The sequence below is a fragment of the Thalassotalea sp. Sam97 genome (genome assembly GCF_041379765.1).
GTDB classification, from domain to species: domain Bacteria; phylum Pseudomonadota; class Gammaproteobacteria; order Enterobacterales; family Alteromonadaceae; genus Thalassotalea_A; species Thalassotalea_A maritima.
Genome location: NZ_CP166919.1, coordinates 979,665 through 1,037,335 on the forward strand (window position 1 = coordinate 979,665; position 57,671 = coordinate 1,037,335).

The window sequence follows — 57,671 nt, forward strand, 5'->3', positions numbered from 1 at the left end:
ACATCACCGTTTATTGCAAATTCTTGAACATCATCACATTAAAGAAACGGATGGTGAAATTGAATATAACTACACGGATAACGGTAAAGTTAAAAAGTTATTTGTTAACCCAAAAACACAGCAAGCTTTAATAAATGGCCGTTTGGCGATATGTGCGTTAGACGATATCAGCTACTTAGTCACAGCGGAAACAGCAGAGAAACTGGCGACAATTGATAGTCGCGTAATCTTACTTGCTAACGACAAGGTTGATGATGACGTTGATGAAGACGATCCATATGCTGCGTACCAGATCCCAGACGATTTAATGTGGTAACGGTTGGCTGGTAACGCTTTTTATCATTAAGGTTGTATTAGCTGACAACAAGCATGCGTCAGTGCGACCTTTATTTTATTTATATTTTTCAAGCTAGGAGTAAACATGGCTGTAGTACGATTTATCCTCGGACGCCTGATTTTATTGTTTAACTTTATTTTTTCACCTAAGTCAGTAAAACGCGATGCGCAAAAGCAACAATTGCTCGATAAGCAAACCGCATCGTTTAGCTTATATCAGTTAAATGCCTGTCCGTTTTGTGTCAAAGTTCGTCGCGCTATTAAGCGACAAGGCCTGAATATTGAATTACGCGATATTAAAACAGGTTCACATTTGGATGACTTAGTCGCAAACGGCGGCAAACGCACGGTACCATGTTTGCGCATAGAGCACCAAGACGGGCGCACAGAGTGGATGTATGAGTCAAAAGATATTGTGCAATACTTAGATAAGGTTGCTGCCAGCGTATAATATGTTCAGATTATTTCTTCTCCTTATAAGGGAGAAATAAATGTGGCAAAGAGACATTCAAAGCCGATAGTTGTTATCCAACTATCGGCTTTTTTATTTGGCATTAAAAAGTAGCAAAACCAGGTATGTATCAATCTATGATGAAATAATATGCGTATAAAAACTATCTAATGATTAACGGATACGTTTTGAGGTGATATGTGTTGATAAAAGCTAAAGGCTTTAACGAGGCCGAAAGTTCGATTACAGATGAGTCGGTTTATATCGAACGTCGGCACCTGCTCAAAGGTATGGGGTTTATTGGTGCCGGCACCTTGTTGTCTTCTGTGGCACCGATGCAAGCATTGGCGAGAAGTAATGACAATCGCCGGCCATTAGCATTTAATAGCTCCAATAAGCAAACAATCAACGAGCCTTTAACCCCTGAAGCGAAAGTGATAAGCCATAACAACTTTTATGAGTTTGGCGCGCAGAAACACCAACCCGCAGAGTTAGCTACAAACTTTCGTACCAATCCATGGCAAGTTAAAGTGCATGGTGAAGTGAATAAGCCGCGCACCCTTGATTATGATGATCTGTTCAAGCGTTTTGATATTGAAGAGCGGGTTTATCGCCTGCGTTGCGTTGAAGCATGGTCAATGGTGATCCCTTGGCTTGGTTTTAGTCTTGCAAGTTTGCTGCGCTCGGTTGAACCGACTAGTCGGGCTAAGTATGTCAAATTCACCACCTTATACGATCCGAAACAAATGCCCGGACAAGCAAACCGCTTTTTAGGCGGCGGCATTGATTACCCTTATCAAGAAGGCCTGCGTATAGACGAAGCCATGAATGATCTGACGATAATGTCGGTAGGGCTCTATGGTAAAACATTGCCACCACAAAACGGTGCTCCGATACGTCTGGTGGTCCCCTGGAAGTACGGTTTTAAGAGCATTAAATCTATTGTCGATATCGAGCTAACAGAGCAGCAGCCTAAAACGACATGGAATATGCTGGCACCACATGAATACGGCTTTTATGCTAATGTGAATCCTGATGTTGATCATCCCCGTTGGTCACAAAAAAGTGAGCGACGCATTACAACCGGCGGGTTATTTGCACGTAATCGTATCGATACCACCTTGTTCAATGGGTACGGCAAGTTTGTTGCGGATATGTATAGCAATATTGATTTACGGAAAAATTACTAGGGGCTATGACCTAAAGGTAGCTTGATGAATATAAGTGATTGATTATTAATATGAAGGCAAACGTTGTAATACTGAAAATCATCATTCATTTGGCATGCCTTTGTCCGCTTGGTTATTATTACTTTCTTGCCATTACCGATCAGTTTGGCGCAGATCCCGTAGAGGCAATTATTCACTTCACTGGAATAAGTTCATTAAACCTATTGCTGTTGACGTTATCGGTTTCGCCACTGGCTAAACTGTTGCAACAGGGGCGATTAATACGCACTCGGCGACTGCTGGGTTTGTATGCTGCATTATTTGCCTTGCTCCATGTGATGAATTTCTTTTTGTTTGAATTGCAACTCGATCTTAGCCTGTTTGTCGGAGAAGTTATTGAACGACCCTATATCACGGTTGGTATGCTGGCTTTTATTTTTATCAACATGTTAGCTGTGACATCTTGGTCTAAAATCCGCCGGGCAATGGGCAAACGCTGGCAGACACTGCATAACCTTAATTATCTATTAACGTTATTGGTTGGAATACATTTTTATTGGTCGGTAAAGTCGGAAACTATTGAGCCGAGCATTTATTTAGCAATAATTTTCTTGTTGTTGCTGTGGCGTAAAAATAAATTTCAGCGCTGGCTCAGTTAGTTTGTAACCAATGCCATCGACATCGACATTGTTGATATAGGTGGCATTGGTTACAATAATCTTCTTCGTCAATAACGGTAACACCGATACGTAATTAATATGACACCACTTTTGAGTCCCTCTCGCCAACATATTCAGGTAACCGTTGACGATGAGCAGGTAAACGCCGTTCAATACTTAGCCTCAGCAAGTCGATTGTCGATAGCAACCATTAAGCAGGCGATGCAAAAAGGTTGTGTTTGGCATAAGCGAGGGCGCACGCTAATGCGTTTGCGTCGTGCGAAAAAAGCATTGAAAATTGGCGATAGCATAGAGCTTTACTACGACGAAAAGATACTGAGTCAACAAGTCGAAGACGCTGTACTTATTGCCGATGAAGGCGACTTTAGTGTTTGGTATAAGCCGTTTGCGATGCAATGCAATGGTTCTAAATGGGGCGATCACACCACCATTAACCGTTTTGTTGAGACGCATTTGACCCCACAACGTCCGGTGTTTTTGGTCCATAGGCTTGATAGAGCGACGACGGGGTTAATTGTCCTGGCGCACACTAAGGCGATGGCTCGTACATTAACGCAATTGTTTGCGCAGCGAGGCATAGATAAGCGCTATCAAGCGTTGGTAAGCGGTGATATGCGGGAAAAATTGCCGTGTAAAAGTGAGCTACCTATTGATGACAAATCGGCACTTACTCTGTTCGAACTTGCTCATTTTAACCATGAGCAACAGCGCACATTACTTAATGTTCAGCTAGGAACCGGCCGCAAACATCAAATTCGCAAACATTTAGCCGCAATGGGTTTTCCAATCATTGGCGATAGATTATATGGTGATGTCAGTAGCTATCAAGCAGATGAAAATTTGCAGTTATGCTCTGTGTTATTGGCATTTGACTTGGATAAGAAATCTTATCGTTTTCAGTTACCACAAGCGTTTTGTTTATCGGTTTAGCTCGCCGTTAACATTTTGAGTTACTCTATTTAATGTCATAGCACTTTGAGAAACACCAATAAAGTGTTTAACTAGTTGTATAAGGGAGTGGTTAGATCACTTTGCAGAGGCTATCTAAAAGTAGGGTATTTCGTTGCTTAATCTTAGTTTAAATTTAGCGGTTGTTTTTGCTGTTGTTGTTGGCTGTTCATTAGCATCACAAGCGGGGGTTAACTCACAGCTGCGTACAGCTTTACATTCTCCCATACAAGCCGCGTTCATCTCATTTTTAATCGGCACTATCGTGCTTGGCATTATTGCGCTATGGCGAAATGAACCATGGTTTAGTGGGCAATCAATGGCAGCTATTCCTTGGTGGGCATGGCTTGGTGGTTTTTTAGGGGCGTTTAATATTGCTATGTCTATCTATTTAGCGCCAAAGCTTGGCGCTTTGGTGTTAGCGGTTGCTATTGTTTGTGGTCAGGTATTAGCATCACTGTTTTATGATCATCATGGCTTACTTGGTTATCCCAAAATTGACTTGTCAGTAACCAGAGTTATTGGTGCGGTATGTATTGTCGTTGGTGTTGTATTAGTGTCAAAAAAATAACACTAAAGGCAATGCTAACGACATTGCCTTTAGTTCAGATGTCACAATCTTTGCTTGCCTAGACGGTCATACATCGATTAGTGCATTACCAACCTTAGCGCGACATGCTTAGATGAGCAGACTTAGACTGTTGCGCTGTAAACAATGCTAATGCCTGTGATAAGTCAGCGATAATGTCTTCAACGTCTTCTAAGCCTACCGATATCCGTATTAAATTATCGCTGATCCCTGCTTTCCGTCGCTCATCAGGGCAATAGGCTGAATGAGTCATTGAGGCGGGGTGCTGGATCAGCGATTCCGCATCCCCCAAACTTACCGCAATAGAAAATAACTTTAGTTGATTAATAAATTGTGTAGATTGTTGCAGATCAGCGTCAAGTTCAAAAGCAATAACCCCTCCCGCAGCCTTCATTTGCTTACCTATGTACTGGTAGCCTGGGTGCGACGCTAAACCCGGATAGTAAACTTGATTTACTTCCGGCTGTTGTTGTAAAAATTCAGCAATCTGTTGGGCATTTTGACAATGGCGTTGCATACGTAAGTCGAGTGTTTTTAAACCGCGAATTATCAGCCAAGCATCATGCGGACTAATGGTACCACCAAAGTCTTTTAGGATAGTTTGTTTGATATGCTCGATCATCGTTTGGCTACCACAAATAATGCCTGCTACGACATCACCATGGCCATTTAAGTACTTAGTGGCGCTATGTACAACCAGGTCAATATCAAACTGCTTTGGCTGCTGCAAAATTGGAGTAAGAAAGGTGTTATCAACAATAGAGATAAGATGATATTGCTTGGCAAGTTGACCTATCATCGTTAAGTCAACAACCGTCATATTCGGGTTAATAGGTGTCTCTAAAAATATCGCACGGGTATTATCTTTAATGGCATTGATTATCTGTTGCGGTTTATTCATGTCAACAAAGCTTACCTCTACACCAAAGCGGGTAAGTTGATGCGCAATAAACGCATAGCTACAACCATATAAAGCTTTTGATGCGATAAGGTGATCGCCGGCACCAACATTGGCAAGGATAGCGGATGATACAGCAGCCATCCCGGTTGCGGTCGCAGCGGCATCTTCCATGTTTTCTAGCGCAGCGACCTTTTGTTCCAGTTCAGAGGTTGTAGGGTTACCTAAGCGGGTATATACGTAACCTTGTTGTTCACCGGCAAAGCGTGCTGCGCCTTGCTCTGTATTTGCAAACGTAAAGGTGGATGTTTGGTATAGCGGCGTTGTTAATGCGCCGTGTAAATCAGAACTTTTTCCTGCGTGAATCGCTTTTGTTGCTTGCTTCATGGTTTTTCTCACACTTGGGGCTGTTATTATTAAATTGAATGCATAACTGTGTTTTATCGCAGTGCATAACCTTGTCATACCATTAATGCAAAAACCTTGCCTTAAAAATATTTCATTTGTTTATCAGTGGTTTATATATATCTTCTTGATGTTTGTAGCGTTCTAAGGGCTGTAGTAATTGACTTTAAAGGGCCTCCCTACTTATTTGTAATAAATTTATTACGATTGTCCATTTGATACTGTAAAGGGGGGTAAGCTGACATGTTTTTATATTGCTATGTGTCGTGATAACTCGATAAAAGTTGATTGATTAGCTTACTTTTATGTTATATCTATAATTGTAATATTTTTGTTACTGTGTAATGTTTTTATTACGTTATGGTTTTTGTTACATTAAGGTTCTTGTTAGATTTGGAGTCTAGCAATTTATTGGGTTGCTTTTGCTGTAGGTAAAAGCAAGGGCGTGAACGTTTACATATTCGCTATTGACGCGTTCATTTACATCGCCATAGCGAGTTACAGTTGCTGTATTAATGCCGATTTAATTAAAACCTTAGTACCATGTTATTGGCGATAAATACGGAGTCATTATGCGTTTAAACATTATTTCCACCGATAGGCTAGGGATCACCCAAGAGATCCTTACGGTGCTCGCAGAGCATGCTTGCGATATTGTTGCAATGGAGGTGGTGCATAATCATATTTACTTACACCTAAACGAAGAGCAATACGACGACAGTTTATCGGCACAAATATTAGCAATTGATGGTGTTCATGGTATTGAACCGATATTTTTATTGCCAGGTGAGCGGCAAACGCAACAACTGCAGGCGTTATTTGCAAAAATACCTGAGCCTATCATTGATATAGATAAGCAAGGGCGAGTTATCAGTGCAAATGAGGCTGCTTTGGCGCAAGTTAATATGGCGCAAACTGAGTTGGTCGGCAAAACGTTACAGCAATTCATTAAACAGCGTTTACGCATTTATTTAAACGGTCATTCGACGACACAAGAAGTAAACTTTGCTGGCAACGATTATTACGCCGATATCACCCCAGTAAAGTCAGATAACCAAATCAATGGCGCTGTGATTATTTTGCGCAGTATTGGCCAAGTTGGTCGTCAGTTAAGTCAATACCAACAAGGAACGCCGTCGGGGCTTAATGCTGTTATTGGTGAATCCGTTGCTATGTGTGAGCTAAAGCAGCAGTTAAAGCGCTTTGCGAACTTACCTTTTCCAGTGATGTTAACCGGTGAAACAGGCACCGGCAAAGAGCTTTTAGCAAAAGGCCTGCATGATAGCGGTCAGCGGGCGAGTAAACCGTTTTTGGCGATAAACTGTGCGGCTATGCCCGAGCATTTGCTTGAAGCAGAGTTGTTTGGCTATGCACCAGGAGCATTTACCGATGCAAAGCGCGGTGGCAAGCCGGGATTGTTAGAGCTTGCCGATGGCGGTAGTGTATTTCTTGATGAGATCGCTGAAATGACACCGCAGTTGCAAGCAAAGTTGCTTCGTTTTTTACAAGATTTAAGATTACGTCGTTTGGGTGATGTCAAAGATAAAAAAGTTGATGTGCGTATTATTAGTGCTACCCATCAGGATTTACCAAGCTTGGTTGATAAAGGCATATTTCGCCAAGATTTGTTGTATCGCTTGAATGTTTTACAGCTGTCGTTACCGCCGCTAAGGCAACGAGGGCAAGATATTGAGTTGTTGATTGAACACTTCTTAAATAATGCCGCAATACAAGTTAACCGCCCGACTATGACATTGTCTGAGCAAGCTATGGAGCAACTTTTATGCTACCAATGGCCGGGTAATATACGGCAATTACAAAATGTGATTTATCATATCGCTGCGACGACAGACAGTCAGATTGTTGAATATATTCCAAGTCAAGTATTAGGGGCCCAGGATCAGCCTTTAACCAAGGTATCATCGGCCAGTTTAGAAACGGCTGACAATATCAGTAATCAAGACATAGATAAGATAAACAGCTGGCAACAAGCGCAACAAGATTTTGAGCGAAATTTACTTACCAAGCTATACCCCTTATATCCGAGTACAAGAAAGCTTGCACAGCGTTTAAATGTTTCTCACAATACCATTGCGATAAAATTGCGTGCTTATGATATACAGCCGTCACGCTAATTTGAGTCCGCTAATCTTATTTGCGCGATTAAGTTAAATCGAGTAATGTCGCTTCGTTAAAAATAAATACAAGAGAATAACATGCAGTCTATTTGTGTTAATAATCAAAGTGTTACCCCATCAAAAATAGTTTGTGTGGGTCGTAATTACGTCGAACATATCCAAGAGTTAAATAATGAAATACCTGAGCAAATGGTGGTATTTAACAAGCCAAATTCATCTTTGAGCCATGAGCTTAATAGTGTCCACGGTGAACCACTACATTACGAGGCCGAGCTATGTTTTGTATACCAGCAAGGTCGATTTTCAGCTGTCGGCTTAGGACTTGATTTAACCAAGCGTCAATTACAAAGTCAGCTAAAAAGTAAGGGCTTACCTTGGGAGCGAGCTAAGGCATTCGATGGCTCAGCCGTGTTTAGTGACTTTGTTGCTATAGAGCAAATAGAGCCAAGTTTGCGTTTAGAGTTATGGATTGATGAGCAATTAGTGCAAAGCGGTGGCATTAAGCTAATGATGTACAAGCCCGATGATATTTTAGCGCAACTGCAATCATACACTACCTTAGTTGACGGCGATGTGGTGATGACGGGTACCCCAAAAGGAGTTGGAGAAATAAACGCGGGCAGCCGTTTTGTTGGCAAAGTATTTGTTGGTGAGCAACAACTGATTGAGCACGCTTGGCTAGCCATTTAATTTGTCAAGCATGTGGGAGCTCATCGTGATAAGGCTTAGTTGTTGCTCGCTTAGTTTTAGGGATTTATTTTTATTCGCTTAGCTTTAGCAGCTGATGCTCATTGCTTCGCTGTACCAGCTTAGCCACCAATAAATTTAACCTTAAAATCATGTTTTTCAAGAACTTGTTTAATCACGTCTCGTTTGTCACCTTGGATTTCAATGGTTTCACCAACGACAGTACCGCCAGTGCCACAGGTTTGCTTTAGTTTTTTGGCCAGAGCTTTAAGCTCTTTGGGCTCTAATCCTAAGCCAGTAATGGTAACGACGCCCTTACCCTTACGGCCTTTGGTTTCGCGACGAACATAAGCAAAGCCATCACTAGGGGTGACTTCAGCGGCCTTTGGTTCTTCTTTAATACGTCCCTTGTCGGTGGAGTAGACAAGTTGAGATAATTGGTCTTGTAATGATGGCATAACGTGTGCACTGCAATAAAAATATAATGCGTTATTGTATCGCTAGTGTTCTGGAAAAACAAAAAAGCCGATATTAATATCGGCTTTTACATTTGTATTATTACTTAAATGTGGCTTAGATTTGGCGTAGGTCGTTAACGCCAATAAAAAGACTGTGCCTTATAGTTAATGCCGTTCACTTAAGGTGAGCGGCATTGTTTTTTCTAGGATAACGACTAGGTCGTTTTTTTACACTCCTTGGGAATGTTCTTTGTCTTCTCGGTTCTAATATGAGGCTTCCAGCCATACTATAGAAGCTTTTAAGGTGCTGTGGAACTGCGCCTGGCGATGAGTAAGGAAGACCGACTAGCAATCTCATAATATGAGCAAGCGCGCCATTAAAGCTGAGCTGATACGGTAAATAGTCGCCTTTGAGACTGTAGCACATCTGGACCATTTGATACCGAATGAGGTTATAGGTTAACAGTACGCCCCAGAGCTCCTGTTTGACGAGTTCGGGTAGACGACTTCTCAATGTCAATCTGTTGCCAAGCATATATTGCTTCTGCTCCCTGTAGCCAAGTTCAATTTCCCATCGATGACTATATAAATCGGCTATGTCCGCACTAGGATAGCGCATAGGGTCAACCATGGATGTAAGCACATCATATTGCTTTCCCTTTACCGTTCTGGATATCAGTCGGACAATAAGCTCTTTTGGTAACTCAGGAAATAGTTTTCTCGCTCGGGGATTGCTTGTCAGTTTGATAAGCTTATCCTGACGACCTAACTTACGTATAACTTCATATTGAGTATTCTTTTTTAACGGTATAAGCCAATGGCGTTCAGTCCCCGTTGTTTGCCATTTGTGCAGCAAGCCAAGCGAGTAAAAACCACGGTCAAATAGGGTCAGACTATTATCTGGTGTCGTTTCAATTAATTGCTGGGCCAGTACCATTTCATTCACGCTATAACAATCAAATGCGCTGCCGGTAATTAAATGACTGCTTAATTCCATTTGGCAGACCATACGTACTTGTGGATACTGGGTTTCAAGACCATCACGGTTAGTTGGCTTAAGGAAGGATTCATTATTCTGTGGCGTATCTTCTGTCCGCCAAACTACCCCGTCTACGCCTAACAACGTTAGCCCATTCCACGTCGGTAATTTTGCATGTTCATACCAATGACGTCCCGTACATTCAAACAAAGCTTTGGCAGCCGCCTCTCCTAAATCCTTTCGACGTTGAGTGAGCGCGCTTGGAGCAACAAAAGGCTTACCTTCTCTATCAACAATATCAAGCATGTTTACTACATCTGCCATAGACTTGTCGTTATAAATAGCCATACCGACAAGTAACCATGCCATAGATTCTAAAGTTAACTTTCGCTTTCTCAGCGTCACAGTATCCGAAAGCTGATAGGCCTCTTCGATGAGTTTTAACGGCAGCATGTCTGCCAATGTTTCAACTTGATTGGGCTTGAAGTTGTTGATGATGTCTAGAGCCTGAGATACGTGCATAAAAAAATCCGATAAACGATGTTTATCGGATTTTTACATACTGTGCGGATCGTTCAACTGATCCTTTTAATAATGCCTAACTGATCGGCATTAGTGCCTTATAGTGCTTTTTCCAACTCAGGAAGTGCGTCAAATAAATCGGCAACTAAACCATAATCAGCAACTTGGAAAATAGGTGCTTCTTCATCTTTGTTGATAGCAACAATGACTTTTGAGTCTTTCATACCTGCCAAGTGTTGAATAGCACCAGAAATACCAACAGCAATGTATAAGTCTGGGGCAACGATTTTACCCGTTTGGCCAACTTGCATGTCGTTTGGTACAAAGCCAGCATCAACAGCGGCTCGAGACGCGCCAATCGCTGCGCCAAGCTTATCGGCAATGCCATCTAGTAATTGGAAGTTTTCGCCATTTTGCATACCGCGACCACCAGAGATAACCACGCTTGCAGCGCCTAAATCCGGACGTTCTGACTCGGTAAGCTCTGCACCAACGAAGCTTGAAATACCAGCGTCTTTGGCGATAGCTAACGTAACCAGCTCAGCGTTACCGGTTAGTTCAACCGCATCAAATGCTGTTGCGCGAACCGTGATAACTTTAGTGCTATCGTGTGATTGTACTGTTGCGATCGCATTACCTGCATAGATAGGGCGAACAAAAGTGTCTGCACTTTCTACAGCGATGATGTCTGAAATTTGCGCAACATCTAATAACGCGGCAACACGTGGCATAAAGTTTTTACCCGTGGTTGAAGCAGGCGTTAAAATGTGTGAATAATCTGACGCAATGTCGGTCACTAACAAAGAGATATTTTCAGCTAACTGATGTTCGTAAGCGACATCATCTGCAACAAGTACTTTGTTAACACCAGCTGCTTTGGCTGCTTGCTCTGCAACATCGTTACAGTTGTAACCAGCGACCAGTAGATCAATAGAATCACCAATCGCAGCTGCCGCAGCGATGGTTTTTAAGCTCTCAGATTTTAAGCTTACATTATCGTGTTCAGCAATAACTAGAATAGACATTAGATCACCTTCGCTTCAGTTTTAAGTTTTTCTACCAACTCGGCTACGCTATCAACAATGATGCCTGCTTGGCGCTCTGCTGGCGGGGTCACTTTAAGTAACGTCGCGCGTGGGCTTAAATCGATGCCAAAATCAGCAGCACTCTTAACATCTAGTGGCTTGCGCTTTGCCTTCATGATATTTGGCAGTGATGCGTAACGAGGTTCGTTTAAGCGAAGATCGGTGGTGATGATAGCAGGTAAAGACAGTGATACGGTTTGTAGACCACCATCAATTTCACGAGTAACGGCAACTTTGTCACCGTCAACGGTAACCTTAGATGCGAAGGTACCTTGTGGCATGCCCGTTAATGCACCTAGCATTTGACCTGTTTGATTGTTGTCTGAATCGATAGATTGCTTACCTAGTAAGACAATGTCTGGTTGCTCTTCTTCGACGATCTTTTGCAATAGCTTAGCGACATTAAGTGCATCTAAGTTGGCATCTGTATCGATTTGAATGGCACGATCAGCACCCAGCGCTAGTGCAGTGCGTAGCTGTTCTTGACAGCTCTTATCACCAATAGATACGGCAATTACTTCGCTTGCGGTGCCTGCTTCTTTTAAGCGAACCGCTTCTTCAACGGCAATTTCACAAAATGGGTTGATGGCCATCTTGACATTGGTCAGATCAACATTTGAATTATCTGACTTTACACGTACTTTGACGTTATAGTCGATGACGCGCTTGATAGGTACAAGTACTTTCATAGCTACCTCGTTATATATCCCTATAGGGGAAGTCTTGTTGTGTTTTTTATTATGAGAATATGTTGTGTATCTTATTTATTAAACGATTAAAGGGTGATAGTCAAACAAGTGTTTGAAGTAATCGCTTTAATTTTGACCAAAACGTATTCGAAAAGTTGCCGGACAGACTACTAAGTGGTCCTTAAAAGGTCAATGTAAAATTATCATAATGTTAATAAATCGCAATTCTAGGGCCGTTTGGGAGTCGCGCAACGTAAATAAAAGTGGTATAACGGATGGCCATTAATAATAAAAGCTCTAAAAAACTAAAAGAGCTCAGTATTTTAGATTAAGGGGATAGCGTGGAACGAGAATCTATGGAATTCGATGTTGTCATTGTTGGCGCCGGTCCATCGGGCTTATCGACAGCATGTAAGTTAATGCAATTAGCTCAGCAAAATGAACAAGAGTTAATGGTTTGTGTGGTTGAAAAAGGCTCTGAAGTTGGAGCTCATATCTTGTCGGGTGCGGTTTTTGAACCGCGTGCCATGAATGAATTATTTCCAAATTGGCAAGAACTTGGCGCACCACTAACGACGCAAGTGACGGGCGATGATATTTATTTATTAAAAGATGCCGATGCGGCAACGAAGCTGCCTAACGCGTTGGTGCCGAAAACCATGCACAATGATGGTAATTATATTGTTTCTATGGGCAATGTGTGTCGTTGGTTAGCAGAGCAAGCTGAAAGCTTGGGCGTTGAAATTTTTCCAGGCTTTCCTGCCCAAGAAGTCATTATTGAAGACGGTAAAGTTGCTGGTGTGATCACCGGCGATATGGGGCTTGATAAAGATGGCCAACCAAAAGATTCATATATGCCAGGTATGGAGCTGCGCGCGAAATATACTGTTTTTTCCGAAGGTTGTCGTGGCCATTTAGGTAAGCAATTAATCAACTCATTTGAGCTTGATAAAGACAGCTCGCCACAACACTATGGCCTAGGTTTTAAGGAAATTTGGGACATTGATCCCGAAAAACACCAAGAAGGCTTAGTGGTTCACACGGCTGGCTGGCCGTTAGATAAAGATACGACTGGTGGTGGTTATCTATATCATGCTGAAAATAATCAAGTGTTTGTGGGTTTAATCATTGACTTAAATTACTCAAATCCTCACCTTAGCCCATTTGATGAATTCCAGCGTTTGAAGCATCACCCTAAATTTGCTCAATATCTTGAAGGTGGTAAGCGTGTCTCTTATGGTGCACGAGCTATTGCCAAAGGTGGCTTTAATTCACTGCCTAAAATGACTATGCCAGGTGGTCTATTAGTCGGCTGTGATGCCGGTACCATCAATTTCGCTAAAATTAAAGGCAATCACACGGCGATGAAGTCGGGCATGATTGCCGCAGAATCTGTGTTTGAAGCACTCGCTTCAGGTTGTGAAGGTGGTCAAGAGCTGACTTCCTTTACCAGCAAATTTAAACAGTCTTGGTTATATGATGAGTTGTATCGTACCCGTAATTTCGGGCCAGCGATTCATAAATTAGGCACGATTATGGGCGGGGCATACAATACCTTAGATCAAAACTTCTTTGCAGGTAAGTTACCGTTTAATTTCCGTGATGAGAGTCATGATTACGCCCAACTTAAGCCTGCCAGTGAATGTGCAAAAATTGATTACCCTAAACCAGATGGCGTGTTGAGCTTTGATAAATTGAGCAGTGTATTTCTATCGAATACCAACCATGAAGAAGAGCAACCGTGTCATTTAAAACTTCTTGATACTGAAATCCCAATTAAAGTGAACCTTGATAAATGGGATGAACCGGCACAGCGTTACTGTCCGGCCGGTGTCTATGAAGTTACTGAAGATGAACAGGGTGAGCAGCAGTTTGTGATTAATGCACAAAACTGCGTGCACTGTAAAACATGTGATATTAAAGACCCAAGTCAAAATATTACATGGGTAACGCCTGAGGGTACCGGTGGTCCGAATTACCCGAATATGTAATTGCGCATTGCTCGCCAACGCGAATAAAAAGCCAGTGACATTGTCACTGGCTTTTTATTCGCGCTATCTGTTGTTAAGGGTATAAATTAAAATGTTGCCATGCATCGTCTTGTTTTTGAAAACAGACTCTGTCGTGTAAACGATTGGCGCGCCCTTGCCAAAACTCCATGTATTGAGGACGAATACGAAAGCCTCCCCAAAACTCGGGTAGTGGCACTTCTTGGGCTGAAAACTGTTCTTTAAATTGTTGCTCGCGCTGTTTTAATTCGTCTCGGCTGTTTAGTCGTTGACTTTGCTTTGACGCCCAGGCACCAATTTGACTGCCTCGATCGCGACTATGAAAATAAGCCTCTGATTTGTCACGGTCGACTTTTTCAACAACACCCTCAATACGGACTTGACGCTGTAGCACGCTCCAGTGAAATAGCAGCGCCACCTTTTGATTTTCGGCTAAATCTTGCGACTTTCTACTGCCATAATTAGTGTAAAAAACAAACCCTTGCTGGTCGAAGTCTTTTAACAACACCATACGTGACGATGGCTGCCCATCGGCCGAACAGGTACTTACTGACATAGCCTCAGGCAGCAAAATACCTGAATCATTTGCTTCTTCAAACCAATGCTTAAAAAACTCTATTGGGTCTTGCTCGTCGCTAATTTCAGGTAGGGGGAGGGCAACACCTTGACCAAAGGTAAAAATTAAGCGGAGCTTTTGTAAAAATGTCATAACAGCAAGATTCTATTGAATAATAAACAATTGTAGCAACTAATTTAGGACTGAAAAACAAAATTCTGATGAGTATAAAGCGTTTACTGAGATCGTGGTTTAGAACAACTGTCTGGTTGTAATAAAGAATAGGTTCGTTACTTGCCATGACGCATGGTTACGCGACTCAGAATGGCATGTAAGCATTGTTGAAAATATTTTTTAACAATTTGTTGGTTGATGGTTGGTAAGGTATTTGGTTAGTGTTAAGTTAGCGATATTTATAGCTTGTCGATTAGCGTACAGCACACTACTCGATAATAGCTTTAGTGATTTAGCGTTACAGGTTAGAGCAGAGCTCTTTGATAATCATAATAATATAAAAGGTTAAATAATGAGATTTTTAAAACCAACCCTTGTTGGTCTTTCGGTTTCTTTAGCGATTGGCTTAACTGGTTGTACAGCAACCGCAGAGCAAGCAACAACGGCGGCGGCAACTCAATCATCGGTGAGCCCGCTAACGTATGTACGAAGCGTAGAGGGTATTGAAGAATACACTTTAGAAAATGGCTTAAAAGTGTTGCTCTATCCCGATGCGGCACAACCAAAAACCTTAGTAAACATAACCTACCGCGTTGGCTCCGTACATGAAAATTACGGTGAAACCGGTATGGCGCATTTGTTAGAGCACATGTTGTTTAAAGGTTCAACTAACTACCCAAGCATTGATACAGAATTTAAAAAGCGTGGTATGGCGACTAACGCCACAACTTGGTTAGATCGCACCAACTATTTTGAAGTGTTTGACGCGAATGAAGACTCACTGGCTTGGGCACTAGGTATGGAAGCCGACCGCATGGTCAATGCAACCTTTACGGAACAACAGCTGCAAAGCGAAATGACTGTTGTGCGCAACGAGATGGAACGCAACGAAAACAACGCCATCCGCATGTTATTAGCGCGTATGTCATCGTTAGCATACCTTTGGCATAACTATGGTAACTCAACGATAGGAGCTCGCTCTGATGTTGAAAACTTCCCATTTCAACGCCTACGCGAGTTTTATAAAACCCACTATCGTCCCGATAACGCTGTGCTAACGGTTGCCGGTCGATTTGATAAACAAAAGACCATTGCTCTCATCGAGAAACAGTTCGGCGCCATTGCTAAGCCGGAACAACCGATCCAAGCCTTGTACACGGTTGAGCCTACGCAAGATGGCGAACGCGAAGTCAATTTGCGCCGCGTTGGCGACTTACCATATGTTGGTTTAGCGTATCATATTCCAAGTGGTTTACACCCCGATGCAGCGGCTATTCAGGTGCTTGAAGAAATCATGGGTGATTATACTCGTGGCCGTTTACAAAAGAGTTTAGTTGAATCCGGTGTTGCCAGTATGGCATTTAATATGAGCTTTATGCTTAAAGACAGTTCTCAGTACTTCTTAATAGCACAGGGTGAAAAAGGCAAAGATACTGCGGCGATTGAAAACGCTTTGATCGAGCTTATTGAAAATATTAAAACGCAGCCGATCAGCGAAGAAGAAGTTAAGCTAGCTAAATTGAAATTAGCGAAACAAGCAGAGCAAGCGATGCGTGATGTTACCAAAGTGGGCATGCAGTTATCTGAATATATCGCTAAAGGTGATTATCGCCACGCATTTTACTTTAGAGATCTCATTGAAAAGGTAACACCAGAGCAAGTGCAAGCGGTCGCTGAAAAATATTTTGTTGCGAGTAACCGCACGTTAGGTCGTTTCATTCCTACCGATAAGCCTGTACGAGCTGAAATTCCGGCTGCTCCAAACCTTGATAATGTGTTAAAAGATTACAAAGGTAAAGAGGTTGCTGCACAAGGTGAAATTTACGACAACACGGTAAGTAATATTAAAGCCCGCTTGGTGCAAAAGCAGTGGCCGGTTGGTACCAAAGTGAATGTTTACCCGAAAAAATTACGTGGAGATGAGGTCGTAATTTCAATGCATTTTCCAGCAGGAAGCGCGCAAAGCTTGCATAACCAAGGTACTGCGATTGGTTTTGTTGGCAATTTGCTGAAATTAGGTAACGAACGTTATACAAAAGAGCAGATCGCGACACGTCTAGATCAGCTAAAAAGTTCAATTAATATTGGTACGTCAGCAGGTGAAACGAATATATCTATTACCACTGATAAGCAAAATATGGCAGAAACCGTAACGTTTTTAGGTGAATTACTGGCAACACCAACCTTTCCTGAAAAAGAGCTTGAAGTATTGCAACGTTCAGCGATTGCCGGCATTGAGGCGCAGCGTAATGATCCGCGTTCAATCGCTGCCAACATGTATCGTAAAACGTTATATAACTATCCTGCAGGACACCCTAAGGCGTATCTTGATTTAGACCAGCAAATCGTTAACACCAAAGCGGTGACGAGTGAGCAGTTACAGTCGTTGTTTAAATCACACTTTAACGTTAATAATGGTCATATTACTGTTGTTGGTGATGTTGATGCTGATGCGGTATCAAATCAACTTGAATCGGTATTAGCGGGTTATGTTAATGATACTCCATGGCAAAAAATGCCAACCGATTTAAAAAACGTTGCAGGCACCATGCTGAAGACGGAAACGCCTGACAAAGCTAATGCTCAGTTGTTTGTCATTAATCCGCTGAACATGACTCGCCAGGATGATGATTATGTTGCACTACAAATAGCCAATACCATATTCGGTGGTGATCCGTTTACGTCGCGCATTGGCGCACGAATTCGTGTAAAAGAGGGCTACAGCTACTCGGTAGGGGCAGGCATGCAACTTGATATGGTTGACCCGCAGGGTATTTTCTATGCGATCGCTATCGCTGCACCAGAAAACATGGATGCGGTTATTACCGCGTATAAAGAAGAAGTCGCAAAAGTGGTTGCGGATGGTTTTACGGATGAAGAGCTAGAGCGAGCAGTACAAGGCTTTATTGCTAATCGTAAACGAGCGTGGGCAAGTGATAAGGCGATTGCAGGCGTGATTAACGATGCCAGCTTCACTGGTACCGATCTTGACTATTACGATGCGCAAATCGCAAAAGTAAAGACCTTAACGAAACAAGAGGTTCAACGTGTATTTGTACAATACATTGGCAATATGGACTTTAACTATTTTGTTGCAGGTGACTTTGCTAAGGTAAAAGCTAATAGTAATTAAAGCATCGCTGATGCAGGTAAAGCAAAAGCCGCCTATATGGCGGCTTTTTTGTGGTCTGGATAGTTTGATACTTGAATTAGTTCACACTATTTCCGTCGTGGCAATGAACGATGACTTACTCGGTCGTAGTTTGCTGTTTAGGCGTCGCCTTTGCGTTGACCTTTTTAGTCGTTTTATCAACACGCTGCTTAACCTTATATTCGGTCTTCGCTAGCCATTTTTCTAGGTTATCGCTAGAAAGTGGGCGACTGATAAAGTAGCCCTGCGCCTTTTCACAATTTTGTTCACGTAACCAGTCGAGCGTTTGACGGTTTTCTACACCTTCAGCGACAACCACTAAGCCAAGTTGATGTGACAGCTTGATGGTGGAGTCAGCAATCAACTGATCTTCAGGCTGGTGCACTAAATGTTGAATGAAAGCTCGATCGATTTTTAGCTCTTGTACCGGTAGATTTTTCAACTGAGCGAGCGAAGAGTAGCCCGTACCAAAATCGTCGATTGATAAGTTAACACCGTGCTGGCGTAGCATTAATAGGTTATCAATGGCTTTAGAGTTGTTATCGACAAACGCATCTTCGGTGATTTCGAAGGTAAGAGCATCGATGATCTGACTATCTTCAGATAAGGTGTTGATCAAGTAGTGACAAAACTCATCATCAAGTAGGTTTTCTGGTGAAATATTGATAGCGACCTTCAAGTCGATACCGTCATCTCGCCAGCGTTTATGCTGCTTGATTGCTTCATTAAGCACCCATTTACTGAGCGCTGACATTTGCCCGGTTTGGTCGGCTATTTGAATGAAAGAGTCAGGTGTAATAAGGCCATTAACTGGATGATTCCAGCGGACTAACGCTTCGACTTCTTGCACTGAGTTATCGGCTAAGTTTAATTTAGGCTGATAAAATAAGACAAATTCATCATTTTCTATCGCGCCTCGCAGGCGGTTGACCAGTTGTAATCTATCTAAGGTATTTAAGTCGATTTGACGATCGTATACTTGGTAAATAACATTATTACGTTTTGCCAACTGCATAGCTGAGTCGACTTCCTTAAGCACTTGGTTAGCATGTGTCCAACCATCACTTAAGGTTACACCAATATTGGCTTGTAAGTGGATTGAGATATTTTGGTAAACAAAAATTGGCTCCATCTCTTGGCTAATGGCATCGATAGATGTTTTTATATCGTCAATTGAGTGACTATCAAAACGTACCAAAAAGCTGTTACCTGACGTGTGATAGAGCGGTTTTTCAAGTTTTTGTAAGCGTTGAGCCACTTCTAAAATGACTTCATCGCCAACTTCATGTCCCAAGGTATCATTGATTTCAGACAACCTACGTAAGTTGACTTGGCACAATAAGAATGGCTGTTTTAGATCGTTCACATCACGATAAAACTGACTTCGGTTAGGTAAACCTGACAACATATCGCGAAATGCTTGGCTAGTGATTTCCTTTTCCCGTTCTTTGATGGCGTCCTGCATCATTGAGAACTGTTCGGCAAGAAGGGTTAATTCGGATGTCGTACCAACTTCGCTAGTAACCGCTGGTGCGTATTTACCTTTGGCAATTTTATTGGCAATGGTGACCAACGAACGAATAGGGCGGGTAATACCATTAGCTATCGAATATGCTCCGAGCATTGAGATTGCCAGCGTAATAGTGATTAAAACAAAAATATTGAAACTGTCTTGGCGGATCGCACCGATCAGGTTCGAACGTGATTGAAAGAACGTCGCATTCACTTGGTTGTCGTCAATGCTACCGAGTGGCAGTTTTTTACCAATTAAATTATCACTATGGTTACTATTAAATGGAGACACGGTTAACGTCGATTCCGTGGTGTCAGTCATCGAGTCACTATGCGCTATCCATTGCCATTGTTTGTTTGTTTCAAGAGCAAAGCCAACATGAAAATTACTCAAACCAGCAAGCTCATTTGCTAGTGCAGTATTAATAGAGTAACCAAGGGCGATGTGGCCGATGGTTTCATATTGTTGTTGCACGGGACTGATCACCATTTGGTAAATGGTATTACTGTCGGCATAAAGTACTTCAATAGGGTGGTCCATCAACCAATCTGTTTGCGAAAACTGGAGGTTAATAAGTTCACCAGTTTCGACCCGTTTAATTTCCTTATTGCTATCTTTTACCTGCAAATGGCCAATAACTTTTGCATTAATATCAATAGCTAAGGCAATGTCGGCGTCAATGCGCTTACGATGATTGTTAAGCGGTAAGGTGATGTTGTTATTTTCTAACTCAAACTGTTCGATAAGGCTTGAATCAGTTGCTGATATTTCAGTGAATGCGGTTAGATAGTAACTGCGACTATCGAGCTTTTCTTTAAGTATTTGTTCGGCATTATTTAGGTGAGTTGCGAGCTGTTGTTCCGTTCTTTGTTTATTAGAATAGTATGAGGTTAGGAAAGAAACCGATTGAACAGCAATAAGAAGCAATACAAAAAAGAAATAAATACGGCTACGAATGCTCGAAAATAGAGTGGTCATGCGCTTGTCCTGTGTTGATATCGATTGCATCAATATCATTTGTTGTTATTTTAAGCGGTTATAAAGGTAAGATGACAAAAAATGCAGTTAAAAGCAAGCATTTACTATGCAGAGTTAGACAAGAAAAGGACTCGCTATGCCTAGCATAACGAGTCCTCTCAATATGACATGAATGGTTAAGATATTAACGTTGTAGGTTTTTCCGGCGGCTAATCATAAGCCCAATAAATCCTAAACCAAACATTAACCAAATATGAGGCTCAGGTATGTCGGTTCGTGGATCTCTAGGGCCACCAGTCCAATAAGTTTTTTCACTCCCTCCACACGTAGTGCTACCATCTAAAGTACCATCACCAGAACATACCGATTGTGAGCGTAAAGCTATATAATCGGCACTTAAGGCGTCATCACTTCTCAAAAAGTTTTTAAAAGTTTCGTTAGAAAACGCGTCGATATCTATTTTCCAAGCGGTTGTCTGAACTGGATCTGCTGAACCATTAGTGTTTAATCTGTAAACCATCTCCCATTCAACGCCATCAATAGGAAACCCGTTCAAATTACAACCATTACCACAGTCATTAGACTCTGTATCTAAAGCAAGTAGCGAAACATCTACAGGGTCACCATCATCTGATTGAGGTATTAACTGCACTATCACATTAGAGAGTGGATCGACATCACCCGCCAAACTAGCATCAAAATCACCAAAATCAATAAATAGACCTAAAGCTTCAGCATTCCATGGTTCGACAGTTACGAAAAAATATATGAAACCAGGATGAGTTTCATTATCTATTTGTACACTGTAGTTACCAACAACTGTACCTCCTTCTTCATTACTATTCCATGTGTTAGCCTCGATAACACCTGCTTTGGCTGAAATAGAAAAAACTATTGTCAATATCAACAATATAATAAACGTGCTTTTCATAATAAATAGTGCCCCGAATTGAGCTAATAAAGACCTCTGCCTTGTAAAAGCAAAAAACATTCCATTGATTTTAAGTGTAATTAAATCAATGCTTTATGTTTTGGTTCTGGCGATTCGGGGTAAGTGGCGTGTAAGTTTTGTAAAAATTTTTGACACTAAAGTGGATTTAAAGTGCTGATCAGAAAATCTTAATTGAAGACAAAAAAGACGCCCTTGAGCGTTTTTAATCATGGAATTGGTGCGGTGATCTGGCTGACGGGCTACTTACCAAGCTCGGGCAAGATATGGAGTTCAAGCGAGCGCCACAGATCGTTAGCGGTATTTTCTTGGATTTCAGTTTTCTTAATTTCAAACCAATTTTTAGTAACTTGCTCAAATGTATTGGCATGAAGTTCTTGTTGCTGGCGTTGCTGATCGTCTTTGTAGTTTTTGGATCTATGCCTTTTGCTAGGTACCGTCCCAGAATGTGTGTCTCTCTTATTTTAATTTCAGTTTCAAATTACCTACTTAAATTGTTGGTTGTCACGGTACCCGTTAAACATTCTTATTGGCACTCGATTTATAACAAAATCTTTATAAAACAAGACTTTCAGACATAAAAAAAGACGCCCTTGAGCGTCTTTAATCATGGAGGTGGTGGAGCGGGGGGGAGTTGAACCCCCGTCCGAAAAACCTACATCCTCGGTCCTACATGCTTAGTCGTTTTACTGTTTAACCAGTCAGACGCCAAACGACAGGCTTCCTTCTGGTGAGTCTGATACGGTTTCGCGGTTCACCCTCAGACAAGGTTCCCTCGCTATCCTGTTTGGGGTGACCATCGCTTCTCAAGCCAACAGGAAAGGCTTTGAGAGGATGGCTAGCCTAAATTAAGCGGCTAGTGCGAACGTTTCGTCGTTTGCAACTATTGTTTTGCGGCTTTTTACCAGGCCAACCGCCCCTGGGCATGCACCTTGGGTTTCGTGAATCCCGTCGAATCCTAAATCCGCCCCGAGTATCATTTTACCGTTGGTGTACAAACTTACACGATTTAACGCTAAGTGAGTGATAAAGGGCATTCTAGCCCGTCTGAGGATTATGAGCAAGAGTTATATTTAAGCTCATTGTGTCTCAGTTTGTGTACCACCTTTTAGTTGGACAAATGTTATTCGATTTGATTCATTTTTCGCTTATATCTCTGGTTTTCTTATATTTAATTGGTTTTGCCAGTGAGGCCATTTTCCAGTGCATTCGCAAAAGCCTTTAATCGCTAGATAATATCGATAACTGGTGTGTGCAGAGCGGATCCAAAGCAATCGTTCTTCCATATACCAAATCAAATGCTTAAGTTTTATGCTGTAAGGATAGACGCCGAATCGCTCATGAATGGCTTTGGCTATTGTGACCATTTGCCAACACTTTAGCTCGACAGCGCTACTCTTGCCTTTTAACTTGTGGCGCATGATGCGAAAGACGTCTTTCTCAATTTTTGAGGTTGAGAAAGTCGTCATTTCGCCGAACCTATATAGCTCGCCATAACATCTACTCGGTTATGTCCCAGTAATTGAGAGCAATGCTTACGAGCCATCAAGTCGGATTGTTTGTCAGCCATTCGCTTACCATAAACAACAGGCGCGTCTTTGGAGGTGAGCTGTTTGTAGACTTCACATGCGAAGGCGGCACGGTTATCGTGGAACTTACCAAGCAGAGCCTGAGCACCAGAATCTCTGTATTCTTTGTATAGTTGGTTTCGCCATGTGGTGAGCTTGCCAACTTTATCAACAAGGCAGTGATCCTTACCAACCACGGCTTGCACAAAATGAAGGGTTTCCAGTTGTCGATTATTCGGAGTTATCAGGCGATCGGCTGTCCGTCCGCCCTTGGTTCCTCGCTGTATATTTATATGTCCGAGTTGATTAACTTGCTTAATTGCTTCACCCGGACGAAACAAAGCTACTTCGCGAAGACGTAGACCAAATTCACGCGCTAACATTACCGCTGCTTTTGCTTCGTCGTTTTGTAATTTCCCTAAAGCTTGTTGATATTGGTTTCTGTCTAATGACAGCGGAACGCTCTCTCTTATATGTGTTCGCTGAGACAAAACTTTCGATGGTGAGACTGTGAGTTTATTGTCACTACGCATCGTTGATAGTACGACATTGACAGATGATATTTGATTCTGTGCATAGCTTATCGACTTGTCCCCTGAGTTGATTTGCTCGTTGAGTTCTTTGCAATAAGCCGCAATATGTTGACTATCAATGTATCTAGCATCGACGATGCCAATAGCTTTACACCATGTGGCAAATTGCTTAAAGCGAGCGTGATGACTCGCTTTGGTTGCATACTTGCCATCATCGCCAAACCTATCATTTAGTGCTTGTTTACCCGCATAGGCGAGTTGCTTTCCGTAGCCAAAATTTCGTCCAGAGTGTGTGTTGTGTTTTTTCATGTATTCCCCTTAATTGGTAAGTAATAAACCGAATTAAAATGGGACGGTCGACCCTCATGAAAGCACCCTGTAGGCGGTGTGTTGACTTACCTTTCTATAGGAGTAAGCTGGTAACAAATTAATCCTTTATTTTGTTACCCACACCTCATCGAATATGGCGTTTTGCATATCGCAGAGATAGCGTTATGCAAATGGCTACAAAGCCTATTCGGATTGGGATAGCACTGGATGCACCGTGATTCTATCCCCGTCTGTCTCTATTTATGCCGCTCCGCGACAATAGAGACAGACTCGTGCACATCGTTGACCAATCATTTACTCAAACACCTCAGATAAAGAAGAATGAGAAGGCATGAGGTTGAGTTGAGTAATATGAGTTGGGACGATGTGAGGCACTACGATACCTAAGCGACTATATTTTTGCCGACAGCGACGCTGTGCAAACTTTCACGATAGATAGTAACTACCGCAGCAATTGGGTTTTGACTCTGTTTACTGAGTATCGGAGCAACAGTTCTCTGTTAACGAATGATAGGTATATTTTAAGAGGAGTAATGAGTTTTTTTATCTTGAAATGCTTTGTTTTATAGTGGTTTTTCAGAGCAATAATATGTTTTTTAGACATTGCAGTTTAAAATGAATCTTTTTCATGTAACTGATAGGATTAATGCGGTAACTTTTATATTAACTGCAAAATGAGACGTATATGGATATCAACTTTTCAGCTCTTCAAAGCGAAATAAATAGTAAGTTTACAAGTAACGGTTGGACTAAAATTTATGCTCTAGAGGATGACGATAGTGTCGGTAATAGTTGTGGAATATATTGTGGATTGGTTTCAGATCAATTCTTGAGCAAGGAGCTAGAAGATAACTCTTGGGGAATTTCATATTGTAGAGCTGCACCAGGGCTAATATTCGGCTTTGAAAATGGAGAAAGGAACTGGCGTTATGATAGGTTTTCAGACAATTGCGTTGAACCACTTTTAATATACCGACGTCATCCTATAACAAATAAACGCATTATTACTCTCTCTGATGAGTTCTTACTGTACTTTAATCTTTTCGAAACAAAAACAGACGACTCAATTACTTACTGTTGGTTCGACGATAATGCTGAGAGTCATGATGTTGTTGTTATCAACGCTAATGAAGCTAAGGTTAAAACTAAATTCTTACGGCAGTACTTGAATATCAGAAAAATGAATTTGTGTATTTACTTTGATAGTTCTCAGTATTCAAAGAGCAGCCTTGAGGAGTTGGGGTTAATTGCCAAAAATGATCTCATAAAGACCGAAGAAGCCATCTACAGTGATGGGTGCAGAGATATTGCTGATTACGGCATAAGGAACGACTTAACACATAGTTGGATGATGGGAAAAATTGTAATAACTAGGACTAAAGATTTCACCCCTAGTAGTTTTGAACATTTTACCGAAGGAGAGCCAGAAGAATATCATATCGGATATGATGAGTCTGGAGACGACGTATTCTTTACGTGCCAAGAGTCAAAATTAAGCAATTATTATAAAAGAATTGAAGGGGCACCATTTGTTTTGACTCCTGTCTATTTTGATAGAGACGTATTAAAAAAGTACTACGACAATCCTAAATATACTGTGGCAGATGGTAAAGTCAGTCTTGACGGCTTCTGGAGTTTACCAGTAGATAACAACATTGGTTCGTATGTATCTGTTTTTCTTGGAGACTTAAGTCGATTGCCAACGAAGGAGCAGAAATACTGGAAATCATATAATATTCCCCCTCAAGGCGGTATCAGCAAAACTAATCTATCAAGATCGTTTAACGGTGATTTTGCAACACCAGATGCTGTAGATAATTATTTTAAATATAAGTTGAAATCTTTCAATGAGACTTGGCATGCAAAATACGGTTGGTACATCTTTAAGCCATTAGCTAAAGGAGATATGCATTATTTGACAGCCTTGCATGTGCCATCAAAAGGCAACCAAAAGGAATTTGAAGAGCAAGTTTTAGCACTTACAAAAATAATTATTGATTCAATCAATGATAAAGAGCTAACAAAAAGCATTGCTGAATTATCGAAGGAAGCTAAGCGACTCGAAAAATTACAAGCTTACCTAGAGACTCATACAGGAGCCTCATTTACGGAGCTGATTGAGTATCTAAGAATGTTGCAACGTTTAAGGTCAACGAATGTCGCTCATCGTAAGGGAAGTAGACCAGATAAATCTGTTATATCGTACTTCAAATTAGATGCTGACAATTATTACGAGGCATTTAGCGAGATATTATTAAAGGCAATCCGGGTCATTAATACATTAGAGTATTACTTTCTTGAAGCAGAGAATAACTAGTTGGTTTTTTGTTTAGTAGTAGGGAAATGTCTTTGATAGCATAAACACCAAAAGCAGCTAAAAAGCTGCATTTGGTGCCAGTTAAATGTCGGCTTACTGGATGCCGGGCTAACTCTAACGAGGACTGCCACCCCCACACATCACCTCAAAGAGGTTTGTATCAAGCAACTTTTAGCGGTGCTTGGATACCGCCTCGCGTTATTTAATTAAGCGAGAATCCAACAATCATCGAAAGGTATATATCAACCTGACAACTAACTGTATGTGCATAGAATACCTCGTAAATCACTTCTTCATTATTTGAAACGACAGCTAAATTAACGGTGTTTTAATAATCTTTGCTAGGGCAGGGAAAGATAGCTCTTGATGTTTGTTTTGGGTATACCTTAAGCGCACTTAATCAAAACAAGTGCAGTAATGGTTGAATCCCTACTTATAGTGCACCAACGTATGAGCACTATTTAAAATGAACTGGGAACAACAATGTCAAACAGAATATATGCGTACCTGAGGGCATCAACTAGCGAACAAGATGCACAACGGTCAAAACAAGAATTACAATCTTTTGCTGAAGAGCTAGGGCAGAATGTCTGTCATTGGTTTAGTGAGAATGAAAGCGGGGCGACACTGGAGCGTCCTGAACTTTTTCGTTTACTGGATATCGCTGCCAGCGGTGATGTGTTACTTGTTGAGCAAGTAGATAGAATAAGTCGCTTGAATAAGGCTGATTGGGAGCGCCTTAGGGGGATAATTAACGAAAAGAAAATAAGGCTTGTTGCCCTCGACCTGCCAACGAGTCATCAGCAGCTAAAGGTTATTGGAGATGAGTTTACCGAAAGAATGCTCGACGCGGTGAATAATATGATGCTTGATATGCTCGCGGCAATTTCTCGCAAAGATTATGAGGACAGACGCCGACGACAGAAGCAAGGAATAGCTAAAGCTAAGCTGGAAGGGAAATACAAAGGCAGGCCCATAAATCTAGCCTTACATGAAAATATTAGTAACCTTCTGAGCGATGGCAAGAGCTACACCTATATCCAGAAAATACTTGGTTGTTCCCGTCATACTATTAGCAAAGTAAAAAAACAGGAGCTAAATAGCTCAGACTAGTTCTGAGCTATTGTAATTTATAGTTGTTAAATTTTTATTTGGCAGCTGGCAATATCTGAATTCGAGAACCATTTTATTTCTTCATGTTTAACGGTAGTGAATTCAGTTCCGATATCTTGTAAATGATTACCGAAGAAGAACATGTCTGGTTGTTTATGCGCAGTACCTTTGATTAATACTTTAGTGTTTTTGCTATTGGATGTCTCGACATAACCAAATTGATTATCAGCTGTACAGACAAGATCACCGGGCGTATATACAGCATCATGCCTCATTTTCCATACAAGGCGTTGTTGATAGTTATATTGTTGTCGTTCGCGACCCCTGCGCTCAGCCGCTAATAATCTTTCTCGATGCTGCTGTTCTTCATGGGCTTTAGCAAGTTCTTCATCGTGAATACGTTTGGCTTCATTTTTTGCAAATTGTGCCTTTTCGAAAGCAATCATATCTGCATACTTGCTATCAGAAGCTGAGGAATACTTCTTTAGCGCCGCAATCAATTCTTCAGCAGTATAGCGACCCTCCATTTCGTTGACGAACGCCGTTCCCCAAAACTCTCTTTCTTCACTAGACATTGGCTTAAGAAATGAGTCGATCTTATTTAATTCGTCATAAATCTTATCTAGAGAGTCTTTCGTGTTGTCATATGCTTTTTTAGTCCCCCAAATGGTATGTTCGAGAAGATGGTTCCTTATCTGAAGATCTGTACATTTTGTAGAGTGTTCGATAGAAGAGGAATCAATGTTACCGCACACAGTATAATTTAATGCAGCCAAATTTAGATTTACGAGATCACCAAGACCTGCTTGGGTTTGTTTACTAATTTTGAAGTCACCAAATGTATTCTTATATGAAAGAACTGGGCGGTATTGAAATTTTCTAAAGTTAACTTTTATGCCTGAAGATCTTAGAGCATTTAATCCGTCATGATTTTGTGCGAGTTCCAATTCCATCTCTTTCGCATCAAGGCGAGCCTGTTCTGGTGTGGTTGCACAGCCACTTAATAATGCACTGGCTCCTATAATTATTGGTAAGATAATATTTTTCATGTTTTCCCTATTATTGTTGTTGCTTTGGTGTGTAACTTTATTGTAATAAATTTGTTTTGATGGTGTGGCTTGATCGAGCATTCTAATGAAAATTAGGTAATATTCAACGAATATTATTTAGGTTACTAGCACGATACCGCGAGACGTATTACCTTATGGGGGGCGTCGACATTCTAATAGCGTACACAGGAAAGTTATAGTAGTGATATTAACGGTATTAATTTTCTGAAAGATTTATGTTGCTAGCCTAAAATTAATATCGTGGTAAGAGGTGTAATGCGCTAATGATTTAGTCACAGAAGTTAAAAAAAGCCCGCACATTGCGGGCTATAAAATACGTTATTAGGAAAACTCTTTTAACAGCTTTAAGTCTTCCATAGAGTCTTTTTTTAGTTCTAAATACAGGTGCTTACGATAAAATGGCTTCGTGTAATTTTCAGTCATACGGGTCGTACTTTGATCAATGTGACCAACTAATTGAGAGCTTATAGCTCCTGCCAAACCTTGCTCTCGAAAGCTAGTTATGAACGTTGAGCGGAAGCTATACGGAACCTTCTTCAAACCATCCTCATCAAAACGTTCTTTAATGACTTCTGTATTATCTAGGATGTATTTATTAAACCATTCTCGATAGTTGGTCGAGTAATATCCTGCACGAACTTTTAAATCAGTCCAAAGGGAACGGTGCGGACTTTTCAATGATTTTTGACGATTGTAAAAAGCTTCAAAACCCAATTTTAAGGCGATCGGGTGTAGAGGAATGTCTCGTGTACTTTGGCTGTTCTTAACGCTCTGATCAGATAATTGTTCAGTTACCTTTAGGTAGCACATACGTTCCGTACTGTCGTCATCTAACTTCACATCTTCAAAGTAGATGTCTTGAATGGCTAGTTGACAGATTTCGTTAGGTCTGGCGCCAGATGTTCGAAGTAGGACAGGGATCCAGTAATGCCAGTCCTTCTCTGGTTGAATGATAGCATCACATTGCCATATAGACGCAAGATCTGACTCGCTAAACCTAGCCCATGGTTTACCTTTAATCTCTTTTAATTGTTTATTCGATACAGGAGGCTGAGAAGGAACAGGATTCCTTTTAATAATGGTTTCACCACCATCAATATCCTCTAGTTGCTCTAGTACCCATTTGAAAACTTGGCGTATTCTTTGACGATGTTTATCGACCGTACTGAGCTGCAGCGTTATATCTACAATTCGACCATCCTTGTTTAGGAATTTAGTCCAGTCTTTAGCTTCTAGGTCAGAGAGAGACCAATTAGCATAAACTTTTGCTCGGGCTTTTGGCATCGACAGCATTAACTTAAACAGACCTTTGAAGTCTCGTTTTTTGTATTGGTGCAGTTGTCGGTTACCTAGGTAAAATTCAAGTTCATTGAGCGATTCATACATCTTTTTGGCGCGGTCATTATCTTTATGGCCTCGATATTCTGGCGAGTTCTGCCAGCGCTCCCAGTCGATGTCGTATTCACTCTCTAAATAGATTTTTTTTAATTCACTTAGACAAATCAGCTCAATATCGTCTTTGAGTGATGATGCCGCACTCGCAGGCATTGGAAAATGAGCAAACTTGTCTTGTTTATCAATGAGCTCCATTTCCTTTTCAAAATCACACGAGCTTTTCGCTTGCGCTAGACTGCCGATAAATTGCTTTCTCCGAACAAGTTTCTCTACACCTGATTGGTAGGGAATCTCATCTCTATTGAAGAAAATTTCTTCTGAATCTAAATAACCAGAAAACTCTTCTTCGGCTTGCTCTCGTAAATATGGCGATGCTTTCGTAGCAAGCGTTTCATGATCGTCTTCCAAACCGCATAGTAAGTTAGCTTCCGCGTCGAAGTCCGGTAATGGCATTGAAGCTAAAACGTGCCCTACATTGGTGATGGTAAGGACTTTTTTAACATGCCGAGTAATGAGTGAAATACCCAAAATAACATTCTCCACAATATCACTTTTAATTAAGTGGGCGTAATGTTCAACAAGCTCTGAGAATATTTGTGCTGCCAAATGAGCTCTAATTGAGTCTTTCGTTTTAAGGCTAAACTTTATCTCTTTAGGGTAATGTTGGCCTGTTGAAACATTTCGTCCGTTAACGCGATGGTTAAGTCGCTTGCGGAGATAATATGTTGAATTTCGCAAAAACAGGTAGGGGGATCGTTTTCCCCCGATTATTTGCGAATTAAGTTGAGAATTTTTGCTTGCAAATGAGTTGGTAGCTCTCATACACCGAATGTCCCATTTTAATTGCATAAAATGTGTCAGTGTGTGTACCAGAGAAAAAGGAATTTGGCTGGAGGCTTTGAATTTTCTGGGTTTAGAAGAATCCTAAATCCGCCCCAGATATCATTTCACCGTTGGTGTAAACTTTTACGATTTAACGTTAAAGTTAGTGATAGCGAGCATTCTAGCCCGTATGAGGTTTATGAGCAAGCGTTAAATTTATGCCCCTTGTGTCTCACTTTGTGTACCACTATTTATTTGGACAAATGTTATTCGATTAGATTCATTTTTAGCTTAAACTTTTGTTTTTATGAATCTTATTGATGTGACTATTTAGGATTCTGCCTAAAGATTCTCATTAACCTGGCCAATCTGAAGTTGAGCTTTGATGAGCGACCTAATTATGTTCTTAAGGTGAGTTGCTTTTATATACGACTTTGATGTTTGTAGCGGTGGGGATATTTGAAAAACTCAGTCTGCTACTTCTTATTTTCTAAACGAGTGTAGTCTATTTGTAGAGCTTTTAAATTAGTGTTAATACGGTATACTGATTGCCCTGGAGATTACAAAAACTACAATAAGAGGTAATGATGGCCCAGAATAAACTATTGGAAATTTATGAGAAATGGGGCAAGTTTCCGTTTGGCAACCGACTATTTTCTTGGTTTTTTGCTCGTTGGGCGCCATATTTCAAGACCATTAATCCACAAGTGGTGGAACTTAGAAATGGTTATGCAAAAGTGGTTATTCCAAAACGCAAAAGTGTTGAAAACCATATAGGCACGGTGCATGCGATTGCCGTTTGCAACGGTTTAGAAATGGCGATGGGGGCTGTGTGTGAAGCGAGTATTCCGCAAGATTTGCGTTGGATCCCCAAATCGATGACCGTTAATTACACCGCTAAAGCAGGCACCGATGTAACGTGCGTTGCCGATCTCGATGGCATCGAGTGGCTGCCTGGTGACTTTGGTGTGCCCGTTGAAGCCTTTGATGATAACGGTGTTTCAGTTGCTAAAGGCGTGATTACTGTTTGGGTGAGCAAAAAGAAAAAATAATCGAGTTTTAGCGAACAGCTAACGACGAGGTATAAAAAAGCCTGCTATTTGCAGGCTTTTAACTATCTGTTCTTGTGCTTCATGATACGACCTTGGTCGACCTTCCACTCTCGCTCTTTAATGTCACTGCGCTTATCGTGTGATTTTTTACCTTTACCTAAGCAAAACTCCAGTTTTACCCAGTTACGCTTCCAATACATGGATGTAGCAATGAGAGAGTAACCTTGGCGCTCTACCGCACCAACGAGACGATCGATTTCTCGACGGTTTAGGAGAAGCTTTCTATCTCGCCTTGGATCACAAACCACGTGAGAAGAGGCTGAAATCAGTGGCTGAATTTCGGCGCCAAGCAAATAGGCTTCGCGATTGCGGATAAATACGTAGCAATCAGAGATGTTAACTTTACCATCTCTAATAGATTTTATTTCCCAGCCTTGTAATTCTATTCCCGCTTCAAACTTATCACTTAAAGTATATTCGTGACGCGCTTTTTTATTTAACGCGATAGTATTACTTGGTTGTTTGTTCGATTTTTTCTTTGCCATAGTGGCGCCTATTATACGCAAACAATGGCTTAATGGTACTGCTTAACAACAAAAAAGTCGTTAAATTTTCATGGTGTGATTTTTATAATGCTTTGATATTATAAGCGCTGTTATAGGGGAGTATTAATGCCAGCTATTAATCGCAGTGCACTGGTTATGCATAGTGCCGCAGATATGTACCAGTTAATTAATGATGTTGCCGCTTATCCTGAGTTTTTACCAGGCTGCAGCGCTGCTAAAGTGCTTGCACAAGACAGCCAATCAATGACGGCGTCTTTGCAAGTCTCAAAAGGTGGTATTCAAAAATGGTTTACTACCGAAAACTCGCTAATTCACAATCAAAAAGTATCAATGACTCTTAAAGATGGGCCTTTTAAGCGTTTGTCGGGGCATTGGTTGTTAACACCGTTAAGTGACGAAGCGTGCAAAATTGAGCTGAGTTTAGATTACGAATTTTCAAGTAAGTTAATTGAGTTAGCATTTGGCAAAGTGTTCGATGCTTTAACTAACTCAATGGTTAATGCCTTCACCCAACGCGCTAAACAGGTATATTAATTATGTCATCAGAGCAAATATCAATCGAGCTTGTCTATGCACTACCAAGCGAGCAAACATTGTTGTCACTACTTGTTGATCAAGGCGCGACAGTTGAACAAGCTATCCAAGAGTCGGGTATTTGTGCGCAATATCCAGAAATTGATTTAAAAGTAAATAAAGTCGGCATTTGGAATCGTGCAGTGAAGTTATCACAAGTCGTTGAGGATGGTGATCGTATCGAGATTTATCGTCCACTGATTGCTGATCCTAAAGAAGTGAGAAAGCGCCGAGCTGAAAAAGCGAAACTCGAGGGCCGAGCAGATAAGGTTACCGGTGGCAGGGTTAATCCGTTGCGAAGTGGTAGTGATAAAGACGCGTAAATGCTTTTTAACAGAGCTTTCCTGATTACCAGCCTAACGCGCGCGCCACACGCGAACTTTTACAATCGTTCACTTCATACGGGTCTTCAGACCCGCCAAACATATCTTCAACCAAGGCGTAGTAATATTGCGCTTTGTCTTGCCATTCCATTGCTAGTGCAAAAACACTGTTAGCTTTCTTGGTGTTGTTCAATGGTGTACTGATTACGCTAGTAGGATCTGCTTTAAAAACCTGCACTAAAGGTTTATTGAATATACTGTCATAGCCGTGCAAATCATCACCATGTAGATTAACCAGTGTCATACTCATTTGTATATCGTTGCTTAATACGTATTTATGACCTTGAACAGCGCTGCTAGAGGTATGGTATAAGCCGCTAAATGTTAATACAGCGACAAGTAATGTGTTTTGTATTGCTCTTAACATGTTTGTTCCGTTTTAGCCTGTAATGAGTTTATCTGGTGACATGGTATGGACTTTTATTAATGATTAAGGCTATGTTAATTGTTTGTAAAGTGCTAGCGCTATACGTTAAACGGCCTGTTTTTTGAGTTAAACGGAACGAGACAAAGAAGCCAGCTTTGCTGCTGGCTCAGGTTTATGATTGGCCTTTATTTACTTTACTGCAATTTAGCTTGGTTACTAACATGTTGTTGCAACATCTGAAACCAGCTGACGAAACCAAATATGACTTGGCTCGTGATGTAACAGCGGTGACCAAATCATCTTTAATTCCAAATCTGCAATGGCAAATGGTGGCGGTAAAATTGCGTATGAGGGGTTGTCCTTTTGTAGGTTTGCCGCTTTACTTGGCAAGGTCGCAATGATTTGATCATCGTGTGCCAGTTGCATGGCAACATGGTAATTACGAGTGAAAATTTTTATGTCTCGTTGTTTACCAATGTTTGCTAATGCCTCATCAACCCAGCCGAGTTTTTGGATATCTTTTGGTGTCATCCCCAACCCCACGCCAAAGCCTGTTTTCGATACCCATACGTGTTTTGCCGTTAAATACGACTCCAAATTAAAGTTAGCTAGTATTGGGTTGTTAGCGGCTGTTAAACAAGCAAAAGTGTCTCGCCAAAGCAGTTTTTGATGAAACGAGAGCGGCAATTCGTTAAATTGATTAATTGCCATATCAATTTTACCATCTTCAACGTCGCGAAAGGTAACATCGCTAGGGGTCATGATATCAATGGTGATATTTGGCGCTAATGAGTTTATTTGTCGTAACAGTTTCGGTAGTAATGTTGATGCGGCATAGTCGCTAGCCATAATACGGTAGACACGAGAAGAGGTTTGAGGAATAAAATCGGCCTCTATATGCTGTAACGCCTCTTTGGTATCAAGCAGTATTTTGCGAATTTTTGGGGCTAAATAGCTGGCCCTGTCGGTTGGTACCATGCCGTCAGACGTGCGTACTAACACAGGATCATTTAGCAGTACACGCAGCCTTTTTAAGCTATTACTCATCGCTGGCTGGGTTATGCCTAAGTGACCCGCGGCTTTTGTGACATTTCGTTCACGCATCAGCACATCAAAAGCGCTAAGTAGGTTTAAGTCGATATCTTTTATATTCATATGATTTATTTAACTATAAAGCATATGAATAATAAATAGTTGATGTGGACTTTTTGTATTGAGTTATTTGCTAACCAAACGATTACAGTCGGAAATTTAGGGGTTCTCAGGGATATCCGAAGACCAACCCGTTAAATACTATAGACTAGCGTTAGCGATGTTTCGGTACGCGTTTTCGCTACATTGCCTTCAACGTCGGTATTATGATCAGCACTAAAGGCAAACTTTAATGCGAGCGACTCAATAAGTTTAGTGGTAATCGAGCTTACCGATTTTAGTTTACTGTTTTCGCCGTTTTCAGGGGCAATTTCTGCACTTAAGGTTTGCTTAAATTGCATGGTTGCAAAAAAACGTTGCTCATATGTAGCCGCCATACGAATAATAGCAGCGCTATCTGTTCGACCGTTTTGGTCATCTGTTGCCGCAACTTTTTCTATTTTCAGACCGGGACCAACTTCGGCGTCTAAATAGGCTGTATCTGTTTCATACCATCGGCGACCCCATCCAGCAGCAACCGAAGATTGATAATCAAAAGCATTAAAGCGATCATCCTCGTAGGCAGCAAAGCCGAATAAGTAGTTTTGCCCGCCTTCTTCGATGGTGTAGTTACTTTGTAGGGAAGTTAGCCATTTTTGATCGGTTGTTTCATAATCTTTTTCCCCACTATTACCGTCAGTAACTTCGGACTTTCGAGCAAACATATCAAAAATCCAGTTACTGCGTAATTTACCTATTTCATGGTTTAAGTCAGAACGTACTTTTGCAATAAAATAATCATTATCACTGGTATTAAAAAATGCGCCTATTTCAACTGCACCGGTTACTTCGGGTGGCTGAAGACTGCATTCAGGTAAACCAATAAATTCTTCAGGCGGAACTTCATCAGTAAAGTGATAGCACGTTGGGTTTTCTTTGGCGTTCAAAGCGTCAATGATATCAGCAATAGCGTTTTGGCTTACCGGCTTAGAGGCCGCAAACGAGATTGTAGGAATAAGTAAGGCGATAGTTAATGGCGTCAGAAATTTCATACACAGCTTAAAAGTTTTTATTATTGTCGAACCACGAATCCGTTTGCATACAGGGGTAAGCAAAAAGCGATATGATTATATGAAATAAAATGCTCAATTTGAACCTGTAGTGAGGGTTTTTAGTTAAGCGTGAGATAATAAAAAGGGAGCGAGGCTCCCTTGTAGACTTCTAAATTAACTAAGTTGCTAATTTAGCTTAGTTAATGATGGCTTTAAGTTTGCCGGCTTCGTATTTTTTGAACATTTTATTCAATGAAATAGGCTTAATACGACTTGCGTTACCTGCTGTATTAAACGCTTCATAGCGGTCTTTACAAATGTCATACATCGCTTGAGTACATACCGTTAAGTATTTACGAGGGTCGAATTCATTTGGGTGCTCAGCTAAAAAGCGGCGAATAGCTCCCGTTGACGCTAAACGTAAGTCAGTATCGATGTTTACCTTACGAACACCGTTACGAATGCCTTCTTGAATTTGCTCAACCGGTACCCCGTAAGTTTCAGGGATATCGCCACCAAATTCGTTGATTTCAGCTAGCCACTCTTGTGGAACAGACGAAGAACCGTGCATAACTAAGTGCGTATTGGGAATTCGCTCATGAATGGCACGAATGCGATCGATAGCTAAAATGTCACCTGTTGGTGGACGGGTGAACTTGTACGGACCGTGTGAGGTACCACAAGCGATAGCTAAGGCATCAACTTGTGTTTTGGCGACAAAATCCGCTGCTTCTTCTGGATCGGTTAATAGTTGATCGTGGCTTAGAATACCTTCTGCACCAATGCCGTCTTCTTCACCAGCCAAGCCGGTTTCCAAAGAACCAAGTACACCTAATTCGCCCTCCACTGAAACACCACAAGCATGCGCCATTTCCACGGTACGACGAGTAACGTCAAGGTTGTATTCATAGCTTGATGGGGTTTTACCATCTTCCATCAGTGAACCATCCATCATAACGGACGAGAAGCCCAACTGAATTGAACGTTGACATACTGCCGGCGAGGTACCGTGATCTTGGTGCATAACCACCGGAATATGTGGAAATTCCTCTACTGCGGCTAAGATCAAGTGACGCAAAAACGGTGCGCCAGCGTATTTACGAGCGCCAGCCGACGCCTGCAAAATAACTGGGCTGTCGGTATCGTTTGCCGCCTGCATGATGGCACGCACTTGCTCTAGGTTGTTTACGTTAAATGCCGGGATGCCATAACCATGCTCTGCCGCGTGGTCAAGCATCTGTCGCATAGAAACTAAAGCCATTATCAACACTCCTTTTCTGTGTGATAGCTGCGCCGAAATAGAAACTAACGGCGCTATTATTATGATTCAAGTTGTAATATTGTTGGGCAGTCTTTGCTGCTTACTTTTGTTTTTAAAACCAGGCTCTTGATTTTATTAAGCGTTGCCTGCACGCTCTTCTAAAATAGCCACAGCTGGAAGTTTTTTACCTTCTAAGAATTCTAAGAAAGCACCGCCACCTGTTGAAATATAAGATACTTTGTCGGCTATATCGTATTTATCAACCGCCGCTAAGGTGTCACCACCTCCGGCGATAGAAAACGCTGGCGATTTGGCAATCGCTTCGGCAATGGCTTTAGTACCTTCGCCAAATTGATCAAATTCAAATACCCCTACAGGACCATTCCAAACAATGGTTCCTGCGTCCTCTAAAATACTTGCCAGTGCCGCCGCTGAATCAGGGCCGATATCGAAAATCATTTCGTTATCTGCAACATCGTTAACTGCTTTTAAGGTAGCGCTCGCCGCTTCGCTAAATTCGGTTGCAACGACAACATCGGTTGGTACCGGGATATCACCATTGTTAGCTCTCGCATCGGCAGTTAAGCGTTTTGCTTCATCAATCAAATCTGCCTCAAATAATGACTTACCAACGTTGTGCCCAGCAGCTGCAATAAAAGTGTTGGCAATACCGCCACCAACAACCAGCTGATCAACAACTTTTGCTAGCGAATCTAATACAGTTAACTTGGTCGATACTTTGGAACCGCCAACAATTGCAACAAGTGGGCGTTTAGGGTTGTCAAGTGCTTTACTTAGCGCTTCTAATTCACCGGCAAGTAATGGTCCTGCACAGGCTACCGGCGCATATTTGGCAACACCATGAGTGCTTGCTTGTGCACGATGAGCGGTACCAAATGCATCCATCACATAGACATCACAAAGGCTCGCTAGCTTTTGTGATAATTCATCACAATTACTCTTTTCACCTTTGTTAAAGCGAACATTTTCAAATACGACTAACTCACCATCAGCCACATCAACGCCATCTAAGTAGTCTTTCTCTAAACGGACATTAATGCCTAACGCGTTTGCTAAATAATCGGCAACAACGTGCATTGAAAACTCGTCACTATATTCGCCTTCTGTTGGGCGACCTAAATGTGACATCACCATCACTTTTGCGTTTTGTGCTAACGCGAGTTTGATGGTCGGTAGTGCTGCTCGTAGGCGAGCATCTGAGGTGATGGCTCCATTTTTTACAGGTACATTTAAATCTTCACGGATCAATACGCGTTTAGTCGCTAAATCCAGATCGCTCATTTTAATAACAGACATAATAGTTCTCCGTTAAACCTATGTATTTCGCTAATATTTTTGTTTTTCGGTTTCATGGGGGGCGTGATTCATGGCCCATGCAGTATCTAGCATTCTATTGGCAAAGCCCCACTCGTTATCACACCATACAAGCAGTTTCACTAAGCGTTTATGGCTGACTCGAGTTGAGTTACCGTCAACAATCGATGAGTGTGGGTCGTGGTTGAAATCAATAGACACCAGAGGCTCTTTAGTAAAACCAAGAATTCCCTGTAAAGGACCATTTAAGGCATCACTAATGGCTTGGTTTACTTGTTCGATATCAACGTCAGTATTTACCGTCACACTTAAATCCATTGCCGTAACATTCACCGTCGGTACTCGCACCGCAATCGCTTCAAAACGACCTGAAAATTTGGGTAATATGCGCTCAATACCAGCGGCAAGTTTAGTATCTACAGGAATTATAGACTGGCTTGCTGAGCGTGATAGACGCAGGTCATCATGATATGCATCAATGACTTGTTGATCGTGCATTGATGAGTGAATGGTGGTTATCGTGCCACTCTCCACACCAAACGCTTGATCTAATACTTGGATAACCGGAACAATACAGTTGGTAGTACAAGAACCATTGGAGACGATTCGGTGTTGGCCGGTAAGCTGCTTATGATTAATGCCAAATATTATGGTTGTATCTACGTCATTTTTTGCTGGTTGAGAATATAAGACCTGTTTCGCTCCTTGTGCTAAATGTAACGCGGCATGTTCTCGATTGTGATAGATGCCTGTGCAGTCCAACACAATGTCAACGTTATATTGTTGCCAAGGTAGTTTTTGGGTGTCGGCTTCATGCAGTAAACGAATATCGTCACCAGCTACTTGTAAATGATTGTTGTGATACCGGACATCAAACGCAAAGCGTCCATGGCTAGTATCGTATTTCAGTAAATGGGCAATACCCTCAGGTTTGGCAAGTTCGTTGATTGCTACTACCTTGAATTGGTCGGTACGGCCTGTTTCATAAAGCGCTCTTAATACGCTGCGGCCAATGCGGCCAAATCCATTAATTGCAATATTTATTGTCATTGTAAAAAAGGCCGGGATCCCCCGGCCTATATCTTTTTAGTCGAGTAACTCGCGTGCGGTATTAACCACGTTGTCTACGGTAAAGCCAAACATGGCGAATAGTTCATCAGCAGGTGCTGACTCACCAAATGTAGACATACCAATAATGCGGCCATCAAAACCAACATATTTGTACCAGAAGTCTGCAATACCTGCTTCGATAGCCACGCGAGCCGTTACATCGCTAGGTAACACTGACTCGCGATAAGCGGCATCTTGTGCATCAAAGGCATCGGTTGATGGCATAGAAACAACGCGGACTTTATGGTTAGTAAGTTGGGCAGCTGCTTGCATTGCTAACTCTACTTCAGAGCCGGTGGCAATAAAGATTAAGTCAGGCTTGCCTTCACAGTCTTTTAGAACATAACCACCACGAGCAATGTTTGCTAGCTGCTCGGCGTCACGCTCTTGTTGTTGTAAAGCTTGACGAGTGAAAATTAACGACGATGGACCATCGTTGCGTTCGATTGCCATTCTCCACGCTACCGCTGACTCAACCGCATCACATGGACGCCAGTTGTATAAATTAGGGGTAAGACGCAAGCTAGCAAGTTGCTCAACAGGTTGATGAGTTGGGCCATCTTCACCCAAGCCAATAGAGTCATGTGTGTAAACAAAAATGCTGCGCTGCTTCATTAACGCCGCCATACGTACAGCATTACGAGCGTATTCAACAAACATTAAGAAGGTTGCACCATAAGGGACAAAGCCACCGTGTAAGGCTATACCGTTCATGATTGCCGACATACCAAATTCACGTACACCGTAAAATAGGTAGTTGCCTGATGCGTCTTCTGCTGAAATACCTTTAGAGCCAGACCATAAAGTTAAGTTAGAACCTGCTAAATCAGCTGAACCACCAATAAACTCTGGTAGTACAGGGCCGTATGCTTCTAAACAGTTTTGGCTTGCTTTACGAGTGGCGATATTGGCAGGGTTTGCTTGCAGTTGTTCAATGTATTGTTGTGCATGAGCTTGCCAGTTAGCAGGTAATTCACCGCGCATACGGCGTTCAAATTCACCTGCAAGCTCAGGATATTCTGAGCGATAATCTTCAAACAGTTTGTTCCAAGCCGTTTCTGACGCTTGGCCTTGTTGTTTAGCATCCCAAGCACTTGCAATATCCGCTGGTACTTCAAACGGCGCGTGCGGCCAATTTAAAAATTCACGAGCTGCGGCAATCTCAGCGTCGCCTAGTGGCGCACCATGACAGTCGTGACTGCCGCTTTTGTTTGGTGAGCCATAACCTATAACCGTCTTCGTACAAATCAACGTAGGCTTATTGGTTTCAGCCTTCGCTGCTTTAATGGCCGCATCAATTTGTTCCGGGTTGTGACCATCAACGTCACGAACAACGTGCCAACCGTAGGCTTCAAAGCGAGCAGGGGTATCATCAGAGAACCAACCTTCAACGTGGCCATCGATAGAAATCCCATTGTCATCCCAAAAAGCGATGAGCTTGCCTAAGCCTAGTGTGCCGGCTAATGAACAGGCTTCGTGCGAGATGCCTTCCATTAAGCAGCCGTCACCCATGAATGCCCACGTATAATGGTCAACAATTGCAAAACCATCGCGGTTAAATTGGGCTGCTAAGGCTTTCTCGGCAATGGCAAAACCGACAGCGTTAGTAATACCTTGGCCTAGTGGACCTGTCGTTGTTTCTACGCCAGGTGTATAACCAAATTCTGGGTGGCCAGGCGTACGTGAATGTAACTGACGGAAGCTTTGTAAGTCATTAATAGTGACATCGTAGCCAGATAAATGTAATAGCGAGTAGATGAGCATTGAACCGTGACCATTTGACAAAACAAACCGGTCACGATCACTCCAATTAGGATTAGTTGGGTTGTGCTTTAAATGATCACACCATAATACTTGTGCAATATCCGCCATGCCCATAGGGGCACCAGGGTGGCCAGAATTCGCTTTTTGTACGGCATCCATGCTTAACGCACGAATGGCATTTGCCTGTTGTTGACGTGTTGGCATTGTCGCTCCACTGATATAGATATACTTATTAAAAACCGCCCGTATTCTCGCTTAGTACGCGTTGATGTGCAATGTAAAACCCTTGTTTTATCAAGAAAATATTACATTACTCAGTGGGTACCTTGGCACTGACTCGGGGTAGAATGTTTTATCACCGTTACAAGGAGCTGAAAAGCAAAGTGAAATAGCACTGTAGTAACTTGTTGTAACTCGTTATGAAAGGTTTTATTTTGCCTTTCTTTTGCTTCCAGAGCAAGGGCGATTTTGGCGATTATTATAGTCTAAATTGTGTTGTTGGCAGAGGTGAAGTGTGCCTCAACAATGATGGTTGCCTGTAAGTTATTGAATGTTATGAGTTTCATTTTTTTGTAAGTTTTAAGTGCTGGTTACTGTTATATAAACTTTCTCCCTTATAACGATTTAATCTGTTAAAAGCTTGTAACTGTACTTGTGAGGCGATAGAGTGTTTTTTGTTATCAATAATAATTAAGTTGTTCAGGGCCTGTGTCATGAATCGAAAATCTTTGAGAGGTGTCAATTTAGCAACGGTGTTTATTACCGTACTGTTGTTGGCGATAAGTGCTGGACTGTCTAGTAGTAAGGCCTCTCAAGAGTTAGACGTTAGCGACTCTGTAGTAGAACAAAAATAATAAATAGTTTTTGCGAGCGTCATTGAACCCTGTGAAGCAGGGTTTTTTTATGTCTGTGAAACTCACTTGGCAGGCAACCGGGGGGAGCTGGCGTCCCTGAGAGGAGTCGAACCTCCGACCTAGCGCTTAGGAGGCGCTTGCTCTATCCAGCTGAGCTACAGGGACATACGTTGTAGGCATCGTTATTGGTGCTAGCTATGTCTACGTTAGCGAACATCTATTTGATTGTAAACGACTTAGTGCCTTTTACGCATAGATTTAAAATAAAGCGTTAATGAACCGCGTCGTAATACTCGGCACGGCCTAGAAGCAGGATGTTAGCTGCCATAAAGCCACTCGAAAATCATATCGCAAAGTATTATGATGGTTAATCAATAGCGCTTTACACTTTACGTTGATGGTCTCACCATCTTTATTGGTTTTGGAAAATACTGTGCAAAATGATCATGACAGCATCGGCTCGGTAAAAGTAACTAAGGGTTATCGCAAGAACCATGGACTTGCAGAACTTCAGCAAATCCCGATACAGCAGTATTTAGCCGATATTGTTCCTTTGCCTATTGCGACATCACGTACCGATATTCCTGAATTAGAAAACAGCTTTTCAAGTATCCTAGCCAATAGCATTTATTATGGTATTAGAGACTTTAACCATACGCCGCTACCACAACATCATAACGACAATAGGTCGCTGCAAGCCTTACGAGCATCCTGTTTGATTGGTCGCCGAGTATTGATCGCTTGCGCACAGTGGGACTTTCGCGCTAAACAACTTAAAGGTTATTTACAGCTACCTAAAAAGTGTTTGCATATATTTATTTACATCGAGAATGCGCAAGCAGAAATAGTAAAAATCATTCCTCTTGGAGACAGCGAAAAGGCTCTTGTTAGCTTTATATGGCAAGGCGATATGCGTTCAGGTGAGCAAGCACCTGTAGGTCAATATCAGTTAATTGTCTCAGCGATTGTTGATGGCAAAGTGATGCAGTTAACGCCACTAATAGCTGAGCAAGTAACGCAAGTAACGGTCGCCACGAGCCGAAAAGAAACGTGCTTGTGGTTGGCTAATGGACAAACTGTACAGCTAAGTGATGTGCAATATATAGAGCGAAAATAACACCTGGCGAGGAATGTTTGAGCGGCCGGGTTAATTACCATAAGATAAAAGTTTTAGTGATTTTAATATTGAATACGGGGCTGTGGTCGGTGTAAACACGCCCTACAATTAACGGGAGACGATAATGGATGTAACCAGTGGCGCGAGTCCGCAGTCCGCGGCCACAGTGTTCAACCCTGTACCATGTTTGCAACAAGAGGCTTTTGCCGGCGAGTTAGCGCAATTGCGTGTGCAGGCAGGGCAGTTACAGCAGTTGTTCAACGTGATGCCTATGGGCGTTATCGTTATTAATGATGACGGTGTCATAACTAATGCTAATGAGGCGGCACAGCAGTTATTTGCATGTACATTAGTAAGCAAAGTATGGGTTGACGTGATCAAGCAGTTTTTTCAACCTAAAGAAGATGATGGCCATGAAATATCGCTAGTTAATGGTCGTCGTATAAAGTTGGATATAGCCGCGTTTAATGGTAACTCCGGGCAGTTAATTTTACTTACCGATTTAACAGAAACTCGTTTATTGCAAGACGAAATTAGTCAGTTGCAACGATTATCGGCACTTGGGCAAATGATGTCTACGCTAGCACATCAAATTCGTACGCCGCTGTCTGCGGCACTGCTTTATAGTGCTAACTTACAAGCCGATAATTTATCGAGCGAGACCAAGCATAAATTTCAGAATAAGCTGTTGTTGCGACTACAAGAGCTTGAAAAGCAAGTCAGTGACATGCTGTTGTATGCTAAAGATGGTCGCAAACAAGTGGTTGGCGTGGTTAGTGTTGATGATATGATCCGCAAAACATTACAGCAGTTAGAGCATTCGCAAAAGCAATCTAATGCAGAGCTACATTATCAGGGGGCAGGGCCTGCGCCGGTTAACGTAGTTGCTAATGAAACAGCCCTTATGGGGGCATTACAAAACCTTATTCAAAATGCCATTGAAGCGGTTAATGTTGACGCTGTCGTAGAAATTACGGTGGTAGTCGATAAACAAACCGTTTGGATTGATGTGATTGATAACGGTGATGGAGTGGCAAAACAAGACGTAGACAAAGTCTTTGAGCCCTTTTATACCTCAAAAATTCAAGGTACAGGGCTTGGGCTTGCGGTCGTTAAAGCCGTTGCTCAAGCACATCATGGTGATGCGAGTGTAGTTTGTAGCCCTGTGGATGGGGGACATTTTCGTTTGAGTTTACCTTTATACGTTGCTAGTAAACGAATATAAATTGCATTGGTTAATCGCATTGTTAAACGTAGGTTATTAAATATTAGCAACAGCGCAAGAACGAAAAAGCTAGTAACCGATCACTTCAATGCTGTGATTTTGACTGATTAATATCACTGTGCAGAAATCTGAAAGTATAAAAAGAATAAGAGACCAAGTATGTCCCAGCAAGTTGTTTTGGTCGTAGAAGACGACTCAGGCTTACGCGAAGCTGTTGTTGATACCATAGCTTTATCCTCATATCGATGTCTTACGGCAGATTGTGCCGAGCAGGCGTTGGTTATTTTAAATCAACAACCAATTGATTTAGTCGTTACGGATGTGCAAATGGGGTCGATGGATGGCTTAGCGTTACTTAAAAATATTCGCGCCCGATGGCATGCTATGCCTGTCCTTGTTATGACAGCATTCGCCAGCATCGACAATGCGGTTGAGGCGATTAAAGGTGGTGCCAGTAATTACATCGCTAAACCTTTTGCCCCACAGGTGTTGCTGAATATGATAGAGCAATATATGCCGCTACCAGTCATTGATAAAGAGCAGCCTATTGTCCAAGATGAGAGTAGCTTAAAATTACTCAGTTTGGCTGACAAGGTTGCCCGAACAGATGCATCGGTGATGATTTTAGGACCGAGTGGTTCAGGAAAGGAAGTTTTATCTCGTTATATTCATCAGCGTTCTCGGCGTCAACAGGGGCCATTTGTTGCGATAAATTGTGCTGCGATCCCTGAAAATATGTTAGAAGCAACCTTATTTGGTTATGATAAAGGGGCTTTTACAGGGGCCATTAGCGCGTGTCCAGGTAAGTTCGAACAAGCGCAAGGCGGGACTATTTTACTTGATGAAATCACCGAGATGGACTTGGCTTTGCAGGCCAAAATTCTTCGTGTTATTCAAGAGAGAGAAGTTGAGCGATTAGGTTCGCGTAAAGTTATTAAGCTTGATGTAAGGGTCGTTGCGACCTCTAACCGAGACCTCAAAGAGGCCGTTCAACAAGGGGTCTTTCGAGAAGACCTATATTATCGTTTAAATGTTTTCCCATTAAAGTGGTTGCCTTTAGCAAAGCGCCCCGGCGATATTTTGGTTTTGGCGCAGTCGTTTGTCGAACGTTATCATGGTCGCGGTTGTCGTATTAACGACTGCGCGCAACATAAGCTCTTGGGGTATCACTGGCCGGGCAACGTTCGCGAGCTTGATAATGTGATTCAACGCGCGTTAATAGTCAAAACAGCAGAACACATTAGCGATGATGATATTTTACTTGAAGATCATATTTACTTGGCAGAACCTTCATCGTCCCCGGTGACAGCGGTAACCAAAGCAGACGAAAATCTTGGTAGTGAACTTAAACATCAAGAGTTTCAAATTATTTTGGATGTGATGCAGTCTTGCGAAGGCTCACGTAAAGATATGGCTGAGCGGCTTGGCATCAGCGCTCGAACCTTGCGTTATAAACTTGCTAAGATGCGCGAGTCTGGTATTGAATTACCTGCGTAACAAAGCCAAGTAATAGAATAAAAAATATTAATCGGATAATGACTCACATCAGAAGTTTGCTAGACTCAAGCGATAGTGCTGGATCTGCTTTATCGATTAATCAACGATTGAATTCTGTTAAATCATCACCATATGTGTTGCTTATACCGAGAAAAATCGAGAATTGACCAATTCAGAGCCTGAACAGGAAAAGTTAAAACTATGATCCCTAAGTTTGTTAAAGTGGTAGTAACCACGGTGACCATATTGCTGCTATCAGCGTGTAGCACAACCTCGCAGTCTCAGGATCCTCGCGATCCATTAGAATCAATAAATAGACCTATTTGGACATTCAATTGGGATTATGCTGACAAATACGTGTTTAAACCGGTAACCGAGGTTTATGTTGATGTCGTGCCGACACCGGTTCGTAATGGTGTTTACAATGTTGCCCTCAACCTTAATGAGCCCTTCACTGCGGTCAATAATGTATTGCAAGGCAAGTTTCAGCGAGCAGGTGTGGCGGTTGGACGCTTTGTTTTAAACTCAACGGTAGGCTTACTTGGTTGGTTTGATGTCGCCAAACATGCCGACTTGCTGCGCGAAGAAGAAGAGTTTGGTGAGGTTCTTGGTTATTACGGTGTGGCTGATGGCCCTTATTTAATGCTACCTGCACTGGGTCCAAGTTCGGTGCGTGATGAGGTTGGCGACTTTGTTGATGGCTATTACTGGCCACTAGCGATTATTGACTTTTGGCCTAATGTTGCGCGTAATTTAGTGATCGCCTTAGAAACCAGAGCGTCATTAGCTGAGCAAGAAGCGTTATTAAATGAGTCATTGGATCCGTACGAGTTTGTGAAAAATGCCTATTTCCAAAATATTCGTTATCGCTTGTATGATGGTAATCCACCCGTAGAGATTAACGAAGAGCAAGAACAAGAGCTGGACGAGCTACTTGAAGAGTTTTAAACCAGTACCGTGTACTTAATAAAAAAACAGGCGCTTGCTAAATGTAAGCGCCTGTTTTGATCTTAACAGTTAATAATGAGCTGACAAAGCCGATATTAATTGTTGTCAGAGGCTTGTCGCCGGTTAAATTGCTCTACTGCTGCATCGATGTGTTTACTTAGAAACATCAATGATATAGGACGTAAAATAACAAAATAGGCAACCAGTACCAAGGCCAATGGCAAGACAAATAACCAAGAGTCGATTTTTGCCAACAATAAAAATGGCGGTATCAATATCAACAGCTTTAACAGATTAAGTGCAAACTTGGTCGGCGCAGGCATTTTATTATTCGCAAGCTCAATAATTTGTTGTTTTTCTGAAAAATTAAAGGCTTGTAACTGCTCGAATTGATTGGAAGAAAAATAGAATTTCATACGGCATCGTCTAAACTAGTTTAAGCGTTATTGTAGCAAACTCATCACCGCCAGCAAACTGAGACAAGAGAAAATATCGCGCATTCAAGCGCTAATCTGTAATTATAAATTTGTTGTTTTTTTAAGTACCTAAATCTTTTTGCTTTTGCTACAATTGCGCCAATTTTTAAAAACAGGTTAAGAAAAATGAACGTAATTGAAGGATCTTTTGTTGCTAGCGGTAAAAAGTTCGCTATCGTAGTTTCACGTTTTAATAGCTTTGTTGTAGAAAGCTTGCTTGAAGGTGCTGTTGATGCCCTTAAGCGTCACGGTCACGTTGATGATAATGACATTACAGTGGTTCGTGTACCGGGTGCTTACGAGCTACCTGTAGCAGCGAAAAAACTAGCGAAAAACGGTGAATACGACGCGGTTATCGCCATTGGTGCAGTAATCCGTGGTGGTACGCCACACTTTGATTTTGTTGCTGGTGAGTGTAACAAGGGCCTTGCTCAAGTGGCTATGGAATTTGATATTCCTGTGGCATTTGGTGTAATTACTGTAGACTCTATTGAGCAAGCAATCGAGCGTTCAGGAACTAAAGCTGGTAACAAAGGCGCAGAAGCTGCATTAAGCGCCCTTGAAATGGTTAATGTATTAGAACAACTGTAGGTATAAAGATTTGGCTAAACCATCTCCTCGCAGAAAAGCACGTGAATTAGCAGTGCAAGCTGTGTATTCATGGCAACTAACTGGCAATGACATCTCTGACATTGAAGCAAATTTTATTGCGGATAATGCAAAGCGTCGTTTTGAAATCGACTATTTTTCAAAATTGGTACGTGGCGTAGCCGCTCGCACTGGCGTTTTAGATGCGGCCATTGCGCCTCATGTCGCGCGTCCATTAGATGACGTTGACCAGGTTGAGAAAGCAATTTTACGTGTTGGCATTTACGAGCTAAGCGAATGCAAGGATGTACCGTATCGCGTGGTTATTAACGAAGCTATTGAATTAGCAAAAGCATTTGCTGCCGACGATAGCCACAAATTCGTTAATGGCGTTTTAGATAAGGTCGTTAGTGAGTTTCGTCCAAACGAATAATCTATATTCTGTTTTATGAAAGAGTTTGAATTAATCAAACAATTCTTTACGGCACAGCCTGTTGCTCGTAAAGATGTGACATTGGGCATAGGCGATGACTGTGCCCTATTGTCAGCCGGCGGTGATAACCTTATTGCGGTCACAACCGATACCTTGGTGGCCGGCGTTCACTTTCCTGTTGACACTCACCCTCGCGCTATTGGCCATAAGGCTGTGGCGGTGAATTTGAGTGATCTTGCCGCTATGGGGGCAATGCCAAGCTGGATATCGGTGGCCATCACATTACCTAGTGTTGATGAGTCATGGCTTCGCGAGTTTAGCCAAGGAATGTTTGAACTTACCGAATACTACAATGTACAAGTGATTGGTGGCGACACCACGCAAGGTCCACTCAGTATTACCATTACTGCCCAAGGCTTAGTGCCTGAAGAGCGTGTGCTACGGCGTGATGGTGCGCAAAACGGTGACTATGTTTTTGTGACCAACACGGTCGGTGATGCCGGCTTAGCATTAGCTGCGATTAACGGTCAGGTAGACTTGGCTGAGCAAGACCGGCAAAAGGTCATGAAAAAGCTTGATTTTCCTAAGCCACAGGTACTTGTTGGACAAATGATCCGTGAATTCGCTACAGCAGCGATTGATGTTTCAGACGGTTTATTAGCTGATTTGACCCACTTATGTAAGGCATCAACGCTCGGTATTGATCTAGACGCTGATAATATTCCAATGTCAGAAACATTACTTACAAATCTTGGTAAAGAACAAGCGATAAATATGGCATTAACCGCGGGCGACGATTATCAGTTAATTTTCACTGTCCCGGCGACCAATAAAGTTGGTGTTGAAACAGCCATGGCGCACGCCAATGTCGATTATCGTTGTTTAGGACAACTTAACCCATCGCAAATCATTCAAGTGTTTCATAATGGCGAGCCATTTAACGTCAGCCAACCTGGCTTTGAGCACTTTTCTTAATAAACCAATAAGAGCGCTATATGAACGAAAATAACCCACGTAAACTATTTAACCTGCGTAATCCCGTTCATTTTTTAGCACTCGGCTTTGGTAGCGGCTTAGCGCCAAAAGCACCAGGCACCTTTGGCACCATCGCGGCACTGCCATTTATATTTTTGCTGGCTCAATTTTCTACTAATGTATTTATTGTTGGTGCCGTGGTTATTTCGTTACTTGGCATTTGGATTTGTGATAAAGCATCGAAAGATGCTGGCGTACATGATCACGGTGCTATTGTCTGGGATGAAATAGCAGGCTTTACCATCACCATGATCGCTATCCCGCTGTCGTGGCAAACCTTGTTGATGGGTTTTATCATTTTTCGTATCTTCGATATCATTAAGCCTTGGCCGATTTCACTAGCTGATAAAAAGGTTGGTGGTGGCTTTGGTATCATGTTAGATGACATTATCGCTGGTATCTTAGCGCTTACCTTAATGCACATCATCTTCTAGTAAACTTCTACCCGTGATTAACGCACACTTAGTTAAACACTGATTGCGCTTCGCTTTGTAACGGACGACCGATAATGACGATAGATGTTATCAATCCAAATCAATATCAAACCAAATTATGGAAAAACGGCAAGGGACAAACCATAGAACTTGCCATGAATAGCGCGGGTTGTGATGAGCAGTTTGATTGGCGCATTAGTAGCGCAACCGTAAGTGAGGAGGGGATATTTTCCGATTTTTCCGGCTATCATCGTCATATGGTATTAATTGAAGGCTATGGTTTAACGCTTAGCCATGACAACGGCCAAATCGATCAGCTTAATATTCCACTCGATGTTGCAAGTTTTGACGGTGGTTGGCAAACCAATAGTAAACTAGCTACTGGCACGATTAAAAATATCAACTTAATGACTAACAAAGACTCGTATATGGCTGATGTACAGACATTTGTGGTATGTCAGCAACAGCCTATCAAGCCTGCTGATTTGGTGTTTGTCATTTCCTTAGCAGATGGTTTGGCACTTTCTAGCGATGACAGTAAAGCAAATCTTACTCAATTTAGTTTAGCGACGATAACTCACGCGATAGAGGAAATTATCGTCTCTGGTCAGCAAGTTATCGTGTTTAGGCTAACTCAAATAAATCGCTAATTAATGGCCGTAAACTGCTCATTGCAAATGTGACTAGTTAAACTCATCAATTTCGATAATTTTCGCTTGGTTATTTTCCAAGCCAACAATAGCTTCCATCCACACGTAACGATTTAATCGTTTTGAGCGATAGCGAATAATAATCTTCGCTTCTTTGTTGCCTAAGTACTCAGTCGAAATGACTTTTGCATCGGTACCCCGGCGTGTGGTGCTTTTATGCCCTTTGGCCAGATACGTTAGATACTCTTGACGATCGTAGTGAACTTTAAAGCCTACATAGTCAGAGCCCTGACTTACGGTAACAGCCAGTTGCGATGATAAAATCTCACGTAACAAACGCGGATCTTCGGTTTTGTGATAGTTTATGACTTGTTGCGCAATGTGATTAATGTCTTGTTCAGAAAGCTCCTCTAGCGCTAAGGCAAAGCTGTTCTTCGACAAGACGACCACAAGCAACCAAACAAATATTCTCATACCATGCTCATTAAACGCATCCATTAGCACAAAGTGAAGGTTCCTTATTCACTTCCCAAGTCTCGATTATGGCCTGTGCTACTTAATTATTCCGGTATCAGGGATGTTGTTGTGTTGTTAAAATTTATAGTCTCTCGGTTAGCATAACGTATTTGTATTAGGGAATGCTAGATTTATTTGGACTAAGCCAAAAAACCACCAAAAATTAACCGTTTAGATTCTTTTTTGAACAAAAAGATGTTAATAATAATGGTTGGAGTGACCGCATTCATCGCATGTTAATTTGGTGAGCAAGGCGGGGCTAATTACTTCCATGTTATCGCTGAACGCTTATTGACGGTGGGCATACAAACCCAGTTGTAAGCGTCTGGTCTTCGATAGCGCGAATATATAATCAGAAGATGTTAAAGGTACGAATATGCTAATAGGCATTCCTAAGGAATCGCTTGCCGGAGAAAATCGTGTCGCTGCGTCGCCCGCATCAATTGAGGCATTAATAAAGCTTGGTTTTGATGTGCTGGTCGAGCATGGTGCGGGTGATAAAGCAAGCTTCAATGACGATGTTTATCGTAAAGCCGGGGCTACCCTTGGCGATACCAATACCGTTTGGCAAGCAGATCTGGTATTAAAAGTAAATCAACCCAATGATAGCGAAGTTGACCTTTTGACAGATGGTGCTCATTTAGTGAGTTTTTTAGCGCCAGCGCAAAATGAAACATTGCTTGTTAAATTAAAAAATAAAAATATTACCTCCTTGGCGATGGAGATGGTGCCAAGAATGACTCGCTCGCAGTCGATGGATGCGCTGAGCTCAATGGCAAATATCGCCGGTTATCGAGCGGTGGTTGAAGCAACTAATCATTTTGGCCGATTTTTAACGGGGCAGATCACTGCTGCTGGCAAAATTCCACCAGCGAAAGTCATGGTCATTGGTGCTGGTGTTGCCGGTCTTGCTGCTATTGGCACGGCAGGTAGCCTTGGTGCTGTTGTCCGTGCTTTTGACACTCGACCTGAAGTAAAAGAACAAATAGAAAGCATGGGCGCGGAATTTCTCGAACTTGATTATCAAGAAGAGGAAGATACCGGCTCAGGTGACGGCTACGCCAAGGAAATGAGTCAAGCGTTTATTGATGCCGAAATGGCACTATTTCGCGAGCAAGCTAAAGACGTTGATATCATTATTACCACGGCAATGATCCCAGGTCGCCCAGCGCCCAAATTAATATTAAAGGATATGGTTGAGTTGATGAAACCGGGCTCGGTTATTGTTGACTTAGCGGCTCCTGGTGGCGGTAATTGTGAATTGACAGTTCCAGGTGAACTGACCGAAGTTAACCAAGTTAAAATTATTGGTTATACCGATCTTGTTTCACGCTTGCCGAATCAGGCGAGCCAACTCTATGCCAATAATCTGGTTAATTTGCTCAAATTATTGTGCAAAGATAAAGATGGTAACATCGATATCGATTTTGATGATCAAGTTATTCGTAATATGACCGTCGTTAAAGACGGTGAAATTACCTTCCCGCCACCGCCTATCAAAGTATCTGCAGCCACACCAGCACCAGCTAAATCACAGGTTAAAGCTGAACCAGCAAAAGCTAAGCAAACATCACCTATGGTCAAATACGGTGCAATGGCCGTTGGTGCCGTGTTGTTTGCTCTTGTTGCACGAGTGGCTCCGGCTGAGTTTTTATCACACTTTACCGTATTCGTGCTGGCCTGTGTGGTGGGTTACCATTTGGTATGGAATGTAACTCATGCTCTTCATACCCCTCTGATGAGTGTTACTAATGCGATTTCAGGCATTATTATTGTCGGAGCATTATTGCAAGTGGGTAGTGATAACCTGATTGTCCAAGTTCTTGCTGGTATAGCGGTGCTTATTGCCAGTATCAATATTGCGGGTGGCTTTTTCGTTACCAAGCGTATGTTGAAAATGTTCAGAAAAGGGGGGGAGTAATGATGAGTGAAAGTATGATCAGTGCATCTTACATCATTGCCGCTTTACTGTTCATTATGTCATTAGGTGGTTTGAGTAAACAAGAAACGGCCAGCTCAGGTAACTGGTGCGGTATTGTTGGTATGGTCATTGCGTTAGTGGCAACCATTGCTAACCCAGCAGTGAGTGGCGTTGCCATTATCATCGCTTGCATGGTGGTTGGCGGTGCTATTGGCTTATTTTTGGCGCGAAAAGTTGAAATGACCGAAATGCCAGAACTTGTGGCTATTCTGCACAGTTTTGTAGGTTTAGCCGCGGTTTTTGTTGGCTTTAATAGTTACTTTGAGCAAAGCCAAGCGATTGCGCCGGCGTTATCACATATCGTAAATAGTGCAGAAGCGACGATTCATCATGTCGAGATATTTTTAGGCGTGTTTATTGGTGCGGTTACCTTTACGGGCTCGGTTGTCGCTTTTGCAAAATTACGTGGCCTTGTTAATAGCGCAGCCTTGATGTTACCCCATCGCCATAAACTCAATTTAGTGATGGTGCTGGTGAGTATTTACTTGCTATTTGACTTTGTTGGTCAAGGTGGAGCAACCATGCCACTGCTTATCATGACCCTTATCGCTTTTGTGTTTGGCTATCATCTGGTGGCCTCAATTGGTGGTGCCGATATGCCGGTAGTGGTGTCGATGCTGAATTCATATTCTGGCTGGGCAGCGGCGGCGGCAGGCTTTATGTTAGGTAACGATTTGTTGATCATTACCGGTGCTCTGGTAGGTAGTTCTGGTGCCATCTTATCTTACATTATGTGTAAGGCAATGAATCGCTCGTTTATCAGCGTTATCGCTGGCGGTTTTGGTAACGACCAACAAAGCAGCGCTGACGTTGACTATGGTGAACATGTTGAAATCAACGCGCAAGCAACCGCGGAATTATTATCAGAAGCTAAGTCGGTAATTATTACCCCAGGTTATGGTATGGCCGTTGCGCAAGCGCAATACCCTGTATACGAGCTAACGCGTGCCCTACAAGAGAAGGGGATTGACGTACGCTTTGCCATTCATCCTGTAGCTGGTCGCTTACCGGGCCATATGAATGTCTTGTTAGCAGAAGCGAAAGTGCCTTACGATATTGTATTAGGCATGGAAGAAATCAATGATGATTTTGCTGACACCGACGTTGTTTTGGTGATTGGCGCTAACGATACGGTAAACCCGGCTGCAGCTGAAGATCCATCTAGTCCGATTGCAGGGATGCCTGTGTGTGAGGTATGGCATGCGAAACAAGTTGTCGTCTTTAAGCGTTCAATGAACACAGGTTATGCTGGTGTACAAAACCCACTGTTCTTCAAAGATAATACAGCCATGTTATTTGGCGATGCAAAAGACAGTGTTGAACAAATATTTAAAGCTTTGTAGTAGCCAGCTAAGTCTTTATATAGGTATTGATCCTTAGCAAAAATTACCTATCTGTCGATAAAAACCCGAAAGGCTTACTTTTCGGGTTTTTTATTTTCTGAGTCAGTCGTATAATCAGCAAACTATTCATCAAATCGCATAGCTTTGTGACACATACATCTCGTCAACAGGCCAATTACGCAAATCAGGCGAATGCACCGATCGGTATTTTTGATTCGGGCGTCGGTGGCTTGTCAATTTATCAAGGCATAAAAAAGCTACTTAGTAACGAACAGCTGATTTATGTTGGTGATATGGCTTATGCGCCGTATGGTGAGAAAACGACAGATTTTATCTACCAGCGCAGCCATCGAATATGCCAGTTTTTGATAGCACAAGGTGTTAAAGCCATTGTTGTCGCTTGTAATACCGCAACCGTATCGGTTATTGCCCAATTGAGAGCCGATTTTAGTCTGCCAATTATAGGTGTTGAACCTGCGGTTAAACCTGCGGCTTTAGCGACAAAAACTGGTCATGTAGCTGTTTGGGCGACGAAAGCCACGGTGGCGAGTGAAAGCTTTGCTAACTTGCGACGTCAGCATAGCAATGGCATAGATTACCACTTGCTTGCTTGTCCTGGTTTAGTTGAATGTATTGAGCTGCAAACACTAGGACCGGCGTTAGACAAACTGCTGGATCAATTCGTTGCTAAAACGTTAGCACACGACATTGATTGCTTGGTGTTAGGCTGTACACATTACCCCTTTGTGAAACAACAAATTCGCCAACGCTTACCAGCCAATATTACGCTATACGATACAGCAGAGCCCGTTGCGAAACAGTTGCAAAGACAACTCGCGCTAAGCCAACTACTGAGCTTAAATTGCGTTATTGCGCAGGCAGATAAATTTTATACAACGTCACCGTTAGCGACAGTAAATCAGGTGTTTTCGGCCTTATTAAACAAACCAACAGTGGTTAACTATACTCACATATAAATTGTGCTGATGAGTGTGCTATCTCACGTCAGTAGACGATCTTGTCAGTACAAGTAGACAACAATACAGGAAATATTCATGAATATTGCAAAAGATACAGTGGTTCAATTTCACTACGTGTTAAAAGACAGTGATGGCAAATTAATTGAAGATTCACGCCAGGGTGATCCCATTGCCATTTTAATGGGTCATAACAACATGATCGTTGGTGTGGAAAATGCGTTAATGGGCAAAGCTGCAGGTGACTCATTCTCGGTTACTGTTGAGCCAAAAGATGCATATGGTGAGTACGTTGAAGGGGCGGAGCAGCGTGTACCGGCAAAGCACTTACAAGGTGCTAAAAACTGGAAAAAAGGCATGGTTGCTATCGTCAATACCGATCAAGGTCAACGTCAAGTAACGGTAACTAAAGTGGGGCGCTTTATGGTGACCGTGGATACAAACCACCCATACGCAGGTCAAACACTGCAATTTGATATTGATGTGGTTAATGTTCGCCCGGCAGAAGAAAGTGAAATTTCTCATGGCCACGCTCATGGCGTAGGTGGTCATCACCACGACTAATTCAGTCGTTCAACCTAGTGCTATAAATCGTTAATAGTAACCTCTATTCGGGGCGGATAATCTAATTTCCGCCCTGCCTCCTACTTATATTAAGCCTTTATTATTTAATTACTTATAAGCTTTGTATTCATTAAAGTCGATCAGTTGGTCGTGTCGGTTGAATGTGTAGGTCCGTATGACCTGATTCTCGCCTGCATACAGGTACATATAGCCACCTTCGACGATATCATCAATATTATTCGGTTTGCCTAAGCAACCTTTCACGACCTCGCTCGATTGACCTAACGTAAAGGCACTTGCAGAGCCTGGGCAGTCATATGTCGGTTTAATTTCTGTTACGGTTTGTTCAGCCTTTTTAGGAGGGAGATCGGGCTTGCGTTCGATATTTTTTAGCTGGCTGATAGCAACGTTTGTGCTATCGGTATTGCTTTCTCTAAAGGTGAGCAGGAAGGTCATTGCCCGTTCAGGCGTTTTTACAACCCAAATTTCTCGCCAAGCTCGTGAGCCAAGCGAGCCCACAGGTTGTTGCGCAATAAATGGCACCAGCTCTGAGTTAGCACTTGTTGTTCCAGTTATTTTCTCTATGCCTGCGCTTGCCTGAGCAATAAGGCTTTTGCTGGCTAACGTTCCTGGCTCAGCTAAGCTTGGCTCTATTTGTGATATTGGTGGCAGATCTTGGGTGGTTGTACAACCACTTAGGAGCAATACTGCGAATGTTAATAGCAAGCCGTATTTCATACACTGTGCCTTTTAAAGAGAAAACGTTAATTTATGAATAAGTAAACTGTGGCTATAACTTTAGTGCATTTTTAATAATAGTCATGCATAGCAGAACGATATCAGAATAAGCTTAGGCTTGTTGTCTTCTCCCTATTGTCTTAACGGCTTGCTACGAAACTGCTTGCCACTGAAAAAAAGGTCGCAAGCTCAGTGACATAATTGTTACAGTCAGCAATTGTTATGGATGTTTTTTGAGCGACTTGAATGTTCTCTTTACTATCGCTTACGTTATCTGTAAGTTATTGTTTATAAGATTTTTTATAAACTTTATTGAGTCAGATCAAAATGTTTTATCGGCTTTTTTGACGACTGCGAAAAACAATAATAAGGGGATATTATGCGTTGTATAGCTCGAACATACCTACTTTCGCTGGCACTATTACCAAGTCTGTCAATTGCTGCTGATTATAAGATATTACATGTTGGTGAGTTGCTGGCAGTACCAGGAAAAACAGTACAAAAGCAGCAATCGATCGTTGTAAAAGATAACCAAATTGAACGAATAGAAGCCGGTTATATTAGCAAGAGTGACGTCGATAAAAACGCAGAGGTAATTGATTTACGCGATAAATTTGTGTTGCCTGGGTTAATGGATATGCATGTGCATATGCAATATCAGTTAGGCCCAAACAGCAAATTAGAAACCGTGCTGTTATCTGCTGAGGACATCGCTATGCGTAGCGTACAGTTTGCTGATAAAACCTTGCAAGCAGGATTTACCCTAGTTCGTGACTTAGGCGCCGATCCCCAGGCGATATATGCGTTACGTGATGCGATAGCAAAGCAGTGGGTTGAGGGTCCTCGTATCGTTGCTGCTGGCCGGGTCCCTGTTACTGGAGGCCATGCCGATGTTGATGGCATGCGTCACGATTTACTTACAAAATACACCTCTGATACGGTATGTAATGGCCCTTATGAATGCCGTGCAGCGACACGTAAAGCCATAAAATATGGTGCCGATGTGATTAAAATCACCTCAACAGGTGGTGTCTTATCCGATACCAACACAGGAACTGGCGTGCAGATGGCTGATGATGAGCTCAAAGAGATTGTTCGCACGGCACACGCATTAGGCCGTAAAGTGGCCAGTCATGCTCACGCGGCGGCCGGCATTAATGCGGCACTGCAAGCTGGCGTTGATTCGATA

54 protein-coding genes, 1 tRNA gene and 1 other RNA gene (2 of these 56 cut by a window edge) are annotated in these 57,671 nt (G+C 42.1%); 30 read left to right on the forward strand and 26 right to left on the reverse strand.

Translation table 11 applies throughout. The features are described from left to right. From ACAX20_RS04300 to ACAX20_RS04325, 6 genes are all read left to right on the forward strand, one after another. Window positions 1–316: the 3' portion of a DUF2058 domain-containing protein gene (locus ACAX20_RS04300; protein ID WP_371188849.1), read on the forward strand. Its footprint begins 233 nt before the window's first position; the window shows 316 of its 549 coding nt (coding positions 234–549); its start codon lies beyond the left edge, outside the window; it ends in the stop codon at window positions 314–316. Window positions 317–421: 105 nt separating this feature from the next. Beyond that, the gene (locus ACAX20_RS04305) at window positions 422–787 is read left to right on the forward strand and encodes a glutaredoxin family protein (RefSeq protein WP_371188850.1); all 366 of its coding nucleotides are present in this window, start codon (window positions 422–424) and stop codon (window positions 785–787) included. A 200-nt stretch (window positions 788–987) separates the two neighbouring features. Next, entirely contained in the window at window positions 988–1,977 is a 990-nt protein-coding gene (gene msrP, locus ACAX20_RS04310; protein WP_371188852.1) for a protein-methionine-sulfoxide reductase catalytic subunit MsrP, read from the forward strand. 50 nt (window positions 1,978–2,027) lie between these two features. Then, window positions 2,028–2,615 (forward strand): protein-methionine-sulfoxide reductase heme-binding subunit MsrQ, encoded by a 588-nt coding sequence (msrQ, locus tag ACAX20_RS04315; RefSeq protein ID WP_371188853.1) that lies wholly within the window; start codon window positions 2,028–2,030, stop codon window positions 2,613–2,615. Window positions 2,616–2,714: 99 nt separating this feature from the next. After that, window positions 2,715–3,566 (forward strand): pseudouridine synthase family protein, encoded by an 852-nt coding sequence (locus tag ACAX20_RS04320; protein ID WP_371188855.1) that lies wholly within the window; start codon window positions 2,715–2,717, stop codon window positions 3,564–3,566. Between the two features lie 133 nt (window positions 3,567–3,699). Beyond that, complete coding sequence (locus tag ACAX20_RS04325; RefSeq protein ID WP_371188856.1) at window positions 3,700–4,155, forward strand: DMT family transporter; 456 nt, start codon at window positions 3,700–3,702, stop codon at window positions 4,153–4,155. A 94-nt stretch (window positions 4,156–4,249) separates the two neighbouring features. On the opposite strand, the gene megL is transcribed toward ACAX20_RS04325, so the two are convergent. Continuing rightward, the gene (gene megL, locus ACAX20_RS04330) at window positions 4,250–5,458 is read right to left on the reverse strand and encodes a methionine gamma-lyase (RefSeq protein WP_371188858.1); all 1,209 of its coding nucleotides are present in this window, start codon (window positions 5,456–5,458) and stop codon (window positions 4,250–4,252) included. A 590-nt stretch (window positions 5,459–6,048) separates the two neighbouring features. Here megL and ACAX20_RS04335 point away from each other — a divergent pair. Together ACAX20_RS04335 and ACAX20_RS04340 are read left to right on the forward strand one after the other, a co-directional pair. Continuing rightward, a complete protein-coding gene (locus ACAX20_RS04335; RefSeq protein WP_371188859.1) occupies window positions 6,049–7,611 on the forward strand; it encodes a sigma 54-interacting transcriptional regulator in 1,563 nt (520 codons plus the stop codon). Window positions 7,612–7,692: 81 nt separating this feature from the next. Continuing rightward, a complete protein-coding gene (locus ACAX20_RS04340) occupies window positions 7,693–8,304 on the forward strand; it encodes a fumarylacetoacetate hydrolase family protein (RefSeq protein WP_371188861.1) in 612 nt (203 codons plus the stop codon). 119 nt (window positions 8,305–8,423) lie between these two features. On the opposite strand, the gene ACAX20_RS04345 is transcribed toward ACAX20_RS04340, so the two are convergent. From ACAX20_RS04345 to ACAX20_RS04360, 4 genes are all read right to left on the reverse strand, one after another. Further along, complete coding sequence (locus tag ACAX20_RS04345; protein ID WP_371188862.1) at window positions 8,424–8,759, reverse strand: stress response translation initiation inhibitor YciH; 336 nt, start codon at window positions 8,757–8,759, stop codon at window positions 8,424–8,426. Between the two features lie 175 nt (window positions 8,760–8,934). Next, the gene (locus ACAX20_RS04350; protein ID WP_371185183.1) at window positions 8,935–10,260 is read right to left on the reverse strand and encodes an IS4 family transposase; all 1,326 of its coding nucleotides are present in this window, start codon (window positions 10,258–10,260) and stop codon (window positions 8,935–8,937) included. A 98-nt stretch (window positions 10,261–10,358) separates the two neighbouring features. Further along, window positions 10,359–11,285 carry an electron transfer flavoprotein subunit alpha/FixB family protein gene (locus tag ACAX20_RS04355; protein WP_371188864.1) on the reverse strand — a complete coding sequence of 309 codons (927 nt, stop codon included), beginning with the start codon at window positions 11,283–11,285 and terminating at the stop codon, window positions 10,359–10,361. Next, complete coding sequence (locus tag ACAX20_RS04360; RefSeq protein ID WP_371188865.1) at window positions 11,285–12,034, reverse strand: electron transfer flavoprotein subunit beta/FixA family protein; 750 nt, start codon at window positions 12,032–12,034, stop codon at window positions 11,285–11,287. The genes ACAX20_RS04355 and ACAX20_RS04360 overlap by 1 nt, the downstream gene beginning before the upstream one ends. A gap of 356 nt (window positions 12,035–12,390) precedes the next feature. On the opposite strand from ACAX20_RS04360, the gene ACAX20_RS04365 reads away from it, so the two are divergent. Further along, window positions 12,391–14,025: an electron transfer flavoprotein-ubiquinone oxidoreductase gene (locus ACAX20_RS04365; protein WP_371189576.1), complete on the forward strand. Its 1,635-nt coding sequence runs from the start codon at window positions 12,391–12,393 to the stop codon at window positions 14,023–14,025. 73 nt (window positions 14,026–14,098) lie between these two features. Here the strand turns inward: ACAX20_RS04365 and pdxH are convergent, their stop codons facing one another. After that, complete coding sequence (pdxH, locus tag ACAX20_RS04370) at window positions 14,099–14,752, reverse strand: pyridoxamine 5'-phosphate oxidase (protein WP_371188867.1); 654 nt, start codon at window positions 14,750–14,752, stop codon at window positions 14,099–14,101. A gap of 373 nt (window positions 14,753–15,125) precedes the next feature. Between pdxH and ACAX20_RS04375 the strand changes: the two genes are divergently transcribed. Continuing rightward, entirely contained in the window at window positions 15,126–17,906 is a 2,781-nt protein-coding gene (locus ACAX20_RS04375) for a M16 family metallopeptidase (protein ID WP_371188868.1), read from the forward strand. 115 nt (window positions 17,907–18,021) lie between these two features. Here the strand turns inward: ACAX20_RS04375 and ACAX20_RS04380 are convergent, their stop codons facing one another. The 6 genes from ACAX20_RS04380 to ACAX20_RS04405 all read right to left on the reverse strand — a co-directional run bounded on the left by ACAX20_RS04380 (window position 18,022) and on the right by ACAX20_RS04405 (window position 23,774). Beyond that, window positions 18,022–20,415, reverse strand: a complete 2,394-nt coding sequence (locus ACAX20_RS04380; protein ID WP_371188869.1) for an EAL domain-containing protein — start codon at window positions 20,413–20,415, stop codon at window positions 18,022–18,024. Between the two features lie 184 nt (window positions 20,416–20,599). Next, window positions 20,600–21,346: a PEP-CTERM sorting domain-containing protein gene (locus ACAX20_RS04385; RefSeq protein ID WP_371188871.1), complete on the reverse strand. Its 747-nt coding sequence runs from the start codon at window positions 21,344–21,346 to the stop codon at window positions 20,600–20,602. A 260-nt stretch (window positions 21,347–21,606) separates the two neighbouring features. Next, complete coding sequence (locus tag ACAX20_RS04390; protein WP_371189577.1) at window positions 21,607–21,693, reverse strand: hypothetical protein; 87 nt, start codon at window positions 21,691–21,693, stop codon at window positions 21,607–21,609. Between the two features lie 287 nt (window positions 21,694–21,980). Then, window positions 21,981–22,335: a transfer-messenger RNA gene (gene ssrA, locus ACAX20_RS04395) on the reverse strand. 177 nt (window positions 22,336–22,512) lie between these two features. Further along, window positions 22,513–22,833, reverse strand: coding sequence for a hypothetical protein (locus ACAX20_RS04400; protein WP_371188872.1), 321 nt, complete (start codon window positions 22,831–22,833; stop codon window positions 22,513–22,515). Beyond that, window positions 22,830–23,774 carry an integrase domain-containing protein gene (locus ACAX20_RS04405; RefSeq protein ID WP_371188873.1) on the reverse strand — a complete coding sequence of 315 codons (945 nt, stop codon included), beginning with the start codon at window positions 23,772–23,774 and terminating at the stop codon, window positions 22,830–22,832. Before ACAX20_RS04405 ends, ACAX20_RS04400 begins: the two co-directional genes overlap by 4 nt. A gap of 706 nt (window positions 23,775–24,480) precedes the next feature. Here ACAX20_RS04405 and ACAX20_RS04410 point away from each other — a divergent pair. Beyond that, window positions 24,481–26,112 carry a hypothetical protein gene (locus ACAX20_RS04410; RefSeq protein ID WP_371188874.1) on the forward strand — a complete coding sequence of 544 codons (1,632 nt, stop codon included), beginning with the start codon at window positions 24,481–24,483 and terminating at the stop codon, window positions 26,110–26,112. A 483-nt stretch (window positions 26,113–26,595) separates the two neighbouring features. Continuing rightward, window positions 26,596–27,225, forward strand: a complete 630-nt coding sequence (locus ACAX20_RS04415) for a recombinase family protein (protein ID WP_371188876.1) — start codon at window positions 26,596–26,598, stop codon at window positions 27,223–27,225. Between the two features lie 26 nt (window positions 27,226–27,251). Here the strand turns inward: ACAX20_RS04415 and ACAX20_RS04420 are convergent, their stop codons facing one another. Both ACAX20_RS04420 and ACAX20_RS04425 read right to left on the reverse strand, forming a co-directional pair. After that, the gene (locus tag ACAX20_RS04420; protein ID WP_371188877.1) at window positions 27,252–28,274 is read right to left on the reverse strand and encodes a hypothetical protein; all 1,023 of its coding nucleotides are present in this window, start codon (window positions 28,272–28,274) and stop codon (window positions 27,252–27,254) included. Window positions 28,275–28,616: 342 nt separating this feature from the next. Next, window positions 28,617–30,296, reverse strand: a complete 1,680-nt coding sequence (locus tag ACAX20_RS04425; protein ID WP_371188879.1) for a hypothetical protein — start codon at window positions 30,294–30,296, stop codon at window positions 28,617–28,619. Window positions 30,297–31,099: 803 nt separating this feature from the next. On the opposite strand from ACAX20_RS04425, the gene ACAX20_RS04430 reads away from it, so the two are divergent. After that, window positions 31,100–31,564 carry a hotdog fold domain-containing protein gene (locus tag ACAX20_RS04430; protein ID WP_371188880.1) on the forward strand — a complete coding sequence of 155 codons (465 nt, stop codon included), beginning with the start codon at window positions 31,100–31,102 and terminating at the stop codon, window positions 31,562–31,564. A 62-nt stretch (window positions 31,565–31,626) separates the two neighbouring features. Here ACAX20_RS04430 and smpB read toward each other — a convergent pair whose 3' ends face one another. Next, window positions 31,627–32,109 carry an SsrA-binding protein SmpB gene (smpB, locus tag ACAX20_RS04435; RefSeq protein WP_371188882.1) on the reverse strand — a complete coding sequence of 161 codons (483 nt, stop codon included), beginning with the start codon at window positions 32,107–32,109 and terminating at the stop codon, window positions 31,627–31,629. A gap of 126 nt (window positions 32,110–32,235) precedes the next feature. Between smpB and ACAX20_RS04440 the strand changes: the two genes are divergently transcribed. Together ACAX20_RS04440 and ACAX20_RS04445 are read left to right on the forward strand one after the other, a co-directional pair. Then, window positions 32,236–32,664: a type II toxin-antitoxin system RatA family toxin gene (locus ACAX20_RS04440; protein WP_371188883.1), complete on the forward strand. Its 429-nt coding sequence runs from the start codon at window positions 32,236–32,238 to the stop codon at window positions 32,662–32,664. 2 nt (window positions 32,665–32,666) lie between these two features. Next, window positions 32,667–33,026, forward strand: a complete 360-nt coding sequence (locus ACAX20_RS04445) for an RnfH family protein (RefSeq protein WP_371188885.1) — start codon at window positions 32,667–32,669, stop codon at window positions 33,024–33,026. A gap of 25 nt (window positions 33,027–33,051) precedes the next feature. On the opposite strand, the gene ACAX20_RS04450 is transcribed toward ACAX20_RS04445, so the two are convergent. From ACAX20_RS04450 to tkt, 7 genes are all read right to left on the reverse strand, one after another. After that, on the reverse strand, window positions 33,052–33,453 hold the full coding sequence (locus tag ACAX20_RS04450) for a hypothetical protein (protein ID WP_371188886.1): 402 nt from the start codon (window positions 33,451–33,453) through the stop codon (window positions 33,052–33,054). A gap of 216 nt (window positions 33,454–33,669) precedes the next feature. Then, on the reverse strand, window positions 33,670–34,608 hold the full coding sequence (locus tag ACAX20_RS04455) for a LysR family transcriptional regulator (RefSeq protein ID WP_371188887.1): 939 nt from the start codon (window positions 34,606–34,608) through the stop codon (window positions 33,670–33,672). 131 nt (window positions 34,609–34,739) lie between these two features. Further along, a complete protein-coding gene (locus tag ACAX20_RS04460; RefSeq protein WP_371188889.1) occupies window positions 34,740–35,636 on the reverse strand; it encodes a YdiY family protein in 897 nt (298 codons plus the stop codon). 196 nt (window positions 35,637–35,832) lie between these two features. Further along, complete coding sequence (gene fba, locus ACAX20_RS04465) at window positions 35,833–36,897, reverse strand: class II fructose-bisphosphate aldolase (RefSeq protein ID WP_371188890.1); 1,065 nt, start codon at window positions 36,895–36,897, stop codon at window positions 35,833–35,835. A gap of 135 nt (window positions 36,898–37,032) precedes the next feature. Further along, window positions 37,033–38,214 (reverse strand): phosphoglycerate kinase, encoded by a 1,182-nt coding sequence (locus ACAX20_RS04470; RefSeq protein ID WP_371188892.1) that lies wholly within the window; start codon window positions 38,212–38,214, stop codon window positions 37,033–37,035. A 30-nt stretch (window positions 38,215–38,244) separates the two neighbouring features. Beyond that, window positions 38,245–39,282 carry an erythrose-4-phosphate dehydrogenase gene (gene epd, locus ACAX20_RS04475; protein ID WP_371188893.1) on the reverse strand — a complete coding sequence of 346 codons (1,038 nt, stop codon included), beginning with the start codon at window positions 39,280–39,282 and terminating at the stop codon, window positions 38,245–38,247. A gap of 36 nt (window positions 39,283–39,318) precedes the next feature. Beyond that, a complete protein-coding gene (gene tkt, locus ACAX20_RS04480; RefSeq protein WP_371188894.1) occupies window positions 39,319–41,310 on the reverse strand; it encodes a transketolase in 1,992 nt (663 codons plus the stop codon). Between the two features lie 509 nt (window positions 41,311–41,819). On the opposite strand from tkt, the gene ACAX20_RS04485 reads away from it, so the two are divergent. Then, window positions 41,820–41,960, forward strand: a complete 141-nt coding sequence (locus ACAX20_RS04485) for a hypothetical protein (protein ID WP_371188896.1) — start codon at window positions 41,820–41,822, stop codon at window positions 41,958–41,960. An 88-nt stretch (window positions 41,961–42,048) separates the two neighbouring features. On the opposite strand, the gene ACAX20_RS04490 is transcribed toward ACAX20_RS04485, so the two are convergent. Then, window positions 42,049–42,125, reverse strand: a tRNA-Arg gene (locus ACAX20_RS04490). A 268-nt stretch (window positions 42,126–42,393) separates the two neighbouring features. Here ACAX20_RS04490 and ACAX20_RS04495 point away from each other — a divergent pair. The 4 genes from ACAX20_RS04495 (at window position 42,394) to ACAX20_RS04510 (ending at window position 46,747) form a co-directional block, all read left to right on the forward strand. Next, window positions 42,394–43,077: a flagellar hook assembly protein FlgD gene (locus ACAX20_RS04495; RefSeq protein ID WP_371188897.1), complete on the forward strand. Its 684-nt coding sequence runs from the start codon at window positions 42,394–42,396 to the stop codon at window positions 43,075–43,077. Between the two features lie 124 nt (window positions 43,078–43,201). Next, window positions 43,202–44,302: a PAS domain-containing sensor histidine kinase gene (locus ACAX20_RS04500; RefSeq protein WP_371188898.1), complete on the forward strand. Its 1,101-nt coding sequence runs from the start codon at window positions 43,202–43,204 to the stop codon at window positions 44,300–44,302. 159 nt (window positions 44,303–44,461) lie between these two features. Continuing rightward, window positions 44,462–45,799, forward strand: coding sequence for a sigma-54-dependent transcriptional regulator (locus ACAX20_RS04505; RefSeq protein ID WP_371188900.1), 1,338 nt, complete (start codon window positions 44,462–44,464; stop codon window positions 45,797–45,799). A gap of 201 nt (window positions 45,800–46,000) precedes the next feature. After that, window positions 46,001–46,747 carry a VacJ family lipoprotein gene (locus tag ACAX20_RS04510; RefSeq protein ID WP_371188901.1) on the forward strand — a complete coding sequence of 249 codons (747 nt, stop codon included), beginning with the start codon at window positions 46,001–46,003 and terminating at the stop codon, window positions 46,745–46,747. Window positions 46,748–46,842: 95 nt separating this feature from the next. On the opposite strand, the gene ACAX20_RS04515 is transcribed toward ACAX20_RS04510, so the two are convergent. After that, window positions 46,843–47,163, reverse strand: a complete 321-nt coding sequence (locus ACAX20_RS04515; RefSeq protein ID WP_371188902.1) for a DUF6170 family protein — start codon at window positions 47,161–47,163, stop codon at window positions 46,843–46,845. A 186-nt stretch (window positions 47,164–47,349) separates the two neighbouring features. On the opposite strand from ACAX20_RS04515, the gene ribE reads away from it, so the two are divergent. The 5 genes from ribE (at window position 47,350) to ACAX20_RS04540 (ending at window position 50,363) form a co-directional block, all read left to right on the forward strand. Continuing rightward, window positions 47,350–47,814, forward strand: a complete 465-nt coding sequence (ribE, locus tag ACAX20_RS04520; protein ID WP_371188904.1) for a 6,7-dimethyl-8-ribityllumazine synthase — start codon at window positions 47,350–47,352, stop codon at window positions 47,812–47,814. A gap of 10 nt (window positions 47,815–47,824) precedes the next feature. After that, entirely contained in the window at window positions 47,825–48,244 is a 420-nt protein-coding gene (nusB, locus tag ACAX20_RS04525) for a transcription antitermination factor NusB (protein WP_371188905.1), read from the forward strand. A gap of 15 nt (window positions 48,245–48,259) precedes the next feature. Further along, entirely contained in the window at window positions 48,260–49,219 is a 960-nt protein-coding gene (gene thiL / locus ACAX20_RS04530; RefSeq protein ID WP_371188907.1) for a thiamine-phosphate kinase, read from the forward strand. Between the two features lie 20 nt (window positions 49,220–49,239). Beyond that, the gene (locus ACAX20_RS04535; protein WP_371188908.1) at window positions 49,240–49,713 is read left to right on the forward strand and encodes a phosphatidylglycerophosphatase A; all 474 of its coding nucleotides are present in this window, start codon (window positions 49,240–49,242) and stop codon (window positions 49,711–49,713) included. 74 nt (window positions 49,714–49,787) lie between these two features. Next, window positions 49,788–50,363 (forward strand): HutD family protein, encoded by a 576-nt coding sequence (locus ACAX20_RS04540; protein ID WP_371188909.1) that lies wholly within the window; start codon window positions 49,788–49,790, stop codon window positions 50,361–50,363. 33 nt (window positions 50,364–50,396) lie between these two features. On the opposite strand, the gene ACAX20_RS04545 is transcribed toward ACAX20_RS04540, so the two are convergent. Continuing rightward, a complete protein-coding gene (locus ACAX20_RS04545; RefSeq protein ID WP_371188911.1) occupies window positions 50,397–50,837 on the reverse strand; it encodes a hypothetical protein in 441 nt (146 codons plus the stop codon). 418 nt (window positions 50,838–51,255) lie between these two features. On the opposite strand from ACAX20_RS04545, the gene ACAX20_RS04550 reads away from it, so the two are divergent. The 4 genes from ACAX20_RS04550 (at window position 51,256) to ACAX20_RS04565 (ending at window position 55,744) form a co-directional block, all read left to right on the forward strand. Next, entirely contained in the window at window positions 51,256–52,800 is a 1,545-nt protein-coding gene (locus ACAX20_RS04550) for a Re/Si-specific NAD(P)(+) transhydrogenase subunit alpha (RefSeq protein WP_371188912.1), read from the forward strand. A 2-nt stretch (window positions 52,801–52,802) separates the two neighbouring features. Beyond that, the gene (gene pntB / locus ACAX20_RS04555) at window positions 52,803–54,203 is read left to right on the forward strand and encodes a Re/Si-specific NAD(P)(+) transhydrogenase subunit beta (protein WP_371189578.1); all 1,401 of its coding nucleotides are present in this window, start codon (window positions 52,803–52,805) and stop codon (window positions 54,201–54,203) included. A gap of 146 nt (window positions 54,204–54,349) precedes the next feature. After that, complete coding sequence (murI, locus tag ACAX20_RS04560; protein ID WP_371188913.1) at window positions 54,350–55,180, forward strand: glutamate racemase; 831 nt, start codon at window positions 54,350–54,352, stop codon at window positions 55,178–55,180. A 78-nt stretch (window positions 55,181–55,258) separates the two neighbouring features. After that, entirely contained in the window at window positions 55,259–55,744 is a 486-nt protein-coding gene (locus tag ACAX20_RS04565; protein ID WP_371188915.1) for a peptidylprolyl isomerase, read from the forward strand. 108 nt (window positions 55,745–55,852) lie between these two features. On the opposite strand, the gene ACAX20_RS04570 is transcribed toward ACAX20_RS04565, so the two are convergent. Further along, on the reverse strand, window positions 55,853–56,482 hold the full coding sequence (locus tag ACAX20_RS04570) for a hypothetical protein (RefSeq protein WP_371188916.1): 630 nt from the start codon (window positions 56,480–56,482) through the stop codon (window positions 55,853–55,855). Between the two features lie 379 nt (window positions 56,483–56,861). Between ACAX20_RS04570 and ACAX20_RS04575 the strand changes: the two genes are divergently transcribed. Beyond that, window positions 56,862–57,671: the 5' portion of an amidohydrolase family protein gene (locus tag ACAX20_RS04575; protein WP_371188917.1), read on the forward strand. Its footprint extends 486 nt past the window's final position; 810 of the gene's 1,296 nt are visible here — the first part of the coding sequence; it begins with the start codon at window positions 56,862–56,864; its stop codon lies off the right edge, out of view.

Excerpts from the sequence above, each read along its gene's own strand:
- ACAX20_RS04415 (WP_371188876.1), top strand. The coding sequence starts at position 26,596 with ATGTCAAACAGAATATATGCGTACCTGAGGGCATCAACTAGCGAACAA.
- ACAX20_RS04455 (WP_371188887.1), bottom strand. The coding sequence starts at position 34,608 with ATGAATATAAAAGATATCGACTTAAACCTACTTAGCGCTTTTGATGTG.
- ACAX20_RS04420 (WP_371188877.1), bottom strand. The coding sequence starts at position 28,274 with ATGAAAAATATTATCTTACCAATAATTATAGGAGCCAGTGCATTATTA.
- ACAX20_RS04385 (WP_371188871.1), bottom strand. The coding sequence starts at position 21,346 with ATGAAAAGCACGTTTATTATATTGTTGATATTGACAATAGTTTTTTCT.
- fba (WP_371188890.1), bottom strand. The coding sequence starts at position 36,897 with ATGGCTTTAGTTTCTATGCGACAGATGCTTGACCACGCGGCAGAGCAT.
- ACAX20_RS04550 (WP_371188912.1), top strand. The coding sequence starts at position 51,256 with ATGCTAATAGGCATTCCTAAGGAATCGCTTGCCGGAGAAAATCGTGTC.
- ACAX20_RS04380 (WP_371188869.1), bottom strand. The coding sequence starts at position 20,415 with ATGACCACTCTATTTTCGAGCATTCGTAGCCGTATTTATTTCTTTTTT.
- ACAX20_RS04430 (WP_371188880.1), top strand. The coding sequence starts at position 31,100 with ATGGCCCAGAATAAACTATTGGAAATTTATGAGAAATGGGGCAAGTTT.
- msrQ (WP_371188853.1), top strand. The coding sequence starts at position 2,028 with ATGAAGGCAAACGTTGTAATACTGAAAATCATCATTCATTTGGCATGC.
- thiL (WP_371188907.1), top strand. The coding sequence starts at position 48,260 with ATGAAAGAGTTTGAATTAATCAAACAATTCTTTACGGCACAGCCTGTT.
- smpB (WP_371188882.1), bottom strand. The coding sequence starts at position 32,109 with ATGGCAAAGAAAAAATCGAACAAACAACCAAGTAATACTATCGCGTTA.
- ACAX20_RS04365 (WP_371189576.1), top strand. The coding sequence starts at position 12,391 with ATGGAATTCGATGTTGTCATTGTTGGCGCCGGTCCATCGGGCTTATCG.
- ribE (WP_371188904.1), top strand. The coding sequence starts at position 47,350 with ATGAACGTAATTGAAGGATCTTTTGTTGCTAGCGGTAAAAAGTTCGCT.
- tkt (WP_371188894.1), bottom strand. The coding sequence starts at position 41,310 with ATGCCAACACGTCAACAACAGGCAAATGCCATTCGTGCGTTAAGCATG.
- ACAX20_RS04400 (WP_371188872.1), bottom strand. The coding sequence starts at position 22,833 with ATGACGACTTTCTCAACCTCAAAAATTGAGAAAGACGTCTTTCGCATC.
- ACAX20_RS04470 (WP_371188892.1), bottom strand. The coding sequence starts at position 38,214 with ATGTCTGTTATTAAAATGAGCGATCTGGATTTAGCGACTAAACGCGTA.
- ACAX20_RS04505 (WP_371188900.1), top strand. The coding sequence starts at position 44,462 with ATGTCCCAGCAAGTTGTTTTGGTCGTAGAAGACGACTCAGGCTTACGC.
- ACAX20_RS04355 (WP_371188864.1), bottom strand. The coding sequence starts at position 11,285 with ATGTCTATTCTAGTTATTGCTGAACACGATAATGTAAGCTTAAAATCT.
- pdxH (WP_371188867.1), bottom strand. The coding sequence starts at position 14,752 with ATGACATTTTTACAAAAGCTCCGCTTAATTTTTACCTTTGGTCAAGGT.
- ACAX20_RS04305 (WP_371188850.1), top strand. The coding sequence starts at position 422 with ATGGCTGTAGTACGATTTATCCTCGGACGCCTGATTTTATTGTTTAAC.
- ACAX20_RS04335 (WP_371188859.1), top strand. The coding sequence starts at position 6,049 with ATGCGTTTAAACATTATTTCCACCGATAGGCTAGGGATCACCCAAGAG.
- ACAX20_RS04405 (WP_371188873.1), bottom strand. The coding sequence starts at position 23,774 with ATGAAAAAACACAACACACACTCTGGACGAAATTTTGGCTACGGAAAG.
- ACAX20_RS04540 (WP_371188909.1), top strand. The coding sequence starts at position 49,788 with ATGACGATAGATGTTATCAATCCAAATCAATATCAAACCAAATTATGG.
- ACAX20_RS04500 (WP_371188898.1), top strand. The coding sequence starts at position 43,202 with ATGGATGTAACCAGTGGCGCGAGTCCGCAGTCCGCGGCCACAGTGTTC.
- megL (WP_371188858.1), bottom strand. The coding sequence starts at position 5,458 with ATGAAGCAAGCAACAAAAGCGATTCACGCAGGAAAAAGTTCTGATTTA.
- ACAX20_RS04410 (WP_371188874.1), top strand. The coding sequence starts at position 24,481 with ATGGATATCAACTTTTCAGCTCTTCAAAGCGAAATAAATAGTAAGTTT.
- ACAX20_RS04460 (WP_371188889.1), bottom strand. The coding sequence starts at position 35,636 with ATGAAATTTCTGACGCCATTAACTATCGCCTTACTTATTCCTACAATC.
- ACAX20_RS04320 (WP_371188855.1), top strand. The coding sequence starts at position 2,715 with ATGACACCACTTTTGAGTCCCTCTCGCCAACATATTCAGGTAACCGTT.
- ACAX20_RS04570 (WP_371188916.1), bottom strand. The coding sequence starts at position 56,482 with ATGAAATACGGCTTGCTATTAACATTCGCAGTATTGCTCCTAAGTGGT.
- ACAX20_RS04340 (WP_371188861.1), top strand. The coding sequence starts at position 7,693 with ATGCAGTCTATTTGTGTTAATAATCAAAGTGTTACCCCATCAAAAATA.
- ACAX20_RS04375 (WP_371188868.1), top strand. The coding sequence starts at position 15,126 with ATGAGATTTTTAAAACCAACCCTTGTTGGTCTTTCGGTTTCTTTAGCG.
- ACAX20_RS04440 (WP_371188883.1), top strand. The coding sequence starts at position 32,236 with ATGCCAGCTATTAATCGCAGTGCACTGGTTATGCATAGTGCCGCAGAT.
- pntB (WP_371189578.1), top strand. The coding sequence starts at position 52,803 with ATGAGTGAAAGTATGATCAGTGCATCTTACATCATTGCCGCTTTACTG.
- ACAX20_RS04545 (WP_371188911.1), bottom strand. The coding sequence starts at position 50,837 with ATGAGAATATTTGTTTGGTTGCTTGTGGTCGTCTTGTCGAAGAACAGC.
- ACAX20_RS04510 (WP_371188901.1), top strand. The coding sequence starts at position 46,001 with ATGATCCCTAAGTTTGTTAAAGTGGTAGTAACCACGGTGACCATATTG.
- ACAX20_RS04565 (WP_371188915.1), top strand. The coding sequence starts at position 55,259 with ATGAATATTGCAAAAGATACAGTGGTTCAATTTCACTACGTGTTAAAA.
- ACAX20_RS04360 (WP_371188865.1), bottom strand. The coding sequence starts at position 12,034 with ATGAAAGTACTTGTACCTATCAAGCGCGTCATCGACTATAACGTCAAA.
- ACAX20_RS04535 (WP_371188908.1), top strand. The coding sequence starts at position 49,240 with ATGAACGAAAATAACCCACGTAAACTATTTAACCTGCGTAATCCCGTT.
- ACAX20_RS04445 (WP_371188885.1), top strand. The coding sequence starts at position 32,667 with ATGTCATCAGAGCAAATATCAATCGAGCTTGTCTATGCACTACCAAGC.
- epd (WP_371188893.1), bottom strand. The coding sequence starts at position 39,282 with ATGACAATAAATATTGCAATTAATGGATTTGGCCGCATTGGCCGCAGC.
- ACAX20_RS04485 (WP_371188896.1), top strand. The coding sequence starts at position 41,820 with ATGAATCGAAAATCTTTGAGAGGTGTCAATTTAGCAACGGTGTTTATT.
- ACAX20_RS04345 (WP_371188862.1), bottom strand. The coding sequence starts at position 8,759 with ATGCCATCATTACAAGACCAATTATCTCAACTTGTCTACTCCACCGAC.
- ACAX20_RS04515 (WP_371188902.1), bottom strand. The coding sequence starts at position 47,163 with ATGAAATTCTATTTTTCTTCCAATCAATTCGAGCAGTTACAAGCCTTT.
- ACAX20_RS04350 (WP_371185183.1), bottom strand. The coding sequence starts at position 10,260 with ATGCACGTATCTCAGGCTCTAGACATCATCAACAACTTCAAGCCCAAT.
- ACAX20_RS04450 (WP_371188886.1), bottom strand. The coding sequence starts at position 33,453 with ATGTTAAGAGCAATACAAAACACATTACTTGTCGCTGTATTAACATTT.